The organism is Nitrobacter hamburgensis X14, assembly GCF_000013885.1.
Taxonomy (GTDB): Bacteria; Pseudomonadota; Alphaproteobacteria; order Rhizobiales; family Xanthobacteraceae; genus Nitrobacter; species Nitrobacter hamburgensis.
This window is the reverse complement of the sequence record NC_007964.1, coordinates 2,219,263-2,275,507: the sequence shown is the minus strand read 5'-3', so window position 1 is coordinate 2,275,507 and position 56,245 is coordinate 2,219,263. Positions and strand designations below refer to the sequence as shown.

59 protein-coding genes, 1 tRNA gene and 1 pseudogene (2 of these 61 running past the window's edge) are annotated in these 56,245 nt (G+C 60.8%); 40 read left to right on the top strand and 21 right to left on the bottom strand.

The annotated features are described in order from the left end of the window. The 3 genes from NHAM_RS10450 to NHAM_RS10440 all read right to left on the bottom strand — a co-directional run. A protein-coding gene (locus NHAM_RS10450) for a GGDEF domain-containing protein (protein ID WP_011510529.1) crosses the window boundary here: on the bottom strand, positions 1-490 show its start. 746 nt of this gene lie to the left of the window's left edge; 490 of the gene's 1,236 nt are visible here — the first part of the coding sequence; the start codon lies at positions 488-490; its stop codon lies beyond the left edge, outside the window. Between the two features lie 83 nt (positions 491-573). Then, positions 574-2,079: a class I adenylate-forming enzyme family protein gene (locus NHAM_RS10445; protein ID WP_011510528.1), complete on the bottom strand. Its 1,506-nt coding sequence runs from the start codon at positions 2,077-2,079 to the stop codon at positions 574-576. Positions 2,080-2,083: 4 nt separating this feature from the next. Further along, positions 2,084-3,799, bottom strand: coding sequence for an extracellular solute-binding protein (locus tag NHAM_RS10440; RefSeq protein WP_081434982.1), 1,716 nt, complete (start codon positions 3,797-3,799; stop codon positions 2,084-2,086). 375 nt (positions 3,800-4,174) lie between these two features. Between NHAM_RS10440 and NHAM_RS10435 the strand changes: the two genes are divergently transcribed. Then, a complete protein-coding gene (locus tag NHAM_RS10435; RefSeq protein ID WP_011510526.1) occupies positions 4,175-4,927 on the top strand; it encodes an invasion associated locus B family protein in 753 nt (250 codons plus the stop codon). Positions 4,928-5,012: 85 nt separating this feature from the next. Here NHAM_RS10435 and hspQ read toward each other — a convergent pair whose 3' ends face one another. After that, complete coding sequence (gene hspQ, locus NHAM_RS10430) at positions 5,013-5,345, bottom strand: heat shock protein HspQ (protein ID WP_011510525.1); 333 nt, start codon at positions 5,343-5,345, stop codon at positions 5,013-5,015. Positions 5,346-5,481: 136 nt separating this feature from the next. Continuing rightward, positions 5,482-6,708, bottom strand: a complete 1,227-nt coding sequence (locus NHAM_RS10425) for a UbiH/UbiF family hydroxylase (protein WP_041357963.1) — start codon at positions 6,706-6,708, stop codon at positions 5,482-5,484. 150 nt (positions 6,709-6,858) lie between these two features. Here NHAM_RS10425 and pcsA point away from each other — a divergent pair, with 150 nt between their 5' ends. From pcsA to NHAM_RS27560, 4 genes are all read left to right on the top strand, one after another. After that, positions 6,859-7,593 carry a phosphatidylcholine synthase gene (gene pcsA / locus NHAM_RS10420; RefSeq protein WP_011510523.1) on the top strand — a complete coding sequence of 245 codons (735 nt, stop codon included), beginning with the start codon at positions 6,859-6,861 and terminating at the stop codon, positions 7,591-7,593. Continuing rightward, a complete protein-coding gene (locus NHAM_RS10415) occupies positions 7,590-8,315 on the top strand; it encodes a TerC family protein (protein WP_011510522.1) in 726 nt (241 codons plus the stop codon). Before pcsA ends, NHAM_RS10415 begins: the two co-directional genes overlap by 4 nt. A gap of 89 nt (positions 8,316-8,404) precedes the next feature. Next, positions 8,405-9,379, top strand: coding sequence for a quinone oxidoreductase family protein (locus tag NHAM_RS10410; RefSeq protein WP_011510521.1), 975 nt, complete (start codon positions 8,405-8,407; stop codon positions 9,377-9,379). A 279-nt stretch (positions 9,380-9,658) separates the two neighbouring features. After that, positions 9,659-9,808, top strand: a complete 150-nt coding sequence (locus NHAM_RS27560; RefSeq protein WP_086008313.1) for a hypothetical protein — start codon at positions 9,659-9,661, stop codon at positions 9,806-9,808. A 10-nt stretch (positions 9,809-9,818) separates the two neighbouring features. Here NHAM_RS27560 and NHAM_RS10405 read toward each other — a convergent pair whose 3' ends face one another. The 3 genes from NHAM_RS10405 to pxpB are packed head-to-tail and all read right to left on the bottom strand — an operon-like array spanning position 9,819 to position 12,385. Next, entirely contained in the window at positions 9,819-10,586 is a 768-nt protein-coding gene (locus tag NHAM_RS10405) for a LamB/YcsF family protein (RefSeq protein WP_011510519.1), read from the bottom strand. A 33-nt stretch (positions 10,587-10,619) separates the two neighbouring features. Next, the gene (locus tag NHAM_RS10400) at positions 10,620-11,657 is read right to left on the bottom strand and encodes a biotin-dependent carboxyltransferase family protein (RefSeq protein ID WP_011510518.1); all 1,038 of its coding nucleotides are present in this window, start codon (positions 11,655-11,657) and stop codon (positions 10,620-10,622) included. Next, on the bottom strand, positions 11,654-12,385 hold the full coding sequence (gene pxpB, locus NHAM_RS10395) for a 5-oxoprolinase subunit PxpB (RefSeq protein WP_011510517.1): 732 nt from the start codon (positions 12,383-12,385) through the stop codon (positions 11,654-11,656). Before pxpB ends, NHAM_RS10400 begins: the two co-directional genes overlap by 4 nt. A 122-nt stretch (positions 12,386-12,507) precedes the next feature. On the opposite strand from pxpB, the gene NHAM_RS10390 reads away from it, so the two are divergent. After that, positions 12,508-12,918, top strand: a complete 411-nt coding sequence (locus NHAM_RS10390) for a (R)-mandelonitrile lyase (protein ID WP_011510516.1) — start codon at positions 12,508-12,510, stop codon at positions 12,916-12,918. Positions 12,919-13,037: 119 nt separating this feature from the next. On the opposite strand, the gene NHAM_RS10385 is transcribed toward NHAM_RS10390, so the two are convergent. The 3 genes from NHAM_RS10385 to NHAM_RS10380 form a co-directional block, all read right to left on the bottom strand. Beyond that, positions 13,038-13,505, bottom strand: a complete 468-nt coding sequence (locus tag NHAM_RS10385; protein ID WP_011510515.1) for a hypothetical protein — start codon at positions 13,503-13,505, stop codon at positions 13,038-13,040. Between the two features lie 384 nt (positions 13,506-13,889). Beyond that, the gene (locus tag NHAM_RS28875; RefSeq protein ID WP_283805340.1) at positions 13,890-14,021 is read right to left on the bottom strand and encodes a hypothetical protein; all 132 of its coding nucleotides are present in this window, start codon (positions 14,019-14,021) and stop codon (positions 13,890-13,892) included. A 310-nt stretch (positions 14,022-14,331) separates the two neighbouring features. Further along, positions 14,332-14,520 carry a hypothetical protein gene (locus NHAM_RS10380; protein WP_041357962.1) on the bottom strand — a complete coding sequence of 63 codons (189 nt, stop codon included), beginning with the start codon at positions 14,518-14,520 and terminating at the stop codon, positions 14,332-14,334. 536 nt (positions 14,521-15,056) lie between these two features. Between NHAM_RS10380 and NHAM_RS28870 the strand changes: the two genes are divergently transcribed. The 23 genes from NHAM_RS28870 (at position 15,057) to NHAM_RS10280 (ending at position 31,025) form a co-directional block, all read left to right on the top strand. After that, positions 15,057-15,182 carry a hypothetical protein gene (locus tag NHAM_RS28870; protein WP_283805339.1) on the top strand — a complete coding sequence of 42 codons (126 nt, stop codon included), beginning with the start codon at positions 15,057-15,059 and terminating at the stop codon, positions 15,180-15,182. Positions 15,183-15,279: 97 nt separating this feature from the next. Continuing rightward, positions 15,280-15,549 carry a hypothetical protein gene (locus NHAM_RS27555; RefSeq protein ID WP_198136918.1) on the top strand — a complete coding sequence of 90 codons (270 nt, stop codon included), beginning with the start codon at positions 15,280-15,282 and terminating at the stop codon, positions 15,547-15,549. 500 nt (positions 15,550-16,049) lie between these two features. Next, on the top strand, positions 16,050-16,304 hold the full coding sequence (locus NHAM_RS26660; protein ID WP_011510513.1) for a hypothetical protein: 255 nt from the start codon (positions 16,050-16,052) through the stop codon (positions 16,302-16,304). 103 nt (positions 16,305-16,407) lie between these two features. Beyond that, positions 16,408-16,626 (top strand): hypothetical protein, encoded by a 219-nt coding sequence (locus NHAM_RS10370; protein WP_041357958.1) that lies wholly within the window; start codon positions 16,408-16,410, stop codon positions 16,624-16,626. 121 nt (positions 16,627-16,747) lie between these two features. Further along, entirely contained in the window at positions 16,748-16,951 is a 204-nt protein-coding gene (locus NHAM_RS10365) for a cold-shock protein (protein ID WP_011510511.1), read from the top strand. Positions 16,952-17,473: 522 nt separating this feature from the next. Beyond that, positions 17,474-17,680 carry a helix-turn-helix transcriptional regulator gene (locus NHAM_RS10360; RefSeq protein WP_011510510.1) on the top strand — a complete coding sequence of 69 codons (207 nt, stop codon included), beginning with the start codon at positions 17,474-17,476 and terminating at the stop codon, positions 17,678-17,680. Further along, positions 17,677-18,951 (top strand): hypothetical protein, encoded by a 1,275-nt coding sequence (locus NHAM_RS10355; RefSeq protein WP_011510509.1) that lies wholly within the window; start codon positions 17,677-17,679, stop codon positions 18,949-18,951. Before NHAM_RS10360 ends, NHAM_RS10355 begins: the two co-directional genes overlap by 4 nt. A 63-nt stretch (positions 18,952-19,014) precedes the next feature. Continuing rightward, positions 19,015-19,239, top strand: coding sequence for a hypothetical protein (locus tag NHAM_RS28180; protein WP_041357580.1), 225 nt, complete (start codon positions 19,015-19,017; stop codon positions 19,237-19,239). Continuing rightward, a complete protein-coding gene (locus NHAM_RS10350; protein WP_245269870.1) occupies positions 19,220-20,992 on the top strand; it encodes an AAA family ATPase in 1,773 nt (590 codons plus the stop codon). The genes NHAM_RS28180 and NHAM_RS10350 overlap by 20 nt, the downstream gene beginning before the upstream one ends. Positions 20,993-21,252: 260 nt before the next feature. Continuing rightward, positions 21,253-22,035, top strand: coding sequence for a hypothetical protein (locus NHAM_RS10345; RefSeq protein ID WP_011510507.1), 783 nt, complete (start codon positions 21,253-21,255; stop codon positions 22,033-22,035). 148 nt (positions 22,036-22,183) lie between these two features. Further along, on the top strand, positions 22,184-23,122 hold the full coding sequence (locus NHAM_RS10340) for a hypothetical protein (RefSeq protein WP_041357956.1): 939 nt from the start codon (positions 22,184-22,186) through the stop codon (positions 23,120-23,122). A gap of 8 nt (positions 23,123-23,130) precedes the next feature. Beyond that, positions 23,131-23,367, top strand: a complete 237-nt coding sequence (locus NHAM_RS10335; protein WP_041357955.1) for a hypothetical protein — start codon at positions 23,131-23,133, stop codon at positions 23,365-23,367. Further along, positions 23,368-23,565, top strand: a complete 198-nt coding sequence (locus NHAM_RS10330) for a hypothetical protein (protein WP_041357953.1) — start codon at positions 23,368-23,370, stop codon at positions 23,563-23,565. Continuing rightward, on the top strand, positions 23,566-24,786 hold the full coding sequence (locus NHAM_RS10325) for a phage portal protein (protein ID WP_011510504.1): 1,221 nt from the start codon (positions 23,566-23,568) through the stop codon (positions 24,784-24,786). Further along, positions 24,783-25,316 carry an HK97 family phage prohead protease gene (locus tag NHAM_RS10320; protein WP_011510503.1) on the top strand — a complete coding sequence of 178 codons (534 nt, stop codon included), beginning with the start codon at positions 24,783-24,785 and terminating at the stop codon, positions 25,314-25,316. Before NHAM_RS10325 ends, NHAM_RS10320 begins: the two co-directional genes overlap by 4 nt. Positions 25,317-25,323: 7 nt before the next feature. Continuing rightward, positions 25,324-26,472 (top strand): phage major capsid protein, encoded by a 1,149-nt coding sequence (locus tag NHAM_RS10315; protein WP_011508937.1) that lies wholly within the window; start codon positions 25,324-25,326, stop codon positions 26,470-26,472. Positions 26,473-26,531: 59 nt separating this feature from the next. Beyond that, complete coding sequence (locus NHAM_RS10310) at positions 26,532-26,918, top strand: hypothetical protein (protein ID WP_011510502.1); 387 nt, start codon at positions 26,532-26,534, stop codon at positions 26,916-26,918. Between the two features lie 575 nt (positions 26,919-27,493). Further along, on the top strand, positions 27,494-27,712 hold the full coding sequence (locus NHAM_RS10305; RefSeq protein WP_041357951.1) for a hypothetical protein: 219 nt from the start codon (positions 27,494-27,496) through the stop codon (positions 27,710-27,712). Positions 27,713-27,882: 170 nt separating this feature from the next. Further along, complete coding sequence (locus NHAM_RS10300; protein ID WP_011510500.1) at positions 27,883-28,182, top strand: head-tail connector protein; 300 nt, start codon at positions 27,883-27,885, stop codon at positions 28,180-28,182. Beyond that, positions 28,182-28,595 carry a phage terminase small subunit P27 family gene (locus tag NHAM_RS10295; RefSeq protein WP_011510499.1) on the top strand — a complete coding sequence of 138 codons (414 nt, stop codon included), beginning with the start codon at positions 28,182-28,184 and terminating at the stop codon, positions 28,593-28,595. Before NHAM_RS10300 ends, NHAM_RS10295 begins: the two co-directional genes overlap by 1 nt. A gap of 2 nt (positions 28,596-28,597) precedes the next feature. After that, the gene (locus NHAM_RS10290) at positions 28,598-30,226 is read left to right on the top strand and encodes a terminase large subunit (protein ID WP_011510498.1); all 1,629 of its coding nucleotides are present in this window, start codon (positions 28,598-28,600) and stop codon (positions 30,224-30,226) included. Further along, a complete protein-coding gene (locus NHAM_RS10285) occupies positions 30,223-30,558 on the top strand; it encodes a phage head closure protein (protein ID WP_011510497.1) in 336 nt (111 codons plus the stop codon). Before NHAM_RS10290 ends, NHAM_RS10285 begins: the two co-directional genes overlap by 4 nt. Positions 30,559-30,641: 83 nt before the next feature. Further along, positions 30,642-31,025 carry a DUF2513 domain-containing protein gene (locus tag NHAM_RS10280; protein WP_041357949.1) on the top strand — a complete coding sequence of 128 codons (384 nt, stop codon included), beginning with the start codon at positions 30,642-30,644 and terminating at the stop codon, positions 31,023-31,025. A gap of 103 nt (positions 31,026-31,128) precedes the next feature. On the opposite strand, the gene NHAM_RS10275 is transcribed toward NHAM_RS10280, so the two are convergent. Next, the gene (locus NHAM_RS10275) at positions 31,129-31,635 is read right to left on the bottom strand and encodes a hypothetical protein (RefSeq protein ID WP_011510495.1); all 507 of its coding nucleotides are present in this window, start codon (positions 31,633-31,635) and stop codon (positions 31,129-31,131) included. A 184-nt stretch (positions 31,636-31,819) separates the two neighbouring features. Continuing rightward, entirely contained in the window at positions 31,820-32,314 is a 495-nt protein-coding gene (locus NHAM_RS10270; RefSeq protein WP_011510494.1) for a hypothetical protein, read from the bottom strand. A gap of 340 nt (positions 32,315-32,654) precedes the next feature. Between NHAM_RS10270 and NHAM_RS10265 the strand changes: the two genes are divergently transcribed. Further along, on the top strand, positions 32,655-33,068 hold the full coding sequence (locus tag NHAM_RS10265) for a hypothetical protein (protein WP_011510493.1): 414 nt from the start codon (positions 32,655-32,657) through the stop codon (positions 33,066-33,068). A 45-nt stretch (positions 33,069-33,113) separates the two neighbouring features. On the opposite strand, the gene NHAM_RS10260 is transcribed toward NHAM_RS10265, so the two are convergent. Together NHAM_RS10260 and NHAM_RS10255 are read right to left on the bottom strand one after the other, a co-directional pair. Further along, entirely contained in the window at positions 33,114-34,349 is a 1,236-nt protein-coding gene (locus NHAM_RS10260) for a tyrosine-type recombinase/integrase (protein WP_041358925.1), read from the bottom strand. Positions 34,350-34,509: 160 nt separating this feature from the next. Beyond that, positions 34,510-34,599 (bottom strand) — tRNA-Ser (locus NHAM_RS10255). 594 nt (positions 34,600-35,193) lie between these two features. Between NHAM_RS10255 and NHAM_RS28175 the strand changes: the two genes are divergently transcribed. The 8 genes from NHAM_RS28175 to NHAM_RS10215 all read left to right on the top strand — a co-directional run bounded on the left by NHAM_RS28175 (position 35,194) and on the right by NHAM_RS10215 (position 43,296). Further along, positions 35,194-35,742 (top strand): PilZ domain-containing protein, encoded by a 549-nt coding sequence (locus tag NHAM_RS28175; RefSeq protein ID WP_245269869.1) that lies wholly within the window; start codon positions 35,194-35,196, stop codon positions 35,740-35,742. Next, complete coding sequence (locus tag NHAM_RS10245; RefSeq protein ID WP_011510491.1) at positions 35,630-36,568, top strand: septal ring lytic transglycosylase RlpA family protein; 939 nt, start codon at positions 35,630-35,632, stop codon at positions 36,566-36,568. Before NHAM_RS28175 ends, NHAM_RS10245 begins: the two co-directional genes overlap by 113 nt. Positions 36,569-36,684: 116 nt before the next feature. Then, on the top strand, positions 36,685-37,929 hold the full coding sequence (locus NHAM_RS10240) for a D-alanyl-D-alanine carboxypeptidase family protein (protein ID WP_011510490.1): 1,245 nt from the start codon (positions 36,685-36,687) through the stop codon (positions 37,927-37,929). Next, a complete protein-coding gene (gene tmk, locus NHAM_RS10235; RefSeq protein ID WP_011510489.1) occupies positions 37,929-38,621 on the top strand; it encodes a dTMP kinase in 693 nt (230 codons plus the stop codon). Before NHAM_RS10240 ends, tmk begins: the two co-directional genes overlap by 1 nt. Beyond that, positions 38,618-39,658 carry a DNA polymerase III subunit delta' gene (locus NHAM_RS10230; RefSeq protein ID WP_011510488.1) on the top strand — a complete coding sequence of 347 codons (1,041 nt, stop codon included), beginning with the start codon at positions 38,618-38,620 and terminating at the stop codon, positions 39,656-39,658. Before tmk ends, NHAM_RS10230 begins: the two co-directional genes overlap by 4 nt. A gap of 55 nt (positions 39,659-39,713) precedes the next feature. Further along, complete coding sequence (metG, locus tag NHAM_RS10225) at positions 39,714-41,690, top strand: methionine--tRNA ligase (protein WP_157043593.1); 1,977 nt, start codon at positions 39,714-39,716, stop codon at positions 41,688-41,690. A 14-nt stretch (positions 41,691-41,704) separates the two neighbouring features. Continuing rightward, positions 41,705-42,496: a TatD family hydrolase gene (locus NHAM_RS10220; RefSeq protein WP_011510486.1), complete on the top strand. Its 792-nt coding sequence runs from the start codon at positions 41,705-41,707 to the stop codon at positions 42,494-42,496. Then, positions 42,493-43,296 (top strand): MBL fold metallo-hydrolase, encoded by an 804-nt coding sequence (locus NHAM_RS10215; RefSeq protein ID WP_011510485.1) that lies wholly within the window; start codon positions 42,493-42,495, stop codon positions 43,294-43,296. The genes NHAM_RS10220 and NHAM_RS10215 overlap by 4 nt, the downstream gene beginning before the upstream one ends. Before the next feature lie 4 nt (positions 43,297-43,300). Here the strand turns inward: NHAM_RS10215 and NHAM_RS10210 are convergent, their stop codons facing one another. After that, positions 43,301-44,944 (bottom strand): acyl-CoA synthetase, encoded by a 1,644-nt coding sequence (locus NHAM_RS10210; RefSeq protein ID WP_011510484.1) that lies wholly within the window; start codon positions 44,942-44,944, stop codon positions 43,301-43,303. 182 nt (positions 44,945-45,126) lie between these two features. Between NHAM_RS10210 and NHAM_RS10205 the strand changes: the two genes are divergently transcribed. After that, positions 45,127-45,453: a YnfA family protein gene (locus tag NHAM_RS10205; protein ID WP_041357945.1), complete on the top strand. Its 327-nt coding sequence runs from the start codon at positions 45,127-45,129 to the stop codon at positions 45,451-45,453. Between the two features lie 935 nt (positions 45,454-46,388). Here NHAM_RS10205 and NHAM_RS10200 read toward each other — a convergent pair. The 4 genes and pseudogenes from NHAM_RS10200 to NHAM_RS10185 form a co-directional block, all read right to left on the bottom strand. Further along, positions 46,389-46,646, bottom strand: a pseudogene (locus tag NHAM_RS10200) (transposase); the annotation flags it as partial. A 455-nt stretch (positions 46,647-47,101) separates the two neighbouring features. Next, the gene (locus NHAM_RS10195; protein ID WP_011510481.1) at positions 47,102-49,342 is read right to left on the bottom strand and encodes a DEAD/DEAH box helicase; all 2,241 of its coding nucleotides are present in this window, start codon (positions 49,340-49,342) and stop codon (positions 47,102-47,104) included. Beyond that, positions 49,311-50,642: an ATP-binding protein gene (locus NHAM_RS10190; RefSeq protein WP_011510480.1), complete on the bottom strand. Its 1,332-nt coding sequence runs from the start codon at positions 50,640-50,642 to the stop codon at positions 49,311-49,313. Before NHAM_RS10190 ends, NHAM_RS10195 begins: the two co-directional genes overlap by 32 nt. Then, a complete protein-coding gene (locus NHAM_RS10185; protein ID WP_245269868.1) occupies positions 50,639-52,999 on the bottom strand; it encodes a TerB N-terminal domain-containing protein in 2,361 nt (786 codons plus the stop codon). The genes NHAM_RS10190 and NHAM_RS10185 overlap by 4 nt, the downstream gene beginning before the upstream one ends. A 300-nt stretch (positions 53,000-53,299) precedes the next feature. On the opposite strand from NHAM_RS10185, the gene NHAM_RS10180 reads away from it, so the two are divergent. Further along, the gene (locus NHAM_RS10180; RefSeq protein ID WP_041357943.1) at positions 53,300-54,304 is read left to right on the top strand and encodes an IS110 family transposase; all 1,005 of its coding nucleotides are present in this window, start codon (positions 53,300-53,302) and stop codon (positions 54,302-54,304) included. A gap of 525 nt (positions 54,305-54,829) precedes the next feature. Here NHAM_RS10180 and NHAM_RS10175 read toward each other — a convergent pair. Beyond that, a protein-coding gene (locus NHAM_RS10175; RefSeq protein WP_011510476.1) for a UvrD-helicase domain-containing protein crosses the window boundary here: on the bottom strand, positions 54,830-56,245 show its final stretch. 1,917 nt of this gene lie beyond the right edge of the window; the window shows 1,416 of its 3,333 coding nt (coding positions 1,918-3,333); the start codon falls outside the window, past its right edge; its stop codon occupies positions 54,830-54,832.

The following is a 56,245-nucleotide window of genomic DNA, read 5'->3' as shown; positions in this document are numbered from 1 at the left end:
CGCCAAAAGCAACCGATAGCGTCGGATAGGCGGCGCCGCGCCCGATCAGAAGAACGGTTGCGTCATGGATCGGATCGTTGTTCGGTTCGCGTATCGGCACAGCCGGATTGCTCGCAAGCCGCCGCAGCACGGTCGTGTGCAGCGCCCGTACGCGCAGCGCCGCCTTGAGACGCGCGCCGAGCCGATCGGATCCGCCGGTCGAGGATGAATACGGAAGTGCGTTGCCCGGGCAGGGCCTTATGGGATCGGCGACGATCAGCGGAACGTAGGGCTGCATTGCAGCGACCTGGCTCGCAAGCCTACCGAATGCTGTGCCCGCGCCTTCTGTCGTGGCGACAAACACGGCGGCGGGATGAAGCCGCTCGACCGCCTTCGATACCTCCGACCAATCGATATCGACGACGGGAGATATGTTCAGGCAGGATAGGAACGTGACCGACGGTTGGCGCTCTCGGGCTGCGACAACGACGATCGGGCCTTGCTGGGACATTTTCGAGGAACTCGGATACGCAAAAACGCGCAATCCTAGTTGTCCGCCCTTAATGCCGCGTCAATGAATGTCGCCGGATTCGATCAGCCAGTTTCCGACCGATCACGAAAGGCTTCCACCATCAACGGGTTAAGCCCAAGTTCCGTAAGCGCCTCGCGGGCGCGCGCATTGTCGCTGGATCGGCCGGCGAGGCGATGGCCGCTGAGGCGGTTGGGAAGCGCCGTCAGCATCGCGTTCTGCCCGAGCCGCCGTGCCCATTCCTGAAGATCCTGTGCAAAAAACCGGTAGCCGCCGACGGCCATGACGCCGGCCGGCGGGGCCGTGATGGCGATGGCTCCCGTGGCGCGATTGATCCGCGCGGCATACCCGGTATCGACATAGTCCGGCTGCGACAGCATGGCGAAGGCATCGGGAGGCTGCTCCGATGGGGCGTAAGCCGCGACCGGAACCATCGGCCCTCGCAGCCCAAGCGTCCCCTTGGGAGTCAAAACGATCTCGCCCGCCGTCGATAATGCGGGAACCTCAGGCGGCGCCCGATAAGGACCAGGCATCACCGGAGCAGGCGACCCATCGTCGGCACGCCGGGCACCGAAAAGACCAGCTTCGCCGAACAGGTAGACATCCGTCATCCGGATCCCGTTTTCAGGCCAGAGCGTACTCGACGTAACCTGCTCCGGGGCCCTCCAGAGACCGACGACGTGATGCAGGCTCGGCACGGATGACAGAAGGTCGGCTTCGGCCATCCGCAACGCCAGTGGGGCCGGCGCAACCAGCGTGTCGCAACGCTCAGCCTCGATCTGCCGCATCATGATGGTCTCGTCGAAGGGATGATGCATCGCCAGCGTGCCGCCGCTGAGCAGCCACATCACGAACGACGAAGTCAGTCCGGCAAACGACGACGGCGCGATGGCCGAGAGAATTGTTCCTCCTTGTGGCAGTCCGCTCTCAAGGAAAATGGCAAGCCCGGCGGCGATCAGGTTGACATGGGTTCGCGGCACGGCGCGGAAGCCCGAGCCCGAAGCCTCGAACGTCACCAGCGCGGGGCGGCGCGAATCCTGGACCGCGAGCCGCGAGCCGGAGGCCATGGAGGTGCTCGCGGCAATATCCAGCGGAACCATACCTTCCGGCAAGCCGCTGCCGAAGCCGCAGACATGGCGGATGGAGAAGGCTTCGGCGGCCGCGTTCATCGCGAGATCGGCATGATCGACGCCGTCGATGCGGCCCATGGCGACGATCGCGCGCGCGCCGGTACGGTTGATCGCGACGGTCAACTCGGCCTGCCGCCAAAGCTGGGGCAGCAGCGCGACGATCAGGCCGGCGCGATAGGCGGCGAGCACTGTCAGCACCAGCTCGACGGTGTTAGGCAATTGAACCGCGATCACCGAATTGGCGGGCAAGCCCGCTTCGATAAAATGGGCCGCCAAAGCTGATATCGCCCGGTCGGCCTGCGCAAAGGTCAGGCGCCGCGGCGGCTGTCCGGTAACCCGCAACTTGTCGGGTGGATCGATCAGCGCCAATTGATCCGGCTGCCGGGCAAGGATGCGGCCGAATAGTTCATCCAGCGTAGGCGATGTGTTGTTCTGGAGCACGGCGTCACTGGCTCGACTTCGGCGGCCTTTGCCACCATGTTTCGGGGAGGTATCCGGTCAACGCGGTCGCTGCCGGTCGTTCTATCCGATTCCAGCGAGCAATCCATTGCTCTCGAACGTTGTAGACCGGAATTGCGTAGAAGCCGGACATCAGGACCCGGTCGAGCGCGCGAACCGCATCCACGAAAGCCGGACGCTCCCGGGCCTCGAGCAGGGCGGCGATCATGGCATCGATCGCCGGATTCTTCGCGCCCATGTAATTTCGAGTCCCGGTGGTGTCGGCGGCCTCGCTGCCCCAGTAAAATGACTGCTCGTTGCCCGGCGACAGCGATTGATCCCAGCGGTTCTGGATCATGTCGAAATCGAAGCTCAGCCGCCGCTGGTCGAACTGCACGGCATCGACCGAGCGCACGGACACCTCAATGCCGGCCCGCTTGAGATCGCGCGCATAGGTGAGCGCGATTCGTTCCTGATCGCGCGTCGTCACCAGGATTTCGAAGGCGAGGGGCGCCCTGGTTGAGCGGTGACGCAAGACCGTCCCGTCAAGCTCGTAACCGGCTTGCGACAGCAGGGCGAGGGCGGCGCGCAAGGCCTTGCGGTCGCGGCCTGAGCCGTCTGTCACCGGCAGACGGTAGTTGCCGTCGAGAACATCGGGCCGCACGGCCGACGCAAACGGCTTCAACAACGACCGTTCCCGTTCGTCGGCGGGGCGTGCGTAGGCAGACAGTTCCGATCCCGCGAAGAAGCCCCCGGCGCGGCTGTAGAGCCCGAAAAAATAGTTCCGGTTGATCCACTCGAAATCGAACAACAGCGTCAGCGCTTCGCGGACGCGGACGTCGGAGAACATCTGACGTCGGGTATTGAACACCAGAAATTCCGACGGCGCTGGCAGGCCCGTCTTGATGGTTTCGCGAACGAGCTGACCGTTGCGGGCGGCCGGAAAATTGTACCCATCGTGCCAGCGCAGCGGTTCGGTCTCGACGCGAAAATCGTACAGCCCGCGCTTGAAGGCTTCGAACTGACTGTTGGCTTCGCGATAGAAGTCGAACCTGATCTCGTCGAAATTCCACAGGCCACGATTGACCGGCAGGTCACGCCCCCAATAGTCCGCATTGCGCGTCAGCGTGACGCTGGCTCCGGGCTTTACCGCAGTGACGCGATACGGCCCGGAACCCAACGGCGCCGTCATCGAGGTCTGCTCGAAAGTCGCGACGTCGATCGCATGTTTCGGCAAAATCGGCATCAGCCCGAGGATCAGCGGCAGTTCGCGATCTCTGGTTCCGCCGAAATCGAAACGCACTGTGCGTTCATCGATCGCCTTTGCCGTTGCGACCTTCGAATAATACAGGCGATGGTTGGGGCGGCCCTTGTCTCGCAGGAGTTGCCAGGAGAACAGCACGTCTTCGGCACGGACGGGCTGCCCGTCGGAAAAACGCGCCAGCGGGTTGAGGTGGAAGGTGGCATGGGTTCGGGCGTCGTCGGTCTCAACGCTGTTCGCCAGGAGGCCATAGAGCGTGAAGGGTTCGTCGTTGCCTCGGGCCATCAGGCTCTCGACCACGAACCCCCGTATTTGCTGGAGGGCAACGCCTTTGACGATGAAGGGATTGAGGCTATCGAAGCTGCCCGGAACGCTCTGAACCAGCCGGCCACCCTTGGGCGCGTCCGGATTGACATAGGGCATCTGGCTGAAACCGGCCGGCAAGGCTGGTGTGCCGTGCATCGCGATAGCATAGTCAGGACTCGCCGAAATCCCTTCGGACCCCGCAGCGAGCAGCCCGACCGCGAGGCCCAGACACGCTCCTATCCGGCTGCGGTTGCGCGGTATCGATCGCAAACTCGGGGTCCGTTTTGATTCGCCCTTGGACACGTTGGAATTTTACCACAGCCGCCGCGATACGCTCGTGAATGGACGTCAAAAACATCTGTTGCCATTGATCTTTCTTCCCGCCGCTGTATTGAAAGCGGGCAATTGACCATGATAGTGCGGACCGTCACGTAACCGCCTCATTTCACTAAGAGACAGCCGCCAAATGGTGTGGTGCCGGTGCCTGCGTCACGGGGTTCGAATCCTAGTGTTCAGAAAGGGTTTTCCGCAATGAATGTTCGTCTCTTGGCCGCGTCGGCTCTTCCGCGCGGACGGGCCTTTGCCCTGTTTGCCGCGGTGACGCTCGTGGCTGCTCCATTTATGTCGGACGCTCTCGCCCAACACCCGCCCGCCGCGGCGTCCAAGGGCAAGAAAGCCGCGAGCCCGAATGCTGCACAGGCGCCCGCGGCCCCGGCGGCAGCGCCGGCCGACCAGCAGGTGCAACTGATCTATGCGCCCTGGACCAAGTTTTGCCTGAAGGGGCAGGATGCGAAGGCCAAGCAGGTCTGCTTCACCGGCAAGGACGGACGGATCGAATCCGGCCAGCCTGTGATCGCAGCGGTCATCATCGAGCCGGAAGGCGAGCCGAAGAAGATCCTCCGCGTGACACTGCCGCTCGGCATGCAGCTTGTCCACGGAACGCGCATCATCATCGACAACAATCCGCCGCAGCAGAGCCCTTACGTGATCTGCTTCGCCAACGGCTGCATGTCGGATTACGAACTGACGGCGGAGATGCTTGCGAACCTCAAGAAAGGTCAGAACCTGATCGTTCAGGCGATCAATTCCAACGGCGCGCCACTGACGCTGCCGCTTCCGCTGGCTGAATTCGCCAAGGCTTATGACGGCCCGCCGACCGATCCGAAGGTGTTCGAGGAGACTCAGAAGAAGCTGCAGGAAGAGCTGCAAAAGCGGGCCGCCGAAGCGCGCGCGAAGCTCGAAGCCACCCAGCAGAATGCGGGCACACCGGCCGCCAAGCAGTAGCTAGCTCTTTTCGGGAAGGAAAACGAAGAAGGCGCTCCTTGCGAAGCGCCTTTTTTGTTGACGATTAACGGTCGAAAAGCCCGCCTCAGTTCAGCGACGGATTGCGGGGGCGATAGCCGCCGGATTTGTCCTTGACGAAAATCTCCGTCACCTGCGAATGCCGGATCGGCTCGCTGGTGTCATCGGGCAGAAGGTTCTGCTCGGACACATAAGCCACGTATTCGGAATCCGCGCTCTCGGCGAGCAGATGGTAAAATGGCTGGTCTTTGTGCGGCCGGACATTCTCCGGGATCGAGAGCCACCATTCTTCCGTGTTGTTGAAGACCGGATCGATATCGAAAATCACGCCCCGAAACGGAAAAATCCGGTGGCGAACGATCTGGCCGATCTGAAATCTGGCGATACGCGCTTTTGCCATGGCTGGTCGAATAGACCAGGATTGCGGCCGAAGCTAGAGGCAAAACTGATGAATCGGGTCCCTGGGACCGGACGGCGGTGCCTCACCGGGCTCGTGAAACCCGAGAACCACCTTCGCGGACGATCGACGTGGCCGTTCAAGACCGGCTGGATCGGGTTTCGCTGTATGGACGTTGCCGCCACGACGGCGCGAGACCCTCGCGCATGGCAAGGCGCCGGAGCGGGCCGATCCTGCCGATCAGGTGCAGACCGAGCGCGCGTGCGGTCTGGGTCGGCAGGAAATCGCTCAGCAGCGACCGGTTGGCTATGTCGATTGCAAACGTCCGGCTCAGCACGTCGCTGCGCCGCGCCGCTTCGAATCGCGCGAGGGCCCGGGGTGAGCCGGGGTCCTCGCCGGACGACAGGGCGCCGCGGACAACGTCTGCGATGTCGGCAGCATCACGCAGACCCATATTCAGCCCCTGCGCGCCGATCGGCGGCAGAACATGGGCGGCTTCGCCGACCAGCACAATGCGGTTGTTTGCGAAGCGCGCGGGTCGTTCGATCCCGAGTGGAAACAGATTCCGTCCCGGCCCGACTTGAAGCCGTCCCAGGATCGAACGCGATTGCCGCTCGGCGGCTTCGGCCAGGTTATCGTCGCTGAGCGCCTTGAGCCGCGCCGCCTCCTTCGGCGAGGTAACCCACACGACACTGGAGCGGTCTCCCGGCAACGGCACGAAAACGCAGGGACCGTGTGGCGTGTGAAATTCGGTCGAGATATTCTTGTGCGGCCGGGCGTGAGCGACGTTGAACGTCAATGCAGCCTGATCCAGCGCGCGGCGGGTGACGCCGATGCCGGCGGCTTTGCGGCAAAGCGACTGCCGCCCATCGGCGCCGACGGCGAGGCGGGCGGTCAACGTCTCGCCCTGCCGCGTCGTGATGGTGACCGCGGCATCGTCGGGCATCACGTACTCCGCCTCGCCGTCGATCCGCGTGAGGCTCCCGGCTTCCGCGGCCCGCGCTTCCATGGCGACCATCAGCGCGCGGTTTTCGATGTTGTAGCCGAACGCATCGAGTCCGATCTCGTCGGACGAGAACCGCACCTCCGGCGCGCGGATAAGGCGTCCGGTATCGTCGACGAGCCGCATGACGCGGAGAGCCGCAGCATCGGCCTCGCAGCGGCCCCATACGTCAAGCTGCCGTAGCAGTTCGACGGAGCCGCCGAGCAACGCCGTCGTCCGGTTATCGCCGTAGGCGACGCGCCGGGCGATCAGCGCCGTGTGTGCGCCTGCATCGGACAGCGCGATCGCCGCCGCCAGTCCGGCAGGGCCGCCGCCGACCACCGCAACGTCGTAAATGGCATCCGGCTTCGCGCTCTCGTTCATATGCAGACAATCAACATTCGCGGCGGCATTTTCAAGCCCGCAGGCGAACATTGTTCGGGCGTCGGCCGTTCGTTCCCGGTCGTTCGCGCGGCGGAACGCCGCAAGGAGCGTTATGCAAACCGGCGCGATTCCTGATAGCAAGATGGGTAAATGAGCCAGTCAAGCCGGCAGGACCCGTTACCCGGACCCCGAACCTCGCGCGCCGCCGCGTTCTTCGTCCATGTTTTTACGGCGGCGGGGGCCGGCATTGCGCTGCTCGCACTGCTTGAAGCGGTGCGAGAGCATTGGGCGGCCATGTTCGTCTGGCTAGGTATCGCGCTCGTGATCGATGGTCTGGACGGGCCGATCGCACGGCGGCTGAACGTCGAAGCGGCGCAGCCGAACTGGTCGGGCGAGGTGCTGGACCTCGTGGTCGACTTCGTGACCTACGTCTTCGTTCCGGCCTATGCCATTACCGCGAGCGGCCTGTTGCTGCCGGTCGCCGCGCCGTTGCTGGGTGTGGGCATCGTGATCAGCGGTGCGCTCTATTTTGCCGACCGTCGAATGAAGACAGCGGACAATCACTTTCGCGGCTTTCCGGCGCTCTGGAACGCGGCTGCGTTCTACCTGTTCCTGCTGCGTCCGTCGCCGGCAGAATCGACCCTCGGTATCGCCGCGCTTATTGCGCTGACCTTCGTGCCCATCAACGTGCTGCATCCGGTACGGGTGAAGCGGTTGCGTCGTCTCAATCTGTCGCTCATCGCCGTGTGGGCTGTGCTGGCGATCGTGACCGTCGCGAAGGATTTCAATGTGGCGATGCCGGTCACCGCCGTGCTCTGCGCCATCGCGCTCTATGTCATCTGCGGCGATGCCGTAATCCGCGTCCTGAGGCGAGAGAACCGATGATCGAACTGCTGACCAGTCCGGAAGCCTGGGCTGCGCTGTTGACGCTGACGGTGCTCGAGATCGTTCTGGGAATCGACAACGTTATCTTTCTGTCCGTGATCGTGTCGCGGATTCCGCCGCCGCAGGCGAAGCGGGCACGTCAGATCGGCCTGGCGCTGGCGCTGATCTTCCGCATTCTTTTGCTGAGCATTCTGGTCTGGCTGATCGGCCTGACCGCGCCGGTTTTCACCGTGCAGGGTTTTGAATTCTCCTGGCGCGATATCATCCTGATCGGCGGCGGCCTGTTCCTGATCGCCAAGGCAACGCACGAGATTCACGGCGAGATGGAAGCGCGCGAGTCCGAGGAGAGCGACGTATCGAGATCGAGTACATTCTTCTGGATCATCGTCCAGATCATCATCATCGACATGGTATTCTCGCTGGACTCTATCGTTACCGCGATCGGCATGGCCAAGGATCTCGAGATCATGATCGCCGCCGTCGTCATCGCATGTTTCATCATGTATGTGTCGTCGGGGCCGGTGGCACGGTTCGTCGCCGAGCATCCAACCACGAAGATGCTGGCGCTGACGTTTCTGGTTCTGATCGGGGTCGCGCTCGTCGCCGACGGATTCCATTTCCACATTCCGCGCGCCTATATCTACTTTGCGATGGCGTTCTCGGCAGCAGTGGAACTGTTCAACGTGCTCGCCAGGCGCAACCGCAACAGGGCGGCCCGCTGAGTTTTGTGGAGACACTTCCGCGGTCGAGTTGACAACATAAGCTCAATGCCTTTCGCTCTCCGAAGCGCAGTTGGTAGGGAGAGGACACGATGACCAAGGCAGTGCGCGTTCACCAGGTGGGCGGTCCCGAGGCGCTCGTCTATGAGGCCGTGGACGTGCCCGCGCCGGGGCAGGGCGAGGTTCGCATCAAGCAACATGCCGTCGGCCTGAATTTCATCGACGTCTATTATCGCACCGGCCTCTACAAGGCGCCGACCATGCCGTTTGTCGTCGGCAACGAAGCCGCCGGCGAAGTCGCTGCCGTTGGGCCGGGGGTCACCGATTTCCATCCCGGCGACCGCGTCGCTTACTATGTCAATCTCGGCGCTTACGCGACCGAGCGCAACGCTCCGGCCGACAAGCTGGTCAAGTTGCCGGACCACATCACCTACGAGCAGGGCGCGGTGCTGATGCTGAAGGGGTTGACGGTCTGGTATCTCCTGCACAAGACTTTCAAGGTCGAGCAGGGGCATCGCGTGCTGATCCATGCCGCGGCCGGTGGAATCGGGCTTCTCGCCTGTCAGTGGGCGAAGGCGCTTGGCGCGAACGTCATCGGCACCGTCGGATCGAAGGCCAAGGCGGATCTCGCGCTGGCCAATGGCTGCGATCACGTCATCCTTTACAAGGACGAGGATTTCGTCGCGCGCGTCAAGCAGATCAGCCGCAACGAGTTGTGCGACGTGGTCTATGACGGCGTCGGCAAGACCACGTTTCCGGGCTCGTTGTCCTGCCTGCGGCCGCGCGGTCTGTTCGTCAGCTTCGGCAACGCTTCCGGTCCGGTGCCGCCGTTCGCGCTGACTGAACTTAACAATCACGGTTCTCTGTTCGCGACCCGGCCGAAGCTGAACGACTATGTGGCGACGCGCACGGAGTTGCTTGAAGGCGCCGATACGCTGTTTGCTGCCGTCATCAATGGAAAGCTGCACGTTCCGATCAACCATGCCTACGCCCTGAAGGATGCGGCGAAGGCGCAGACCGACCTGGAAGGCCGCCTGACGACGGGAGCCGCGATCCTCAAGCCGTAGAGCTTGGAGCATGATCCCGAAAAGTGAAAACCGGTTTCCGGATAAGATCATGCTCAATCAAAAGACAAAGGCTGAAGTCCGATGCAACGCAGTTGGATTAGACTCCAGCCGGAGCCGGCCGAAATGCCCGCGAACAGAATTTTTCACGGACATACTCGCGGAGAATTTCCGTCCGAATATCAGAGGTTTTGAAGAATCCTATCGTTTATTTCCCTTACCGATCTTGCTGCCGGCGGGAGGCATCGTTCATTATAGCGCGTGTTGAGCCGGAGGCCGAAGATGTACCAACGATCCGACGAAACCCGACTGAACGTTAGCACCCGCCTGACAGAGCGCACGGTGTTGCGTGTCCAGACGTTTGCGCTATATGGCTCGCTCGCCCTGATCGCCGCCGTTGTATTCGGTTCGCTGTCGATCCATCCGTTCTGATCGGAACGGATTATTTCGCCGTCTTGAACGGTGCAACCGCGATACCGTTGTCCTTGAGCGCCTTGCGCAACGCACGCGCGATTTCGACCGCACCGGGCGTGTCACCGTGGATGCAGACGGTATCCATCCGCATCTTGATCGTTTTGCCGGTGATCGAGACGACCTCTCCGGACTGAATCATTTTCACCACGCGCTGGGCAATGGCGTCCGCGTCGTGCAGGACGGCTCCCGGCTTGCGCCGCGATACCAGCGATCCGTCATCTTCGTAGGCACGGTCGGCAAACACTTCATGCACCATCGACAGGCCGAGGGCTTCACCCGCGGCAACGAGGCGCGAGTTCGCGAGCACCACGAAGACCAGATCGGGATCGACCGCCTTGATTGCCGAGGCGATCGCTCGCGCGGTCATGTCGTCGTCGCAGGCGATGTTGGAAAGCGCGCCGTGCGCCTTCACATGCGTGACCTTGTGCCCGGCCATGGTAGCAATCGCCTGCAATGCGCCGATCTGGTAGGCGACGAGGTTTTCAAGCTCCGACGATGAAAGGCCCACGACCGGACGCCGGCCGAAACCGTGCAGGTCGCGATAGCCGGGATGCGCGCCGATGCTGACGCCGCGCGCCTTGGCGAGATCGACCGTCTTCTTCATGGTATCGGCATCGCCGGCGTGGAAGCCGCAGGCGATGTTGACGGAGGTCGCGAGATCGATCATCGCGGCATCGTTGCCCATCGACCAGACGCCAAAGCTTTCGCCGAGATCGCAGTTGAGGTCGATCGTCATGTGGCTTTTTGCTCCAATGCGGAGAGCGAATTGCTATGGCTCCGGAGGTGTCCAAGTTTGCCACGTTCCGCTGTCGAATGCATTCACCGCAGAGCCGGCGATATTGGCGTTCTGCAGCGCGTCGCTGATGTCGACATTGCGCACCTCGCGGGCGCGATCGGGGAGGGTTTGCAACAGGTCCGCCATCGCGCGCGCCGCGGCCTGGGCATCAGTCATGGTGACCGCCTGGAAGCGGAAGGTGTGGCCGGCGGGGATTTGTGCGAAGCGACCGAGGTCGGCGGTGATCACGGTCGCGATTTTCGGATAGCCGCCGCTGGTGCCGCGATCCGGCATCAGCACGATCGGCTGTCCGTTGCCGGGAACCTGAATGCTGCCGTTCACGGTGCCGTCGGAGACGATGTTGTGGTCATGCAGATGCTTGATAACGGGTCCTTCAAGGCGATAGCCCATGCGGTCGCTTGTCGCCGATATCTTCCACTCGCTGCGGAGGAACAGATCCGTCGCCTCGCCGAATTCGTCGTCCTGCGGACCCATCACGACGCGGATCGGACCATCGGATACGGCGGGCAGGTCGATCCGCCGCTCGATCGTAGCCTTTGCAGCATCGACATCAAGGACGTCGCCGGCCTGCAATGGCCGCGGAAACGGACTGCCAAGGCCGGCACGCGCGTTGACGGCGAGGCTGCCGAACGTCGGCTCGCCTCTCACGCCACCCTCAATGGCGAGATAGCTGAAGGTCCCGTCGCGTGCGAAGCCGAGCGTCAGGCTTTCGCCGTCACCGAGCGTGCGGGATTCGTTGAACGACACCGGGTGCCCCGCGACTTCAGCGTTCCGCACGGCGCCCGCGAGCGCGACGCGCACCTTGCCCTCGCGGGCGACGAAAGCCGCGCCGAACGGCCCGACTTCGATCGCAGCGGCAAAGGGCGGATTGCCGACCAGGCAATTGGCGGCAGCCAGCGCGAGACGATCCACCGCGCCGCTCGGCGTCAGGCCATAGCGCTGCACGCCGTAGCGCCCGCCGTCCTGAACCGACGTCGCGGGCCCGGCAGCAGCGGCGACAAGCTTGCTCATGAGACTACTAGTTCCGCGACGAACTCGCCGCGCGCGGCGGCGCGATCCTGTTCGGTGAACTGCTTGCCGTCGACCGCATAAAAAGTGACGGCGTCTCCCGGTTCGAGCAGGAAAACGGGATCGCGGTGAAGCCGGTAGGTGCGCATGGCGGTTCGGCCGAGCAGGTGCCAGCCGCTGGGTCCGGCGAGACACTGGATACCGGCCTGGAGACCGCCGATCGAGATTGCGCCAGCGGGCGTAAGCAGGCGCGGGCTCGCGCGTCGCGGCATTTGAAGTGAATCGTCGAGGCCGCTGAGATAGGACCAGCCCGGCGTAAATCCGATCATGGCGACGCGATAGTCGCCGGCGACATGACGCGCGACGATATCGTCCGGCGTCGTGTTCAACGTCCTGGCGATAGTCTCGAGATCGATGCCATGCTCGCCGCCATAGGCGACGGGGATGCGCCAGCGCCGGGTCCTCGTTGTCGGCGGCGCCCGTAATCGGGCGAGTGTCGTCAAGCGTTCGCCGAGTTCATCGAAACCAATCCGAACCGGGTCGTAGTGAACGAGCAGCGATCGGTAGGTCGGCACAGTTTCGGTGATGCCGTCAATCGGCGCATCGGCAAGTGCGCGGTCGAGCGCAAGCACGCGACGATTGGCCTGCTCGTCAATGACGCGGCCGAATTCCACCGTGATGGCGGCATCACCGCTTGGCAGAAGGCGAGGCGAGGGCAAAGGTGCGGTCATGACCGATCAACAAGTTCGTCAGCGAGGAATTCCAGCCGTCAACATTGCCTTGGCGGCAGATGGGTTTGCAGCAATAATACGTGCAAATGAATTATTGATGGCGAGCGCCACAGGAGATCACCATGGATATCCATCAAGCAGGTTCGCGACCGACAAAAACCGCACCTCAGGATTATTTTACCGGCACGGTCTTGCTGGAGCCGATCATCGCCGCCGTGAACGCGCCGTCGCGCGTCCTCGCCGCGAGCGTCGCGTTCGAGCCTGGCGCACGGACCGCATGGCACACCCATCCGCTCGGCCAGACGCTATACGTCGTGTCCGGCGTTGGGCTGGTCCAAGCCGAGGGGGGGCCTATCCGCGAGATACGCCCCGGTGACACGGTATGGTTTCCCCCGGGAGAAAAGCACTGGCACGGCGCGGCGCCGACCACCGCCATGACCCACATCGCGGTGCACGAATCCCTCGACGGAAGCGCCGTCACCTGGATGGAACAGGTCACCGACGAGCAATATGGCGGTCAAGTCGGCGGTTGACCACATCAAACGTCGGGACGACGCGCCCAGGTTCATCCGTGACGGGTGCCCCTCTTGGCGGTGAGAGCAACTCTCTCGAAAGAGCGTTATCCTATCAGTTCGGTGTGGTCGGGTGCGGGCTACTCGTCCTCGCGCGGGCCGATTTCCCCACCGGCCATCTCGCTTCGCAGCGTTTCAAACCGCTGGCAGGCGTCACGCTCGCGGTCATCGACAAACTGGATCGCGGCTTCTTTTGTCATTGGACCGCTGACAAGCGGGAGCGAACTGTCTCCGATCGTTTCATCAACGAAATAATCGCCGTTGTCACCGCGCCGCGTGGTCCACTTGAACCGAACGGCGGCGAGCGGGCCGGGACCGTACTTCGTGTAGCTGTCGGTTTCGGCGCAATCGGAAGGAGAATCGGAAGCGGGATTGGGCGCGACCGGAGTCGTCGTCGGTATTTCCTCGGCCAGGCAAACTCCGGGCTGGTCTGTCGCCTCCGCCTCGGGGGCTTGGCCGGCGTCGTCCCGTTCCTCGGACGTTTCCGGCTTGTCGACAAGGCCCGCAATCGTCGCGAGGGCATCGTCGGTCGGATCGCCTTCACTCACCCGCTATCCCCCTGTTGAGAATGGGGGCGGCGCGGCCACACGACCGCAAGTTGTTGACGCGTCCGTCCCCATCTGCATCGGAACACATGTATCCAGGCGCAGATGGCGGTTTTTTGTCTTTCCGGGGGCGCTGTTCGGCAGGACCGTGACGTTCGTAGGCTGCGGGCTGATCAGTTCGCACACTGCCAGGCGTTGCCAGGCGACGGGAATGAATGTCCTCCGTCTACCGTTTCTGAAAACCCAGACTTATCCGTCTGTTAAAGCCGATTTCATTCGCATCGGCTTAACAGGAAGGGACGCTTTTCATCCTCAAAAAGCATCGCGTTTCGCGTAGTCAAAAAAACGCGAATGCTGCTCGGCCGCAACCGACGATTGCGCAGCCGTTCAATCGCCTTTCGCGATCTCTTTCGGTGCCTCTTCCTCTTTGCGCGTCGGCGGATGAGATCGCACGTAACGATAGCTTGCATAAAAGAGCAGGCCGCAGCCGACGATTGCGCCAAACATGACCAGGGGCATGGTGTTGTCGTGCCTCTAACAGCGGAACGGAACGATCGTGTCTACCGTAAAAGCTACCGTGCCGTCCCTAATGGTACAACTCTAGATCGCGACGGAAAGAGCAATATCGGGGCTCGCAGCCTCGGCCGGAAGATGGAGGAAGCAAATAAACTTGAGACCGGCGAGGTACGCCCGACGAGCGCCGCTGCGCGTAGCGGAGACGTGACACATACCGGCGGAAGGGGTGGAAGTGAGGGGCGGGCAGGAGAGCGGAAGGGCTGTCGCTTTGCGGTACGCCCCGAATGGGAGGAACCGCTGGGTGGAGTAATAGTTAGCGCGGCTCGGTGGTGAGTTTTGTGATAAGGGTGCCAAGGCGCTCATCTAACTTTTGCAAAGTCTCCTCAGCCAGCTTTTCGTCCTTATCTTTGAGAACGGCATCCATTGCGACGTGAAGCCCCTGCATAATGTTCTTTAATGCCTCGATAGTTGCTTCGTTCGCACGCAGTCCCTCAGTCATCATCTCGCCTTTCTGAGTTCTTAATCTCTACTAGAGCCTTTTCGCTTCTGATGGAATCAGAAGCTGGGCTCTATGATTTTGATTTGACACGTTTGCTTCACGCGAACCGGTATCCACTTCGCTCGAAAACGCTCTACCTGCCCTGATTGCCCTCAACGTCCCGACAACTCTAAGGCAGGGATCGGAAGGCGCAATCTATTTCTGTCTCGACATAAGACCGATCTCAACCAGCCTACGAATCGCCTCCGGCCACCTTGGCAGATTCTCCTGGCGGCGACGCCAGTCGTCCAGGGCCTTGGCCATGTCTGGCTGAACTCGGACGCCAACAAGCCTTCCTGTAGAGGAAGATGTTATCCTGTTATAAGTATGATTTTACTGCTTATATTTATAAGCGCCTCCTAACCGATGCGGATTAGGAAAACAGTAAGGAGAATGGCCCGTAACAAGCTGACCGACACCAAGGCAAAGCGCGCGAAGCCCGGTTGGCATGGTGACGGCGACGGGCTTTGGTTGCGCGTTAACCCATCCGGCATCCGGTCATGGTTTTCATTTCCGTCACGGTTGCCGGCGCGAAATGGGGCAGCTACGGCGCCGGCGCTCGCAACGTAACGCTGGCCGCGGCGCGGGACAATGCCGAGGCAGTTCGCGCCATCCTAACAGCCTGAAGCGGCGGCGCTCGCGCGAAAGCATCCCCAAAATGAAATTGACAACGATCCCTTGGCTTTCGGGCCGTTCGACAAGGCGGCGGAACTAGGAGCAAGCGTGCTCAAGGTCTCTTTTCATCGTGTCAGTCATCAATCTGGAGATTTGAGACCCGTCCACGATGGTCGAAAGCTGGGTCTTCGTACTGTAGATCATGACCTTGGGGCCAGAATGGCCGCCTGTGCTAGTCTCAGCGGCAACAGTTCCGCAAATGTAGTCACCGCGTGGGTGGAGATTGTCGAATTTGGCGGAATCGGGAAAAATGAGGTGGAGGCGAACGGACGCTTTCGCATCGTCAATGACGTCGGCGCTGGCTTTCGTTGGAGATGAAACGGCCAGGACAGCGAGCAGTGCTGCGACGATTCCGTGTTTAGCCTTCATACTTTCCCACCTTTCAAGCATTTGCCGCACACTGGCTACAGTTCTAACCCTCGGCCTTCAGGCCCTTCTCCACAAGAGCGGATAGCTTCTGGACGCACGAAAACGCCCGCGAGGGGATTGATTTGTTTACGCAATCGCTGAGCATGTCCGCGGGCCTAGAAACCCGGACCAGTGATTAGCCGCGCCACTCCTTGTCAGAATGCTCTCGATTGGGGTCGAGGGTAGCGGCTGAATGTCAGTAGTCCCGAAAGGATAGGATACCGCTGACGACGGACGAGCTTGGCGGCTCGACTCCGAACGGCCGAATTATGGTCGGGGGTGAGCGCGCTGTCCAGAGAGGAAACCCTTAAAACGCTCTGCCTATCCCACTGGCAGGTTTCTAGCCCCCGGCTACTCGCTCTGACACCGAGCATGGCCTTCGAAGGCCGGAAACCAGTGAGCAACTACCCATGAACGACAACCTGTTGAGGGTTGTCCATGCCTTCTCGGCATCGCCGTCTATTCGTCTGCGTTATCAGATCCCCGCTGCCGAAGGGCCTCGTTTTCAGAAACGAGATCAGGCCTTCCATCCAAGAAGGTCAGCAGGTATTCGATCTCGTCGGCCGCCTCTTTGGCTTGAAATGCCGCACGACGACTCGATGGACCGCGTCTCGGCAGTGGTCAGGATTGCTCGCGATGCTACGAATGCGATCGTTCTAATGTGACGGCACTACCGGGCAGGGGGCGTCATGAGTACCGAAACTCAACTCATTGCGCTGCGTCGGAACTCCTCATCCGAGTGTTCGGCTCCACCCGGCGGGCGCAACGGTGGCGGTACCGACGTTGGCCGACGCTAAGGCTCGCATTGATCATCACCGCCGCGAGCTTGAGAAGGTATTGCGGGATCGCTACGGAGTGGACGTGATGGCGCTGGCCACCTGCACTTGCCGGAGCCTGAAGCGATTGGGTTCGATCAGAGCAAAGGTCGTTCGTATTACAAGCCGGCCGATCCTCGTGTTCCAAGGCTATGGCGGCTGGATCGACTGACAGTCTGCGAATCGCCAGCAGTCAAAACGACGATGCCCGCCGGTTAGCGCCGGCAGGTTTTCCTTGCGGCAAGCTAAGCTGGCGCCCATGATAGTTTGATCGTTCCAAAAGGAGTGCGGCCGTGGCGACAGGTACAGTGAAGTGGTTCAATGCGACAAAGGGTTTCGGATTTATTCAACCCGACAGTGGCGGCAAGGACGTGTTTGTCCATATCTCGGCCGTGGAGAGGGCTGGCCTTAGCTCGCTCAATGAGGGCGCCAAGGTGAGCTACGAGGAAGTAGCGAACAAGGGAAAGACCTCAGCAGAAAACCTGCGGGTAGGTTGATCTTCTTGCCGCCTGGGCGGGTAACCGCTGGAAGGGCGCGCAGCGGACCGCGATCGTGCGGCGCAGGCTTTAGCTGCTTTTAAGGACCAAATCCCAGCCCGCCGGTGATGAGCCGGCGGGTTTTTCCGCCGGAATTGTCGCCAGATCACCTAAGGTCGCAAAAGGCGCGGCAGAAGCACCTTCGCAAAAAGGCCAGGACGGCCGCAGCGCCCGCGTCATTTGCGAGGTGCCTAATTAACTGGCGGAAGGGGTGTCTGTGCGCCTAATGCATCTAATAGACTGATTATAAAGGTAAATTATTGCGGAGTGCGCTGATAATACCCCGAAAGATACCCGACATGCATCCGTTGCTTGAAAGCAACAGTCCCAATCAATCCAAAATGTTCCATGGGAATGTACGGGAATCCGCTTGCGCGAATTCGGAAAAGGGGTATATTAGTTAGTCTGCGAGCGATATGGCCCTAGCTCGGCAGCCTCCAGAATACAGGGCCAGCAGGCAATGTCAAGAGAGAATCTTCAGACATGCTGCTTCTGAAACTGACCGACGTCACCAAGGCCACGGGCCTGGGGCGCTCCACCATCTATCGCAAAATCAGCGAAAACACCTTCCCCCCACCACTTCAACTTTCCCCCGGCTGTGTTCGCTGGGATGCCGACCACCTGCAAGCATGGCGTGATGCCTTGCCGATCGCTGCCAACAGCAACACCGATAAGACGGTGGCGGCATGAGCGGCCTCGGCGACCTGCTACGCGAAGAGAAGGCCATGACCGGCCTTGGCCTCGCAGAACTAACGGTGCTGTCTCCCCAGAATGACCCGTTCCGTCTCGATACTCCCTCGAACCACAAAAACGGCCTATGGTTTCGGGAGCGCATGGAAGAGTGCGGACTACTCTCGGGCGCTGGCACAATCCACAATCGCGGTATCCACTACGCCATTGTCTCGCTGGGCAATGCCGTCCGGCCAGACGGGAAGCCATATATCAATGACGCGGACTGTTGGGCCTTCCTTGAGAACGCCAGCAACGTTGCCCGATGGTTGAAGTACGTCCCATGGTGTCGCATCGTTGATGCCCGGAACGCCGACCCTATTATTCAGGTGCGCGGCGATGAAACAGACGAGTGGTCAGTTGCCCTGTCGGCGGAAACCTTCATGCCGGACGAGGATGACCTTATCCCCACCGTCAAAGGCGATTGGAAACCGGCTCGGCAATGTTTCAGGCTAGCCTTATACGGCGAGAAGACCAGCCTCGGGAACGTACTTCAGCCGATTGCGGAGCAATACGGCGCGGACCTGTATCTGCCGTCCGGCGAAATCAGCAACACGCTATTGGCGCAGATGGCAGCAACCGGTGCGGACGACGGACGCGAGATGGTCGTTGCCGTGTTCGCGGATTGCGACCCGGCCGGATATCAGATGGCCGTCAGCATCGGACACAAGCTTCGCGCGCTGAAGGAGTCGCTCTATCCCAACAGCCTTTCCTTCCGCGTCATCGCACCCGCCTTGACGGTCGAGCAGGTCAAAGAGCTTGGCCTTCCTCATACACCACTCAAGCCGACCGAGTTGCGCGCAGCCGGATGGGTGGAGCGTTACGGGATTGAGCAGACCGAGATTGATGCGCTGGCGACACTTCGACCAGACGTTCTGACCGCCATCGCCCGCGATGCGCTCGACCCGTTCTTCGACCATACCCTGGCCAGACGGCATAGGCATGCAGAGCGTGAGTGGCATCGGATGGCCCAAGCCCGGCTCGCCGAGCACTTCAACGGTGAACTCGATGACGCTTGGCAGGCCGCGGCTGAAGCCCGAGCCGAGTTGGAGGCAAGGGTTAGGGTTCTCCGAGACCTTGCCGATGGCTTTGACGACACCTTGCCAGAATTCATACCGCCATCATCCGAGGCATACGGAAGCGATAGCGCGGTACTCGTGAGCAGCGATATGCCGCTCGCCGAGCACGCCGGAATCCTGCGGCGTCGGAAAGACTACTCCACCGCAGCATAGAACGACCGCACGACTGGCCCTATCGCCGGGTGCACGGCACAGACCAACCAACCCGAGACCACCTTGAAAATCATATCATACCGACCGGCACCATCCGGTGGCGGCACAATCGGCTTTGCTGAAATCGAAGCCGCTCCTGGCATCCGCATGTTCGACGTCAAGATCGTTCGGACACATGACGGCAGCATCCGCGCCTATGCGCGAAACACCGCGTTCGATCGTACTGCGATCGCGGAAATTCAGAAGTCCCTTACCGGAGGCGCATGCCTTGAACGCATTGCAAGCTAAATCTTTCGATCCGGCCGACCTCACTCGATCCGACAAGGTCGACCAGATGGGGGCTATACTCGACGGCGACATCTATGTGCCGCTCGATCCCGATCTGGATATCGCCAGCCTCACGATGGAAACCATCGGCGAGACTCTGCGGCGGGAGAGTGAAGTCAGTGACATCTCGCACGGTGCAATCTTAACCGGCGATTGGCACTGTAAAGATCGGCGCGTCCGCAATCATCACAACTTTTTCGTTTCATGGCTCGCCGACGATGACACCACCGTCCGGCACAAGCAGCTTCAGGGCGACCCGGCCGACGCCGTGTTCATCCTAGAAGATCTGCAGCGTGCCGCCGGCGGCGGCGAGGTTCGGTATCGGCCTGAACCGAAGGCGGTCAATGAACCGGTTGCAGCCAATGACAACGAGCCTTCCGCACCATCAACACTCGCCAGCACCAAGCCGAAACTGACGGCAGACGAGGAACGCGAGTATCTCGAAAATTTCCAGCGCGAGCAGTTGATGCCCGGCGAGCGCGGCGAACTTGTCTACGATGATGCCGCGTGGCGCGCACTATCGTCTGGTCCGTTCTGGCATATCGCGGATGCCGTGATTGAGGGCCATCAAGGCGACGTCTTCATGGGCGTGCTGGATGGCGCACCGAAGTTTGCACCCGCGCAAGGCGGTGTCGGGCCGATCACACCGCTTGCGCCATTTCCTCTAGTCGACCCTTCAGAATGGCACGGTACTATCGCGCAGGTACGGCAATGGTTCCTGACCGGCCTTATCCCGCATAGGCAGGTCACGCTGCTGTCGGGTGATGGTGGTGTCGGTAAGTCACTCTTGGGTTTGCAGATCGGTGCGGCGTCGGCCTTGGCGATTGAAACCCTAGGGTTACAACCGCGGCCTGGCCGGGTGTTGTATCTCGGCGCAGAAGACGAGGCGGAGGAATTCCACCGGCGGCTGGATGATATTGCCGCGGCGCACAGCGCGGAAATAGCGGACCTGACAGACCTTCGTATCCTGCCGCTCGCGGATCAAGATGCCTTGCTTTCCGAGCCGGACCCGAAGGGTAACATGAAGGCGACTCCACTATGGGGCCGCGTTGATAGGTTCGTGAAGTCATGGGAGCCGGGCCTTGTGGTGCTCGATACTGCCGCAGACTTGTTCGGTGGCGACGAGGTTAAGCGCTCACAGGTTCGCCATTTCGTGGCGATGTTGCGAAAGATGGCGATCGAGCGTGACTGCGCGGTGTTGCTGTTGGCGCATCCGTCTATCGCCGGCATGGCATCGGGCTCGGGCTACAGCGGCTCGACAGCTTGGAACAACTCGGTGCGGTCCCGCCTGTACCTGACCAGCGGCGAAGGCGACGTTCGCATCTTGAAGACCGTCAAGAGTAACTACGGCAAGATCGGCGACGAGATGCAGCTTGAATGGTGCGAGGGCGCATTCGTTCTGCACGATCCGTCCAAGCCGGGAATCGCTGATGGTCTGATTAATGGCCGGGCCGACAAGCTGTTCATGGCCGTGCTGTCGAAACTCAATCGCACCGGCCAGCGACCCAGCCCGAACAAATCGCCGTCCTATGCGCCGCGGATGATTCAGAAGCATCCCGACGCAAAGGGGACGAAGGTGCGCGACCTAGAGATGGCGATGCAGCGCCTGCTCGATACGGGTGTCATCAAGATCGTTGAGGAAGGCCCAGCCTCTCGGCGGCGAAGCCGGTTGATCGTGTCTGCGGAGGACTTCGGCGGAACGGAGGATGGATGACGCCAAGCGGATTCCAACCATTACCAACCGCTTCCAACGGTTTTGTAAGTCGTTGAAATGATTGATGTTCGCATACCGCTTACCAACTATTCCAACGGTGTTCTAACTCCTTGATTTCATTCACTTCCAACCGCTTCCAACGGGTGTCCACACATACCCCCACACCCCCATAGCGCCCTTGGGCGCGCGCTCTTGAGGAGCGCGGCACTCGGGCAATTAGAAAGCCGCATAGACGGCCACTGAAATTTAAGAGGAACGACATGCAATACGCTAACGACAACACGCCGCGCACGCCCGAGCAACACCGGGCTTATGTCGCCAGCCTTCGCGATCAGCAGGATGACGATAAGGAGGTGCGCGCCCGCGCTCGCCATTGGCCGACGTTCGGGAGGTTGAAGCGTGCCAAGCGCTGGCTCGATATCCAGGCGCTGGAGCGGTTCGCGGAAGATGAGGGCCTTGACGTTTCGGGTGGTTTCCACGCTGCCAATGATAACAGCCCTGTGCGTGAGGATGATGGCATCGAGATCGGTCGCGTCGATACCCGGCTTGTGGACGCTCGCCTTGATGAGGAAAACCCGACCGCCGACGAGATCGCAGCCGCGGCATGGGCTGACCAGAAGGACCGAGACGAAGGCCGACCCGAATTAGCAACCCGGATTCAGTTCGGCGCGCATGGCAAAATTACTGCCGTCAAGGTGCGCGGGCGGTATCGCTTGCTGGAGGAAACCTTCTTTGAGCCCCACGGCCCGGATGATGAGAAGGCTAGCCTTGGTAAGGGATACGGCCTGCGCGATGAACTGCCGGACGCCCAAGACGATGCCGCGCGTCGGATGGATCACGAGGCCATGAAGCGCCGGCTTGGCGATGAGACTTGTCGGTTTATCGAACTGGCATGCGGTGACGCTACCTCCGAAGAGATCGGCGAAATGCATGGCGGTTCCGGTAAGACCGCCGAGCGGCTGGGCGTCAAGCTGGTGGACATCGCCATCGGAAAGTTGGTTGCGGCCTATGCGGCGCGGCAGGAAGCCGACATGGCGGCGTGATTCCGCAGCCAGTCCCTAATCTGCCACTCGCTCCGCTTTACCCAACAGGGGGAAATTATCGCCCCCGCCGCCGTCTCGTTACGGCCGGGCGCTATGCCGAAGGGGAACTTCGGGGCGCCCACCTTTTCATGTTCGCAGAGCGGTCCAATTGCCCGGTCCAGTCCCCAAGGCCGAAAAATGCTTTGAAGCGATGAAGGCTGCAATCGCTTCCGGCCTGACGGATCGTCAAGCCTACCTCACGGTGCCCGGTGCGCCGTCATCGGCGGCGTGGACTCGCTATCTCCAAAACCATCCAGAGCGCGCCGCTGAAATTGCTGCCGTTCGCCGTCCGCAGGGCCGTCCAAGCCTCGATCGTATCGCGGCGAACTTCGACGCTCTGATTAAGTTGATCGAGCAAGGCCATAGCCCTGTGTCGGCCGGCAAAGAGTTGGGCATCAACGGCGGTCGCCTGACGTCCTATTTGTTGGAGCATCCTAGCCAGCGGCCGGCATACGTCGCCGCCATGCAGAAGCGCGCCAAGGCGCTTGGTTTCCGAAGCACGACGATCAAAGGGATGCCGAGGCGCAAAGATTTCACTGAGGCCGAGTTTGACGCGGCCCTTGTACTAATCGCACGATCGACTGCCCCAGACCTTGCCACCGCACTTCGCCGCGCAGATTTGCCGAGAAATGGATCGCTTCAGCGGCGTGCGAGGAATGACCCTGCATTCCGTAGCCGGTTAGATCGCGCATATCGCGCGCACGGCGCGAGTACCCATTATCTCCGCTACATTAAAGACCCGACCGAGCCGCGTATGTTGCTCGCGTCGTTGCTGCGCGACAACGATTTTTCTGCTGCGTTCAGCCGGTTCAAGTCGCAGCGCTATGATCGTCACGATCTAGCGCAGGAATACTGCCTGGCTGTGCTTGAAGGCCGCTTGTCGAAGGCGGACCTGAAGAAGAATAAAGCCATGAACGATATCCGCAAGCGCGCCTTAGGCAACAGCCTTGCGTTTACATCGCTCGATGCGCCGTCGCACGGTGACGGCGACTCTCGATACAGCGTCGGTGACACGATCGCCAGCCCGTGCGGCATCCACACCTACTAGAGACTCCCATGACCATCAAAGTGAACTCGCCAGCGGCATACAACGGCCGTCTGGTCAAGGTCGCATCCATAAGTGGTGCTGAGGCGGAAGTGGTTTGGATCGGTCGCGATGGCGAGATCGAAGTTCGCGACGTTTGGGTTGGCGAGTTGGTCAGTTTCGAAGACGCGATGAATCCGCAGACGTCATGGAGTGCGGCGAGCGCTCTTGAGCATGAATCAAAAATCCGAGCCTGGAGGGCTGAATAGTTGGTCGCACGATCGTGGGAACAGTTTGATTACGACTTGGCGCATCCGAAATCCAAGCGCGACAAGCTTTACGACATTCTTTGCGCCCATGGCGTCAATGGTGAAGTGCCGCTGAAGCAAGCGCATATCAACGCCGGCTTGCCAATCCCGGCCGATAACGACAACGCGCCTGTGAAGCGCAAGCGGAAGGCGGCGTAAATGGGTTGGTTCTCCCGCAAATCCGCACCTGTTGCGGAAGTGAAATCGGAATTGACGGATCCCACTTCGGATAGCTGGGCCGCACTCTGCGATGCCTTCGCTGTGTCTGCGTCGGGTGTTTCTGTCAATGCTGATAGCGCCATGCGATGCGCGCCGGTCAATGCCGCAGTCTCAATCCTTAGCGAGTCCACCGCAACGTTGCCGTGTCGTCTGTTACGTGACGATGCCAATGATAGCGAGCGCGCAGCGAAGGGTCATCCAGCTTATTCTCTAGTCAACGGTTTCAGCAATGAGTGGTCATCCGCCGCGGATGTTCGTCGGCGCGTAACGCAAGATGCAATCTTGTTCGGGGACGGATTCGCATTGGTGACGCGCACAGCCGATCGGCCGGCTGAAATCCTTTACGCGCCTCGCAGTGTCGTCGTGTTGGAATACCAAACAGACGGTGAGCCGCGCTATCGCATCGACGGCAAGGTCTATGGCCCGCGCGATGTCATCCATTTGCAAGTGCCGAATCCTAACGATCCGTTGCAGCAGCGTGGCCTTGGACTGCTCCATACCGGCCGCGATGCGATCGGCCTAGCGATTTTGCTTGAGCGCAGTTCCTCGAATCTGTTCCGCAACAATAGCAAGCCCTCTGGGGTTTTGAGCGTAAAGGGTAGCCTTAACGCGACCGCAGCCGCTCGCATGGCGACGGCTTGGCGCTCGGCGCATTCCGGTGACAAGGCGGGCTCAGTCGCGATCATCGATAACGATGGCAGCTATACCCCGATCAACTTCACTTCCGTCGATAGCCAGACGGTTGAGCAACGCGCCTACGCCGTAAGTGAAATCAGCCGACTAACTCGCGTCCCGGCAACGTTGCTTTCCGACATGTCACGCGCGACGTGGAGCAACAGCGTCCAGCTTGACCTTCAGTTCATCAAGTACGGATTGCAACCATGGCTCCGCGCCTGGTGCGATGCTTATGCACGTTGTTTGCTGTCACCCGACGAGCGGACAGCGATGCACTTCGAATTCGACATGTCGCAGCTACTTCTCGCCGACACTGTGGCACGTGCGAATGCGTTTGCACAGTATCGATCAGCCGGCGTGATGACGGCCAACGATGTGAGGCGCGAGCTAAATCTCCCGCCGCTACCAGACGGCGACGTGCTGGCGTCACCGCACGTTCAATCCCCAGCGAATGATAACCAACCTCCAAAGGACCAGGCAGCTTGAAGAAACTTGAGACTGGCATTGTCCAGCTAGATGTAAAATCGGTTGGCGATGACGGCGTGTTTTCCGGCTACGCCTCATTATTCGGCGTCACCGACTTAGGCCGGGACATTGTGACTCGTGGCGCGTTCACCAAGAGCTTGAAGCAAAAATCCGCTTCTCGCGTGAAGATGCTGCGGGAGCATGACCAGACGGAACCAATCGGAGTCTGGACCGAGATCGTCGAGGATACCAAAGGTCTGCGCGTTTCAGGCCGGCTGGTACTCGATACCGTCAAAGGGCGTGAAACCCACGCTCTCTTGAAGGCGGGAGCGCTCGACGGATTGTCGATCGGCTACCGCACCAAGTCTGCCCGGTTCGATAAAGCCAAGGGCACTCGAATGCTCGACGAAGTCGAGTTGCACGAAATCAGCGTGGTCACTTTTCCAATGCTGCCTTCAGCGACGGTTGAGGCCGTCAAATCCAACGGCCCGACAACGTTCCGCGCGCTAGTCGACGCCATCAATTCTGCGCGTACCTCCATCAATAGTTAGGACTACAATGACCTTTCATTTTCTTGAGACCAAATCTGCGGCTGACGTCGACGAAGGCGATCCGTCCATCGTTGAAGTCAAGTCGGCGCTGACCGCTCTTACGGAAGACGTAAAGAAGGCCACCGCACCGGTTGCCGATCTGACCAAGCGCCTCGACGAAATCGAGACGAAGATCAATCGTCCGGCCATTCACACTGAGAAAAAGGACGAGATCAGCGACGAGCGCAAAGCGTTCACCGGCTATCTTCGCCGCGGCAAGGAAACGCTCCAGCCGGACGAGATCAAGTCGCTGCGCGTTGCCGATGATACCTCGGGCGGCTATCTGGCGCCTGCGGAGTTCAGCGCCGAAGTGGTCAAGGGCATCGTGGAAATGTCGCCGATCCGTCAGGCGGCTCGCGTTGGCTCTACGTCCAGCGGTGAAGTTCTGCTGCCGAAACGTACCGGCCGTCCGACCGGATCGTGGGTTGGCGAAACCGATGCGCGTCCGGGCACGGAATCGAGCTATGGTCAGATCGAAGTGCCGATCCATGAAATGGCTTGCTACGTTGACGTGTCACAGCGCCTGCTTGAGGACGCGGCAGTCAATGTCGAGTCGGAAGTTGCCTCTGACTTGTCCGAGGAATTCGGTCGGCTTGAAGGACTCGGCTTCTCGCAGGGCGATGGCGTAAAGAAGCCGATTGGCATCATGGAAGCGGCTGGCGTTGCCTATACCGCTACCGGCAATGCTTCGACGCTTGGCACCGCGCCGGCCGACACCCTGATCGACGTTTTCTATTCGCTCCCGGCGTACTATCGCAATCGCGGCGTCTGGCTGATGAATTCGAAGACGATCGCAGCGGTTCGCAAGCTGAAGGACGGTTCTACCGGTGCCTACCTGTGGCAGCCTGGCCTTGCGCAGGGCGACCCGGCGACGATCCTTGGCCGTCCGCTGATTGAGGATCCGACCATGGATGACATCGGCTCCGCTGCCGAGCCTATCCTGTTCGGTTCGGTTTCCGATGCCTATCGCATCTATGACCGCCTGAATCTCTCGATCATGCGCGACCCGTACTCGCAGGCAACGTCTGGCGTTGTCCGCTTCCATGCGCGTCGTCGCACGGGCGGTGCGTTGGTTCTCGCCGATGCGCTGCGCAAGATCAAGTGCGCGACCAGCTAATCCATCAACGAGCGGGCTTCGGCCCGCTCACTTTCTCTTTTCAATAAGGATAAATAGTAATGCGCGATATCGCGAATAACATCGGCGTCGACCAGACGCTTGCTCCCGTCGACTACGCTGCGACCACCAAAGGCACCGCCGTTGACCTTCAGGGCTTCAACAGTGCGGCGGTCATCGTCAATACCGGCGCGATCACCACCGCTGGCTTGTACGTTGTGAAGGTCCAGGAGTCTGACACCACGACTGACGGCGACTTCACGGATGTTGTGGCCGGCGATCTTGTCGGCACGCTGCCTGCCAGCCTTGCCGCAACCTCGACCTACAAGCAGGGCTACATCGGCAATAAGCGCTACATCCGCGCCGTCATCACCAAGACGAGCGGCACCAGCATCGTTGCCGGCGCCATCGTGGTGAAGGGCAATGCGGCCGATAAGCCGGTAGCGTAACTGGTATGGCTGCGCGCGACGTGACGTGCTGAACGCGCGCAACCAAGGGGGAATCCGCGACGGTGGATTCCCCCGCCGTTTCTAAGGGGTTCGCATGACCATCCGAAAGCCTATCGATATCATTAAGCTGCTGCTGGCGTCACGCGGTGCGGATGACAGTCTGGCAGAGCAATTGATTGACGCTCTGGAATCCTCGGGCTGGTACTTCTGTCACCGTGCTCGCTAATGCCATTTGCAGCGCCACGCCTATGCACCTGTGGCCGGGTCGTACCAGCCGGCAAGCGGTGCGAATGCTCCATCAAACGGAAGGCAGAGCGTGACAAGCTTAGACCTGCGGCACCGCAGCGAGGATACGATGCCGAGTGGCGTCGGTTGTCTAAGGCGTATCTCGCAGAGACTGGCAATGATGTATGCGCGGATTGTGGTCGGCCTGCCGTACTGGTCGCGCATCGGGTGAGTATCCGTAAAGCACCGCACTTACGCCTTGTGCGGAGCAACTGGAAGCCTTCCTGCATCGCCTGCAACAATAGACAGAACATCGCCTGCGAAGGCGGCTTTGGAAGACCAATCAAGCAATGATACCGATCGAACCATTCGAGGCAGAGTACGAGGCGCGCGACAGCACAGGCAATCGTGTCTGGATGCCATGCCGCGTCGTCGGTGTGGTCAACGGCAGCACGCGTTACGAGTTGCTCGCGCTGTTACCATTCGACGACGATATGATGTGCGTCATGGCATTCGATGATGTTCGCGTTAAGGGCACAGACAAGCCCGCTGATGCGCGTTCGGAATGATGGCACCACGTTGCGTCTCGCTTGAACCATCGCACCACGCGCCAAGGCTGTCGCAGCGCAATGCCGTCCCCGGGTGGGCGCAGACTTGCCGCGATCCCTTAGCTACCGGCGGCCACCAAGCGCGCAAGAGATTTCCATATTGGGTCACTCCCTAAATGTTAGGTTCCTAAATGCCTTATGCAACGCTTGACGATTTCAAGTCCCATGCTCGAATCGGATTCGATGACGATGACGACCTGATCGAGGCGCAGATTGCCGCCGCGACAGAGTACGTCCGCGGCTTTCTGGATCATGACCCGGAAGCGGACTCGCCACCTTCGGCTATCCCAGATGACGTGCGCCAGGCCACGCTTTTGATTGCCTCGGCTTGGTACGAGACGCGCGAGTCTGCGGTGCCCGATACGCTGCGCGAGATACCCTACGGCGCACGCGATATTCTCAACCAGCTTCGCGGCTGGAGCTTCGGCTAATGAAGCACACCGCAGGCCGTAAGGCCACGCCGCAGCCGATCGCAGATGCCATCCGCACGGTGCCGCAACCGCCGAAACATTTCCCGCCAGCGGCGAGGGCCGAATGGAAGCGGGTTATGCCGGTTCTGGTTGAGCGCCGCGTCTTGTCGGTTGCCGACCTTCATGCAGTCGAGCGTTTCTGCGAGGCCGCAGCCGATATCGTCGACGCTCGCGCCGCCATCGCGCAATACGGTGCCTATGTTGAAAACCGCTTGGGCGAGTTGAAGCGCAATCCGGCTTTCGCAACGTTACGCGAGGCCACCGCTGAGTCCCGACGCTGGGCTGCGGAGCTAGGCTTATCACCATCGTCGCGTAGCCGCGCCGGCGTGCATGAAGATCAAGATGCGGATGACGACAGTCCGCTATCGATGTAACCATGACGGCAAAGAGTACGTTCCCCGAGTGGATATATGACGGCTCGGAGATCCCCGATCCATTCGGCTACGGCGAGCGTGCCGTTACGTTTCTTCGGCGGCTGAAGCATCCGAAGTCGACGTTGCCGGGCAGGGCGTTCCAGCTTGATCCGTGGCAAGAGCGTATCGTGCGCCGCATTTACGGCCCGCGGCATGATGACGGGCGGCGCATCGTCAACACCGTCACCATGCTACTGCCAAGGGGAAACCGTAAGACGAGCCTTGGCGCGGCGCTGGCTTTGCTGCACACGATCGGCCCCGAGCGTATGCCCGGTAGCGAAGTCATTTTTTCGGCTTCGGATCGTAAGCAATCCGGCATCGCCTTCAAAGAGGCGCGCGGCATAGTGCAGGCCGATAAGCGGCTTGTGAAAGCGACGAAGGTTTACGACGCCTTCAACAGCGCAAAGAAAATTGCCTACCCGAAGGATAGTGTCGAGCTGGAGATTATCTCGGCCGACGCGCCATCGTCTGAAGGCCGCACGCCTGCTTTTGTGCTCGCTGACGAGACGCATATCTGGCGCGGCAAGGATTTATGGACTGTTCTGACCAACGGCCTTGATAAGATCGATAACAGCTTGCTTGTCGTCACGACCACCGCAGGCCGCGGCACCGACAATATCGGTTATGAGATTATCGACCGGGCACGAAAGATTGCGCGCGGCGAGATCGTCGACCCGACCGTGTTGCCGGTGTTGTTCGAGGCCGAACCGGACTGCGATTACACAAGCGAGGAAGTTTGGCGGCGCGTTAATCCGGGTAGTCCGCACGGCTATCCCTCGATTGAGGGATTTCGCCGTCACGTCAAACGCGCTCAAGACAATCCGACCGAGCGCAGCAGCTTGAAGCGATACAAACTCAACATCTGGGAAGATAGCAGTTCGTCGCCGTTCGTCGACATGCTCGTTTATGACGAGGGCGCTGGCGAGATTGATACCGCTATCCTTGACGGCGAGCCATGTTGGCTGGGCGTTGACCTTAGTTCTAGTATCGATCTTTCAGTCGTTATCGCGTGCTTCCGTGACGGCGACGACTACATCGTGCAGCCGCACTTCTTTTGTCCGCAGGACAACTTGCGACAACGCCAAGAGGCAACCGGTGCTCCCTATATCGAATGGGCGCGCAAAGGGTTGATAACGGCCACGCCCGGCAACGTGATCGACTTCCGGGTTGTCGAGGATCGCATCAGGGAGCTTTGCGAGACCTACAGCGTGCAGGAGATCGCGTGCGATCCTGCGATGGCGCGTAATCTGCTCAACAATCTCATAGAGGATGGTCTCCCTGCGATCGAACATCGCCAGGGCAGCTTGAGCATGATGCCGGCAATCGCCGAATTGCAGCGCGCGATTATCGGTCGGAAGTTCAAGCACGGTGGTCATCCGGTGCTGCGATTCTGCTTCGCCAATGTCGAAGCGGAGACGAATGCAGCCGGACATATCGTGAGATTCACGAAACAGAAGAAATGGCTATCGATCGATGGCGCGCAGGCCAGCGCCATGAGCGTCAACAGAGCATCCGCAGGCGGCAGCGCGGCGACAACATCGCTTTATGATGACCCGGAATGGGAAACAGCTTTGAAGGGATTCAATGCATGACGACGGCAGGTGATCTGCGCGAGAAGGTGGAATTGCAAGCACTCGTAACCGTGAGCGACGGTGCGGGCGGTAGTACGCAAAGCTGGGAAACTGTTGTCACGGCTCCGGCCGCGATCAAGGTGTTGAAGGCCGGCGAGGAAGTCATGCAGGGCAGGCTCGCCACTGAGCAGACGCTGGTTGTTACCTTGCGATGGCAATCTGCACTGGCTGATGCCTTGACGACTTGGAAACTGAAAAACAGCCGCACCGGAAATCTGTACGGCATCAAGAGCATTACGCCTGACGTGCGCCGTGCTTGGGTTGATATTCTGTGCCAGACGGATGTGCTGTGATGGGGTTAGAAGGAAAAATAGAGGAATTACGCCGCGATCCGAGTCATAGTGTCAGCATTCATCGCGGGATTCGGTGGGCTGACATGAAGTTGGAAGTTGATCTTGTGCGGCAACTCTTGCTGCACATCGAAGAGCACGCGACGCGTCCAATCTCTGATCTCGATAGTATCAAAATCGATGGCTGGACCAAGGATCAGATCGACTACCACGTTGTACTGCTCGCCGATGCTGTTTTTATCGAGGCGGGTTTACACCGTGTTCCCGACAATGAAGACCCCAGCCTTGTGCGCGTGATCTACAGCGTGCGTCGGCTCACATATAATGGGCACGAATTTCTGGAGACTGTTCGGGATCCGGCGATATGGCGAAAGGTGAAGGAGAAGGCAAAGGCGGTCGGAGCTATGACACTGCCAGCGATTGCCCAGATTGGGGCGGCATACGTCAAAGCACAACTCGGGCTTGGATAAGGAATCATATGCGGTGGTGGACCCGGCGGTAGGATTGCGACCCCTACTTGTTAGTGCCGCGGGTACAATGAGCATCATCACGCTTCTATGATTACGTTTGCGTCTATTCGAGATTATAGCTCGATAAAGGGCTATCAAAAGTTTTCCCAGGTGGTTTGTTGCACGGAAGCGCAGCGATTGCCTTATCAATTCCGATAAGGTCGAAATCAAAGAACAAACTCGATGACCCGGTTGGAAAAAGCTCAACACGGAATCGTTTCCGGCCCCAAAGATCATAAGGTGGGACGGTTATGATCGGAATGCGATGAGGGTCGGAGAAAACCTTTAAAAATGAAGATGGGATAACTCGGTTATTATCGGTACGAAGCCGGCCCGACAGGCGTCCGCGAGAGAGCCCCGAAGATAGCCAAATTGTGAACAACCGGTCACCCTGCAGGCAGCTTATCTCGATCGCGGCGGAGACACCGTGATCTAGAGACTTAGCGGCCAGCGTTGGCACCTTGATCAATTTATCCGTCATTTGATCTTTAAACTGGTCAACGCGCCACTCGGCGAACGCCGGTGTCGTAATCGACGCCGCGAGAGCCAGCACCAGTAGTCCTGCCTTCATTCGCTTAGCCTCCCAATTCCTAAAGGCCTATTTCCACGAGCAGCCAATGGCAGAGATTAGCCGAGGATAGATAGCGGCCCAGAATCAACCCAAGTCATCTATCGCTTCGCCCTCAACCCAAATACCACTAGCCTACGTATAGTTATGCTACAGGCCCTTAGGGTCATTATCGCGCGTGTTCGGTTTAGTGGATGCGGCTATGCTTCTTCTGTGGGGCCGAAGCGACAGGAATCTCCCGCGTCTCAGCCATTGTCTTGATCTGCTGCAATTCATTTTGAGTTTCATCAATGCCGGGACCGGCGTTGACCGGCGTAAGATGTTCGAAGGCTGACCCTGGATTAGTAACAAACATCGCTGAAGCTATGACGCGCGTTTCATCGCCAAGTGGCGCGAATGTAATGACATAGCGTACGTTGGGCGTGCTATCGTACTTCGATCCGAGCAACACTGCGGCCCCAAGGTTAGTGGTCGGCTTGTCGAACTGCAGCATGTATTCGGTGTCCTTAGTGATGCTCATGCCGTTGTTCATGGCGTGACTAATGATCAACGCTTTGATCTTGGACACTGGCGCTCGGATAGTTACTTCCGGCTTTCCGCTCGCCGTTGAGGGTGGTTGCGCCGTCTGACACGCGGCGAGCGACAGGGCCGCAAAAAGAGCGGCAACAAACCTGAGTTTCATGATGGTTCTCCCCAGCCGGCGTAGTCTACCGCAGGTTGAAAGGAGAGCGGAAGCTAACCCTTCGCCATGAGGCCGATTTCCACAAGCCTGCGAATCGCTTCTGGCCGTGACGGCTTTGGCTCAGGTCGTTTCTCAATCCACTTATCGACGTCCTGCATCTCTTCCGGCGGCATCCGCACCATCACAGGCACAGCATCCACGCGCGGTCTTCCCTGCGGACGTTTTCTGATATTAGAAACTATTGACTTAGCCATTCTTAACTGATATCAGAAAAGACAGGCCGGAGCAAGGTGGCGACCTCGCGTCCGGCCCTAACCAAACCCGCGAAAGGACCGCGAGCATGGCTAAGGCCAAATCTACCACACCAAAACCGATACGCCGCCAAGTCGTCGAGGCCCAAATCGACCTATTAATCGACATGCTGAATACTATGGATGGTGACAACGACCTTGAACCGTCGCTGGGCTTCTCTAACGGCGGCTTCCGTCCAGAGGATCAACCGCAGGAAGGTTTCGGATTCGCCATGAACGCCAATGCTGGCGACGATTGCGAGGACGAACACGACGGCGCTGAACCGACCGAGGACGGCGAGGCGAGCCTTGGCTGGACGTCGACCTTCAACCAAGCCTCTGCCAGTTGGCAGGCAAACCACTTGGGCACGATCGACCTTGAAGAGGGCGTCGGTGCAGTTCGCAAAAATCGACCAGTCTCGCGGACGGGTGGACGCGTGTTGGTTGGTGTGGAGGTGTTCTGACCGCTGACGGATTGATCGGCAGACCGGCATCCGATGGGTGCCGGTCTACTTCCTCGGTCCGACCAGCAAATCAGCAGCGGGCCGCGCATCCTTCAAGATCAAGTCCGCCCATTCCTGCGCCAACTTTCGGCGGCGTTCCAGATGCAGGGCGCGATTGTAAGCACCTTCGACCTTGTCCTTCGGGACGTGAGCCAGCATCAGGTCGATAATCGGTTTGTCAGCCGGAAACCGCTCATTCATCACGCTGGAAAATGTTGCCCGCCATCCGTGGGGGACATGGCGGTGGTGATACCCCGCACGGTTCAACAGATACCCGATGGCGTTCTCTGACATGGTCCTGTGCGCGTGGCGGGTGTTCGGGAAGGGGATCGGACCGCGGCCGGTCAGGGTGCGCAGCGCTTCGACAGCCTCCAAGGCTTGCCTTGATAGCGGCACCCAATGGTCCCGAGCATCATCATCCTTGTGTTGCAGCCGCAGTTTCATCCGCGCCGCCGGGATGCGCCAGACGCCATCTTCCATATCGGTCCACTCCGACCATGGCGTGGTGATGAGCGTTCCCGGACGAACGACAGTCAGGGCAATAATTCGTAGGGCTAGCTTTGTAGCTGGATGCGCTTTCTCGGCTTCGGCTTTCCCCAGCATCTCGCGGGCGGCATCCAGATCGGTAATGGCAGGCTGGCGTCCCTTGACCATCGGAGCCATGGCCTTCTGGACGGTCGCGGCCGGATCGGCGTCGGCGCGGCCCGAGCTGATTGCGTAGACGAACACCGCCGACATGCGCTGCCGGACTCGCCGCGCCGTTTCCTTCGCGCGAGCCTCGATACCGCGCAGCACAGCCAAGACTTCGGGCGCCTTGATATCGGCCACAGGGATATTGCCGAGCACAGGGAAGACTTCGCGCTCAAGGCTGGTGAGTACATCGTCGGCATGGCGCTCGACCCATTGGCCCTTATTCAGGTCGTACCATTCGCGGGCGATCGCTTCGAACGTGTTGGCGGTGCTGGTGACGTTGGCGAGCTTCCGCAGTTTCTTGATGACGCCGGGATCGCGGCCGTCGCGCAAGGATGCCTTGGCGGCGTCTCGGGCCGCACGGGCATCAACGAGGCTGATATCCGGGTAAGGACCGATAGTGAGGAGCTTTTCTTTGTCGGCGTACCGATAGCGGAATCGCCAAAGCTTGCCGCCCGCGGTCGAGACATAGAGGTGAAGGCCACCAGAGTCGGCCATCTTGAAGGGCTTGTCGCCCGGTTTTGCCTTCCTGATCGCAGTATCCGTTAGCATCGAAAAATACCCCATTCCCGTCCCAGATACCCCATTCGATACCCCGTTTTTTCTGGGATTGGCTGGGACGATAGAGGGACGGATCGGGACTAGTTTACGGCGTATCTAACGGCAAATGCTAGTCTTTTTTAATCTCATGGGACAGGTTGGGAATGGCCAGTGGCGGAAGGGGTGGGATTCGAACCCACGGTGGGCTTGCACCCACGCCGGTTTTCAAGACCGGTGCCTTAAACCACTCGGCCACCCTTCCGTCGTCTCAGGAATTTCGACCGCTTACCGCACGCCTCGTCGAAGCGCAATGCGAACGGGTTTTCTACAAAAAGCCAGATCGGTGGCGGAAGGATGATTCTATCCGCGATGCACACGAGGGGCGGCTCGAAAGCCAGTCGTCGAGCCTGCTTCACGCTACCGGAGCAAGACACGGTCATGCCGCCGCTGATTCCGTTTTCAGCAGAAGGTCAGCTTCCCCCATCAAAACAGACGGTTTTACAACGGCATGTCTGCTCATGCTGATCGTTTCCTTGAGCTGATGGTCATGCCCTCTGTTGCCTCTGTATCGCCTCTGGCCCAGGCTCGTTTTGGAGCATCGTGGCCAGGGTTCGATGCATCGCTGCGGGGACGGCGATGCGCTCTTCCCTATACCTTCGGATAGATCGAGATCGCTTTCTGACGGGCGGCGAAGATCGTCCTGTGTGCAAAAGCCGGCCTGAGGCTGCCGGAAACTTCATGCCCATTGGTGTTTCGTTAGGCCGACCGCGATAGAGTTCGTGCCGCTGAGGACGCGTGGTATGGCGCGAGCGTCGCGATCATCCCGCGTGCATACGTAAAGACAAAGTATTCACCAATGGACGATCGCCGCAAACATCCGCGCGTCGAAATCGACGAACCGGCTTACATTTCCGCTGGCGGATTGAGTATGCGCTGTCGACTGTTGAACGTGTCCTCCCACGGAGCTGCCGTCGAAGTCCCGGATCCGGCTTTTGTCCCGTCACATTTCCAACTCATGACTGAGAAGGATCGCGTGATTCGGCGCTGCCGGGTGATCTGGATCAAGCAGAACCGGATCGGAATTGCCTTCGAGCAGGCCAATGCGGAGGACGACTCCATCCCGCCGGGCAGCAACCTTCGATTTACCACCTGTCCCGCCGATCGCCCACTCTCCCCATTTCCGCCGTGTTCGCGCTGCGATATGTTCACGGCTTGGTATGGATGTGGGCCGTATCATGCTGACCGGCGCTGCGATACGTGGCATGCCGCCGGGGAATTGGTCTTGGGGGCGCATGGGGAAGCCAGACTCAGATCGAATCGGCCGTGCCGCGCGCGCTATTGCGGCTGCGGGCGTGTGCCTGATGTTGGCCAGTTGCGGGTCGTCGGGCAAATTCAGCCGGATTGATCCAAAATACGGGGTTTCGAGCAGCCCCCGGGTCGTCGGCTTCGGCGAGCCGGTGCCGAAGGGCGGCGGGACTTACCGGGTCGGCAAGCCTTACACCGTCGCCGGGCGCGTCTACGTTCCCGAGGAAAATACCCATTACCGTGCCGAAGGGCTCGCTTCATGGTATGGTGACGCCTTCCATGGCCGTTTGACCGCCAACGGCGAGGTTTTCGACATGGCCTCGCTGTCGGCCGCGCACCCGACGCTGCCGTTGCCGTGCTATGCACGGGTGACCAACCTCAGCAACGGCAGATCCCTGATCGTCCGCGTCAATGATCGCGGGCCGTATCACGGCAATAGGCTGATCGACGTCTCGAACAAGGCCGCCGAGTTGCTGGAGTTCAAGGGCAGGGGCGTCGCGCGGGTCCGGGTCGAATACGTTGGACGCGCGCCACTCGAAGGTTCGGATGACCGGCAATTGATGGCGACTCTGCGAACCGGTGAACCGGCGCCGTCGCCATCCACGGTCAGGATCGCGTCGGCGCGGCCGTTTGTGCCTGAACTCGCGCCGTCCGGACGCGCGATCCGCGGTGATGTACCGACGCCGGACGGGCGACCCTATGCGCTCGGACATACCTCGGTGGACGCCGACTCGATCAATGCGACGTCCGAAATGTCGGCGTCCAGCCGCGCTCGGCCGCATCCACAGATGCGGGATAATCCTCGGGCGGTTTCCTACGACGTCAGCGGCGACGACGTGACGAGCGATGTCCGCCCGGTCGCCGCTTATGCGCCCATCGACCCGCGCGGACCGAGCGAACCGCTCTCGGGGCGCGGACTCTACTAAGCGCCGCTCGTCCGCAACCGATCAACCGTATCGACATGCCCCGGCGCTATCCGGGCGCGGCCCATGTTGTTTGCGATGGTCCCAACTGTTAGAACTTCCTATTCGGGACGCGGTGCATGACAGCCAGATCTTTCACGCCTGACAGACGCCAGGGCCTCACCTGGCGCGGTCTGATGGCCGCCGCCATTGTCCTTGCGGTCGGCTTCGATGGCATCGCGCTGGCTGCCAACAACAGCGTGCAGGGTGCCAAGAAGGAAGAAATATACGAGACGGTTGCCCCGACCGCGATTCTGGTCGAAGCCAACAGCGGTAGCGTGCTGTTCGAAAAGAACGCCGACGAACTGCATGCACCGTCCAGCATGATGAAGTTGATGACGGTGGAGGTGGTGTTCGACGCCATCCGGAAAGGCCAGATCAAGCTCACCGACGAGTTCGTTATCAGCGAGAACACCTGGCGCAAGGGCGGGGCGCCTTCTGGCGGATCGACCATGTTCGCGGCGATCAACAGCCGCGTCTCCGTAGACGATCTCCTGCATGGTGCGATCATCCAGAGCGGCAACGATTCCTGTATGGCGCTGGCGGAGGGCATTGCCGGTAACGAGAGCGCCTTCGCGGAAAAGATGACAGCGCGGGCGCGGGACCTGGGCATGACCCGCTCGACCTTCGCCAATTCCAACGGCCTGCCGGATCCCGGCAACAAGATGACGGTCCGCGAGCTTGCTGTGCTGGCGCGCCACATCGTCCTGACGTACCCGGATTTCTACAAGCTGTTCGGCGAACGCGAATTCACCTGGAACAAGATCCGCCAGTTCAACCGCAACCCGCTGCTGACCGCGATGGAGGGGGCCGACGGGCTCAAGACCGGCTACACCAAGGAGGGCGGCTACGGCATGGTCGGCTCGGCCGTCCAGAACGGCACGCGGCTGATCGTCGTGGTGAACGGCCTCGCGAGCGCGGACGACCGCGCGGCCGCAGCCAAGAAGCTGCTGGAATGGGGTTTTCGGAATTTCGAAGTGCGAACCCTGTTCGCCGCGGAACAGACGATCGGCTACGCCAAGGTGTTTGGCGGCGACAGTGGCTCCGTCCGGGTCGCCGCGTCTGAACCGGTCCAGGTCATGGTCCAGAAGAACGGCAGCGACAGGCTGATCGCACGTATCGTCTATACGGGACCTGTTCACGCCCCGATAGCGCCGGAACAGCCCATCGGCGTTATCAAGGTGTGGCGCGGCAAGGAGGTTGCGGTCGAAACGCCGGTTCATGCCACGGACGCCGTCGGCGTCGGCTCGACCATGCGCCGCGCGATGGACGGGGCGATCGAGCTCGTCATCGGGATGGTGCGCTCGGGCGCCGCGAGGCTCTGATGACCGAGGCCGCGCCCAAAGTGGGCCTGCTGCGCGGGCGCTTCATTACCTTCGAGGGCGGCGAGGGGTCCGGCAAATCCACGCAGATCAACATCCTCGCCGAGCGTCTCAATGCGGCGAAGCTGCGGGCCATCGTCACCCGCGAACCCGGCGGATCGCCGGGCGCCGAAATCATTCGCCACCTCGTGCTGTCCGGCATGGGAAAGCTGCTAGGCGCTTACGCGGAAACCTTGCTGTTTGCGGCGGCGCGCGACGACCATGTGCATACTGTCATCAAGCCCGCGCTGGAGCAGGGCATCTGGGTGCTCTGCGACCGCTTTGCCGATTCGACCCGTGCCTATCAGGGCCGGCTGGGCGACGTACTGCCCGGCGTGCTGAACGCGCTGGAGCGGGTGACCATCGGCGATCTCAAGCCTGACCTGACCGTGATCCTCGACGTGCCGGTGGAGATCGGGATGCAGCGCGCCGCCGTTCGCCGCGGCAGCGGCGCGCCAGACCGCTTCGAAGCCGAAGACGTTGCGTTTCACCAGAAACTCCGCGACGCCTATCGGGACATCGCCGCGAGCGACCCGCAACGCTGCGTGGTGATCGACGCCAACGCCGACGTCAATACCGTCGCCGCGGGCGTGTGGGCGGCGCTGCGCGACCGCGTGCTGGTGGCGGACTCCAGCACGAAAGTCACACGCGCATGATCGCCCGCCCCACCGCCGCGGAGAAGTCCGTCCTGCATCCGCGCGAAACCACCGCTCTTTTCGGTCATGGCGAGGCGGAGCGAACCTTGCTCGACGCCTACCGTGGCGGCCGCATCCCGCACGCGTGGCTGATCGGCGGCGCACCGGGGATCGGCAAGGCGACGCTGGCCTACCGGATGGCGCGGTTTGTGCTTGCGCACGGCGACCCCGCCATGTCGCCGGTGCAATCGGCGGAAACGCTCGAACTGGACCCGATGCATCCGGTTGCCCGCCATGTCGCGGCCGACACGCATGGCGGACTCCTGACGCTGGAGCGGACGCCCAACGAAAAGGGCGTCATGCGCACGGTCATCAGCGTCGAGCAGACCCGGGAGACAATCGCCTTTTTCGGCTCGACCGCGGCCGTGGGCGGCTGGCGGGTGTGCATCGTCGATACCGTCGACGAACTCAACCCCAATGCCGCCAACGCGCTGCTCAAGGTTCTCGAGGAGCCGCCACATCTATCGCTGTTTCTTCTAGTCAGCCACGCGCCGGCCCGAATCTTGCCGACGATCCAGTCGCGCTGCCGCAAGCTCGCGCTGCGGCCGCTGGCCGCCGGCGATGTGATCCGGGCGGCCGCCGAGGCGGCGCGGATCGCGCCCGACGATGCGTCGCTGCGGGAAGCCGCCGACGCGGCCGAAGGCAGCGTGGCGCGAGCGCTGGCCCTGGTCGGGGGCGGCGCGCTGAAACTTCATCAGCGGACGGCGGCGTTGTTGGACAGCCTTCCGCAGGTCGATCCGCGCGAACTGCACGCACTGGGCGATGCGCTCGGCGGCAGCGACCGCGCCGCGCTTGGCGCCTTCGTCGACAGCGTTGACCGTTGGATCGCCGAGCGTCTCCGCACCGGCGATGCCAACGCCAATCTTCCTCGCCTTGCACGGCTGGCGGAGGTATGGGAAAAGATCAACAATGCCGCGCGCGAGACGGAAACCTACAATCTCGAGCGAAAACCGCTGGTTTTTTCGGTGTTCGGGCTTCTTGCAGAAGCAACGCGGTAAAACGCTCCGCCCATGATCGTTCTCGACATCCAGCCTGACCCATAAGGAATTCGTGGTGGCTCCCGCTAAGAAGAAACCGGCCAAAAAGTCCCGTGCAAGCAAGGCACGCAAATCGCGCCACGCCGCCACCGATCGCGCCTCTATTGTGAAGAAGCGCAGCAAGAAGGCGAGCGCCCGAAAGACCGGCAAACGCACAAAAAAGACGAGCACGAAGACGACGACAAAAGCGCGCGCCCCGAAGAAGACCAAAAAGACAACAAAAGCGCGCGTACCGAAGAAAGCCAAAAAGACAGTAAAGAAGGCGGCGAAGCGAGCGGCCAAAAAACAGCCAGCTACAAAAAAAATTCCGAAAAAAGCGGCGACGAACAAGGTCACTGCGAAAAAGGCTGCGCCGAAGCGATCCGCAGCAAAGCGTCCGGCGAAGTCCGCAACGTCACGTCGGCCCGGCACGACCGCGCCGCCGACGCCTTCGAGCGTCACGCCGGCCCGCACCAACACTTTCTACATCACGACGGCGATCGTTTATCCGAACGGCGCACCGCATATCGGGCACGCCTATGAGGCGATTGCCACGGACGTGCTGGCGCGCTTCCAGCGACTCGACGGCAAGGACGTGTTCTTTCTGACCGGCACCGACGAGCACGGCCAGAAGATGGTGCAGACCGCGCAGAAGGAAAATATATCCGCGCTTGAACTCGCTACGCGAAACGCCGAGCTACTGCGGAAGCTCGATGAGACGCTGAACATTTCGTTCAACCGGTTCATCCGCACCTCGGAACCCGCACATCACCATTCGGTCCAGGAAATTTGGAAACGCATGGCGGCGAATGGCGACATCTACCTGTCGAGTTACGCCGGCTGGTATTCGGTGCGCGACGAAGCCTATTACGCGGAGGACGAGACCGTCGTTGGCGAGGACAACGTGCGACGTGGCCCGCAGGGCACGCCGGTAGAGTGGGTCGAGGAGAAGAGCTATTTCTTCAAACTGTCGGCCTATCAGGACAGGCTGCTCGCGCTGTACGAAAGCCAGCCGGACTTCATAGGCCCGGATTCCCGCCGCAATGAAGTCATCAGTTTTGTGAAGGGCGGCCTCAAGGATCTGTCGATCTCGCGCACCACCTTCGACTGGGGCGTCAAGGTGCCCGACGATCCCGAGCACGTCATGTACGTCTGGGTCGATGCGCTGACCAACTACATCACCGGTGTCGGTTTTCCGGACGAAAACGACAAGGACTGGCGCTACTGGCCGGCCGACCTCCACATCATCGGCAAGGACATCATTCGCTTTCACGCCGTTTACTGGCCGGCCTTCCTGATGTCGGCGGGCATCCCGTTGCAGAAGCGGGTCTATGCTCACGGCTTCCTGTTCAACCGCGGCGAGAAGATGTCGAAGTCGGTCGGCAACGTCGTCGATCCCTTCAACCTCGCCGCGCAATACGGCGTCGATCAGGTGCGCTACTTCTTCCTGCGCGAGGTGCCGTTCGGGCAGGACGGCAGCTACAACCACGAGGCTATCGTGGCGCGCATCAATGCCGACCTCGCCAACGACTTCGGCAACCTTGCGCAGCGCTCGCTGTCGATGATCGCCAAGCAACACGACGGCGCACTACCGGAGCCCGGTGACTTCAGCGACAACGACAAAGCCATCCTCGCGCAGGCGGACGGTATGATCGCGGTCGCGCGCGAGGCGATGAATACGCAGCAGATTCATCAGGCGCTCAATGCGGTCTGGGCCGTCGTCGCCGAAGCCAACCGCTATTTTGCGGGCGAAGCGCCTTGGGTCCTGGCCAAGACCGATCCGGCGCGGCAGAAGACGGTGCTGTATGTCGCCGCTGAAGTGGTACGCCAGATCGCGATCCTGGCACAGCCCGCGATGCCTGCGTCATGCGCGACGATGCTCGACCTCCTCGGCATTCCCGCCTCTGAGCGAAATTTCGCGATGCTTGGCGGTCACGTCCGCATCAAGCCGGGCACGACGTTGCCGCCACCCGTCCCCGTGTTCCCGCGCTATGTCGAACCGTCCGTGGCCTGAACCGATAACCGCCGATGCTTGTCGACAGTCACTGCCACCTCGATTTTCCGGATTTCGCCGATGATCTCGACGGAATCGTTTCGCGCGCGGAAGCGGCGGGCGTCAGCCGCATGGTGACGATCTCGACCCGGGTGAGAGAGCAGGCGAAACTGCTCGCGATCGCGGAACGCTTCCAAAATGTCTACTGTTCGGTCGGTACCCATCCGCATCACGCCGATGAAGAGGATGGCGTTACTGCGAGTGAGCTGATCGCGCTGACGAAAAATCCAAAGGTCGTCGCGCTGGGCGAGGCGGGACTGGATTATTTCTACGAGCACGGCTCTCGCGACGCGCAGGCGCGGGGATTCCACACCCACATCGCCGCCGCTCGCGCCACCGGTTTGCCGCTAGTGATCCACACCCGCGAGGCGGATGAGGATTGCGGCCATATCCTCGAGGAGGAAATGGCGAAGGGTGCGTTCCGCGCGGTGCTGCATTGCTACACCGGCGGCCGTGAGCTCGCGATGAAGGTGGTCGCGCTTGGACTGTATATCGGCTTCACCGGAATTCTGACCTTCAAGAAATCCGATGCGTTGCGCGCGCTCGCCGCCGAATTGCCCAAGGACCGCATTCTCGTCGAGACCGACGCGCCATATCTTGCGCCCGGCAAATTTCGCGGCAAGCGCAACGAGCCGTCTTACGTCGTCGAGACCGCGAAGGTGCTGGCCGATACGCGCGGCGTCTCCGTTGAGGAGATTTCACGGCAGACCACGGAGAATTTCTTCCGGCTGTTCTCCAAGGTGCCGCCTGTGGAAACGTCCGCATGACGGTGACGCTGACCGTCTTGGGTTGCGGATCGTCCGCCGGCGTGCCACGTCCGGCGCTGGGCTGGGGCGCCTGCGATCCGAAAAATCCGAAGAACCGCCGCCGCCGCTGTTCGCTGATGGTCGAGCGCACGTCGGAGCAGGGGACCACGCGTGTTGTGATCGACACCTCGCCCGACCTGCGCGAGCAGTTGATCGACGCCAATGTCGATCACATCGATGCGGTGTTTCTCACCCACGAACACGCCGACCAGACCCACGGGATCGACGATCTGCGTTCGGTCGTCTTGTATCAACACCGGCGGATCCCGGTGTATCTCAATCGATCCACTGCTGCGGATGTCATGCAGCGATTCTCGTATTGCTTCGAATCGCCCGAAGGCAGCTTCTATCCTCCGATCCTGGAGCAACGCGCGATCGAAGCTGGCGAAAGCCAAATCATCGACGGCAAGGGCGGCGCGCTCACACTGTCGGCCTTCCTCGTACAGCACGGCAGCATTCCGGCGCTGGGCTATCGGATCGGCAACGCTGCCTATACGCCCGATTTGCATGATATTCCGCATGAAAGCTGGCCGGCGCTTGAAAACCTCGATCTGTGGATCGTCGACGGTCTGCGCTACAAGCAACACCCCAGCCATTTCAGCGTTGCAGATGCGTTGTCGTGGATCGACCGCTTCAAGCCGAAGCGCGCCGTCATTACCAACATGCACTCCGACCTGGACTACGAGACGCTGCGTCACGAGCTGCCGGCAAATGTCGTACCCGCCTACGACGGGATGCGGCTGGAGATCGATCCAGCTTGACGGATCACGCCGAGATCGCCTTCGCCGAATTGACCTGATTGCGCAGCAGGAACTTCTGGATCTTGCCGGTCGAGGTCTTCGGAATCGTCCCGAACACCACGGCCTTCGGCGTCTTGAATCCCGGCATTCGCTCGCGGCAATGGGCGATGATCTCCGCCTCGGTGGCGCGTGCACCGTCCTTCAGTTCGACGAAGGCGCAAGGCACCTCGCCCCACTTGGCGTCGGGCTTGGCGACGACGGCGGCGAGCAGCACGGCCGGGTGCTTGTAAAGGATGTCCTCGACCTCGACCGAGGAGATGTTTTCGCCGCCGGAAATGATGATGTCCTTGGAGCGATCCTTGATGATGACGTAGCCCTGCTCATCGAGCACTCCGAGATCGCCGGTATGAAACCAGCCGCCGGCAAAGGCCTCGTTGGTCGCCGTCTCGTTCTTGAGATAGCCCTTCATCACGATGTTGCCGCGGAACATGACCTCGCCGATGGTCTCGCCGTCGCGCGGCACCTCGCGCATCGTTTCGGGATCGAGGACCGTGATCGCTTCCTGCAACGGATAGCACACGCCCTGGCGCCGCTTAAGTTGCGCGCGCTGGTCGGCGGGAAGGGCGCCCCAGCCCGGCTGTTCGGCGCAGACCGAGGCGGGGCCGTAGGTCTCCGTCAGCCCGTAGACATGGGTCAGCTTGATGCCGATGCTTTCCGCGCCCTCAAGCACGGCGACGGGCGGCGCGGCGCCGGCGATCAGCCCGACGATCGGGCGGGCAGCATTGCCCTTGGGCGCGCCGGGCGCGTTGATCAGGGTGTTGTAGACGATCGGAGCGCCGCACATGTGGGTGACGCCGTGTTTCTGAATCAGCTCGAAAATCCTGACGGGGTCGACCTTGCGCAGGCAGACGTTCACGCCCGCCGTCGCGGCAATCGCCCACGGGAAGCACCAGCCATTGCAGTGAAACATGGGCAGGGTCCAGAGATAGGAGGGATGCTGTCCCAATCCGCCGGCCAGAACGTTGCTGATGGCATTGAGGTAGGCGCCGCGGTGATGGGTGACGACTCCCTTCGGATTGCCCGTGGTGCCGGAGGTGTAGCTCAGCGCGATCGCGTCCCATTCGTCCTGCGGGAAAACGGCAACGAAACCCGGATCGCCCGCGGCGACAGCCGCCTCGTATTCGATCGCGCCGATGCGCTCGCCGCCTGAAAAGGCCGCGTCGTCCACGTCGATCACAAAGGGTTTCGGGCAGGTCATCAGCGCCAGCGCCTCAGCGATAACGCCGGAGAATTCAGGGTCGACCAGAATGACCTTGGCGCCGCCGTGATCCAGCATGAAGGCGAGGGAGGCCGCCTCGAGGCGGATATTGAGCGCGTTGAGAACGGCGCCCGTCATCGGCACGGCGAAATGCACCTCGTTCATTGCCGGGATGTTTGGCAGCATCGCCGCGACGGTATCGCCGCGCTTAACTCCGCGACTGCTCAGGAACGACGCGAAGCGCCGGCAGCGCTCATAGGTCTCAGCCCAGGTAAAGACGCGCCCTTCGTAAACCGCGCTCGGCAGGCCGGGATACACCACAGCGCTTCGTTCAAGGAAGCTCAGCGGCGACAGCGGTATGAAGTTGGCGGAGTTTTTGTCCAAACCGTCATGGTATTGATTTTCTACCATATCCGTTACCCTTCAAAATCTTGCGAAGGACTTTTGGTATTTTACTCTATCCACGTAAGAAAATGGAGGTCGAGGACTAACCAACTCCTTGTTATTTCAGACCCCAATTGAAATCCGTGGAAACGCCGCGACAAGGGTCAACCCGATCACATGTAACCCTTGGCCTGACAAGAAAGATCAGAGTGATAACATCTGCTGCGTACGTTGGTGCCGCCGTTGCGGAAATCGCCGGTTGCTTCGCATTCTGGGCCTGGTTGCGTCTTGGAAAGTCGGTCTGGTGGCTCGCGCCGGGAATGGTTTCCTTGGCGCTGTTCGCGTATCTGCTGACATTGGTCGATAGCGAAGCTGCTGGCCGCGCATACGCGGCTTACGGCGGTGTTTACATAATCGCATCGCTTGGCTGGCTCTGGTCTGTGGAGGGCCTGCGACCAGACAGGTGGGATCTCACCGGCGCGGCAATCTGCCTGCTAGGAGCCGCCATTATACTGTTTGGACCGCGCCAAATCTGAGTGAGCAATTCTATTCCGGCGCATAAGCATCTGATTTTATTACTTTATATGTCAAACGAACCACTGTCGGATTATATTCCATAATATACCTTATGCGAATTCTATCACAGTCAGTCCGCGACACGGCACGAGGTCTGTCGTTCGCGTTTGATTTTGTCACTGAGGCTGGGGTTGATTTTGTCACCGGCTCTATTGATCCGATTGACCTTTCGGTGCGCCGGCAGCTCTTGCGCCTTTGCGCCGTAGAGATCCACTGCTGTTCCGAGACTTCAATTCGTCACTGGCGCTGCATGAGGTCCAGACTGAAATTTGTCACTGGCGTATAGGCGGCAGCCTGTTTCGCAGCCGGGCGAGGCCGTTCAGATGCCTCGCCCTCGCGATCGCGCGGCTTCTCGCGGTAAGTGGACCTTGCGATCCAAATGCGGGACCGCGCAAAACTCCGCGACGCTAGAGTGATCATCACCGCTGGCGACGACCTCAGTCTAGATGATCCGCCAGGCAAAGGCGCCAAGGAAAGTTTCAACCCCATGCCTCCTTGGCCGACGGACGCTCAAGGTGGCCTCGTTTCTATTTTCCGTGGTTCGGGAGCGATAGGAAGCTAAGCCGTCATCGCTGCTTGATCAGCCTGTCCGGGCACTCCGAGGGACATGGTCGTCTCGGTCGGGCCGCACGGCCGGAGACGATCAACCGCGTCTCCGGGTACGCATCCAAAAGCTGCTCAGAAGCCCCCTTTTTGCCGACGAGAGGCCTGTCCTGCGCTACCCTCGCCCCCCTTGGCGCCACGCTCGCCGGCTCTCCGCGTGAGCCAATCCTTCGCGGCCTCTTCTGAGATCTCAGACGCGGTAATCGTCCTCGAGAGCGGCGCGAGCGGCGCGCTTTCCCCCGCCGCCGAGGCGAAGGTTGAGGAAGCCATTGACCTCGCGGAAGCGCGTTCCGCCTGCATCTGCGAAAGAAGCGCGCACGCCGGCGCCCTTATGGCTGCCGAGATTGTCCATGATAACGATGTCGCCGGGCCGCAGTTCGGGAACCAGGACCTGCTCGATGTAGGCATGGAACCAGACGCCGTTGATCGGCCCGTCGAGGACCATCGGCGCGACCATTCCGCTCTGTCGCAGCGCGCCGATGAAGGTCGTCGTTTTCCATTGGCCGTGAGGAACGCCGGCGCGAAGCCGCTCGCCTTTCGGGGCGCTACCGTACACGATCACGCAAATCCTGGCTGTAGGCTCGCGCCATGCTTCGCCCCCCTCGCTATCGCGACATAGGACTCGCATTATTCGCGTGATTTGTGAATCCCGTCCTGAATCGGAAATCAGCGAACCCGCTTTAGCGAGGTCGTCCGCCATGATCGATCGGTGATGGCCATTAGCTACCGGCCAGCGTGACACCAAGACCGTCATGGCGTTCCGACAGTGGTCGATGACGGATATCGGGCTCTCTCGGAATGCTGCGTCGAGCGCGCGCTCGATCGCTTGGTGGACTGGTTCCCTGAACTCCTCCGGGACTTTGGCCGGATCCATGGCTGGCAGGATGCCGAAGGTCGAAAGCGATTTCAGAGTGACCATCACGCAGCCGGTCCGCCAAGCAGAGGCTGCCCCTCTGGCGTCCAAGGCAAGTTTCAACCCCATGCCTTGATGGGGCTCGGGTGTCTTCACGCTAGAAGGCCTGCACATGGCGCGACCGCCAAAATCGCCTTCCGGTTCTGCTGCGCCCACAATCCTCGCGCGAGGTCATCTGGTACGGCCTCGCGGAATTTTCCGACCTTGATGTTGGCAACGAAATCCGCGACGTCAGCGGGGTCCAATTCGTGCATCTGCGCGAGCGTCGCCAAGATAGGCCGCAACTCCAACTCCTTTATCTTGGAGACCGACACGCCCAGATCGTGAACTCCGGACGCGAGACCCGCCATCGCAAGGGCCGCGCTGAAAACGGCAGTCACTTGCGATCCTTTCCAAAGGAATACGTGCATGTCGCGGTCCTCGGAGACGAGCGAGCGGTGGTCGAGGCGCAATAGCCGGAAGGTCGTCCTTCCTTCGGCCAGCAACTCCTGGGCTTTCTCGTCCAGGTAAGGCGGGATATCATCTGTCAGGTAGACCGCCCGCATCTCGGCGATCAGGCGATCATGGGCGGGTTCGCCGGCAGACGGTTCGAACCGCGGCACGACGCCGCCCGGATGGGGCGCAACCACCAATGTCTTCGTTTGCTCATCCAGATCATGGATGATCCATCTCTGCCCGGCGAACACGACGAGGCCGTCCTTATGGACCGGGTACGTGATCGGCAGCGTCCCCAAACTTCGGCCCCCGACCGTCAGGCGCCACTCTTCACTCGACTCGAAAACGGCAAAAAAGCTGCGCGACTGGACTGTCTTCTCACCCTCTTGCGCCAGCATCAGAGTGCCGTCCGGAGCCTGCTCAATGAACCTGACCTCCTTGGTCGCCAGATGCCGCAGCAGGTTCGCGAAGTCAGAAGGTCCGACCGAAGAAAATGGGCCGGGACCGCACAGCAGATCGAAGAGCGGCTTCGGCCGGATGCCACCGCGCTCCGTGATCACCGACAAGACCTGATGGATCAGTGTGGACGCGATTTCCGGAGCTGCACCCGCCTCCTCGACGAATTCTTTGAGCAGTAGCTGGACCACTGCGACCGACCTGATCGTGTTCGGTCGGAGCCGGTCCATGATGCCGGACTTCTGCGTTATTTCCGGCTCTCTCAGATAGATCCGCAGAACCGACGGCGTCCCTCGGCGCCTACCGGTGCGCCCCAACCTCTGCCTCAGCGAAGCCAGGGACCGCGGCGCGCCTATCTGCGCCACCGACTTCACCGAGCCGATATCGACCCCGAGTTCGAGCGTGGACGTGCAGACCGCCGTCGTCGGGAGCTTCCCGTCTTTCAGGCGTTCCTCGAGTTCTTCGCGCAGGACCTTCGAAAGGCTCCCATGATGCGGATAGAATTCATTGGGGACGTTCGACTTCTCGGACCTGAGCCGGAGCCGATCGGCGGCGGATTCCACAGTCCGGCGCGATCCACCGAAGACGAGATTGTTCTCGCCACGCAGCTTCTCGAACAGGTGGTCTGCGATATAGTCGAGCGCTATCCGATGAGGCATGTCGCCTGCGCCTTCCGCACCGCCTTCGGCGTGGTCCGGGTCATCAAGATCCGGAGGCTCGATATATCCCCTGACCTGGAGGCGAAGCTCCGGTGCGTCCGATTTGGCTTTAAGTCGCTCGACGTGCTGCGGATCGGTCGGTCGAAGCCATGCGGCCGCCTGATCGAGGTCGCCGATCGTCGCGGACAGTCCGATCCGCCGGGCCGGCCGTTCCGACATCGCATCGATGCGGCGGAGCAGACTGGCAACGTGGAGCCCACGCGGCCCCTGCAGGAACGCATGAACTTCGTCGATCACGATGAACTCGGCCGAAGACAGCAGGCGCCTCGCGTCCGCCGGCCGGCGGACCAGCATCGCCTCGATCGATTCCGGTGTGATCAGAGCGATGCCGTCCGGCTTCGCCATGGCCTTCTTCTTTTCGGACTGGGGCGCATCGCCATGCCATTTGACGACCGGGATCTCCATACTCTCGGAGAGCTCTTCGAGACGCCGGAATTGGTCGTTGATGAGGGCCTTCAGCGGACTGATGTAGAGGACGGCAAATCCCGAGGCCTTGCGGTCGGCGATCGACGTCAATATCGGAAGGAAAGCGGCTTCGGTCTTTCCCGCGGCGGTGGACGCCGCGATCAGGACATCGCGATCGCTTTCGAGCACGGCGACGATCGTCCGCGCCTGGATTTCGCGGAGCTCGTCCCATCCCTGATCACGAATCCAACGACGGATCTTCGGATGAAGCCGGTGATACGCGGCTTCAAGCCCCGATGCGGAGGCTGGTGAGCTCATCGCCGTCTCCGGTCTGCTGATCGCCCTCGGGGGCGGCCTCCTCGTCGGCGTGCGGGTCCGCCGAAACCTGCACCTGCCCCAGAAGGTCCTGCCACTTCGCGTCTGGATTTTGTTCGAGGACGGACAGCATTTGCACGAAGGCCTTCACGGTCGTCCGCGGTGTCCGGAAATACGCCTCGCCGATCTTCTGGTCGCATTGCTCCATGAACGCCGGCAGCGCCTCGTCAGGTACGAGGTTCTTCGACGGGTCCCCGGCGGCGAAGACCATCAGGATATTCGACAGGAGAACCAGAAGATCTTCCGGCGTGAGGCTTTGCAGCTTCATGACGGGGCCCGAATGATCGACTAAGCCTCCCACCGCGAAACGGTTCTCCGCCAGACGCGATTGCAGTGCCTCGTAGCTATAGAGACCGCGCCTGGTGTCCATGAGGAACTCGGGCGTTCCGCACATCATGAACCCGATGTTCGACGTGTTGCCCTGCAGGGAGTCGTTCACGATGCGAAGTATCTGCTCGAAATTCTGGTTTCGCGCTTGGGAGTTCTGAAGTTTGTAAATATTGACCATCTCGTCGAACATGACGAGCAACCCGGCGTACCCGGCCATCTTGGTCAGACAAGCGAGCGACTTCAATGAGTCGTATACGCTGTCGTCGTCGATGATTGTCCGGACGCCGAGAAGCTGCCGTGCTTCGGTCTTCGTCGAAAATTCGCCGCGAAGCCAACGAAGCGCGGCGATCTTGAGCTCTTCGTTCGACGTCTCGCTTCCCCGCCAGTAGGCCTTCAGGACCGTCGCGAAGTCGTAGCCGCCGACGAATTCCTGGATCGGCGCCAGCTTCTCGTCGATGACATTTTCGACCGAGACCTGGCGCTCGCCCGCCTCCTTAACCGCATCGGTGACGAGGCGCTCGACGATCGCCGCAAGGGCTCCGCCCTCCGGCTTGGTCCGCGTGGCCATATTCCGGACGGCCTCCGAATAGAGCGCCCTCGCCTGGCCACCACTGGCGTGGATGCGCCTGTCGGGCGCGAGATCCGCATGCACGGTGACGCATTTGCGCTCCAGCGCGATCAGCCGGATGAGGTTCGCGAAGAACGTCTTGCCGGCGCCGTACTCGCCGATCACGAACCTGACGGCGGCCCCGCCGTCGGCGATCCGGTCGACGTCGCGCAGCAACGCCCCGATTTCGGCGGCTCGTCCGACCTGGATGTGCGCCAGTCCGAGGCGCGGCACGACCCCGGCGCTCAGCGCCTGGATGATCGTATCCCGTTCCTTTGGCTTTATGGTCTTGGGCGCCTTGCTCATGCCGTCTCTCTCAATTCGGACAGCCTTTCCCGCAAGTGCGGTGCCATCACGATTTCATCACCGTCTTCGAGCAGAGCCTCGTCGAAGCGCTCGAAGGCCCAGTCGTTTATGCGCTCGAGGGCGCCTTCCGCCAGCAGCTTCATCGCGCGGGCCCGCTCCTCGAATTCCAGCTTCGGGACCGCGCCTTTGAGCTCGATGAGTTCGACCAGTTCGGTGTGCGACTGGTCAAGTCCTTCGAAAGCTGATGCATTGGCAACGGCAGCGACGGTCTCGACGGGAGGCGGGGTCTCCTCCTCGAATATGTTAGCCAGGAGCTCGGAGACTTCTGCCGTTTCCCGCTGGGCACGCGCGAGGCGTTCGGCGTCGATCCTGATGCGTACGACGGCGTCCGGCGTGGGGACCGGCGCTTCCTTGGGAATGGGAATCCCCGCCTGACGCTGCTCGATCGAGATCGCGACCGGCTCGTCCGACCTCGGCACTGCCTTGTGCAGTTCGGAGTAGAGCTGTTCCTTCGGAAGACCCAGCGCCTTGTGGAGCTTCTCAAGAAACCTGACCTCGTCAGGCTGGACCGTCCCATCGCCGACGACGATGGCTACGGCGGCTTTCGCAATTGTTGCGCGCTCTGCAGGGCTTCTGTCGGCCAACCGCTTCAGGACCCTCGCTTGTTTCGGCGGGCTGTTGAAAATTGTGATGGCGAACGAGATCAGCCTGGCCCTCTCGACTCCGCCAAGGTCCACACCTTCCTTGATGCCGGCGATGACGCGCTGAATCTCCTCGCCGGAAGCTTCCCCGTCCGCCGCAGCCGCCAGCACTGCAACTTCGACCTGCGCCTTCATCGATCGGTAAGCGGGCCGCTCCGAATCCACGGGGCCTCCCCCGGGGGCGTTGAACAGAAACACCTGGTCTTGCGGCTGCGGGACCCCTCCCCCGTAACGCCGGTCCGGTTCGATTGCGATGTCGAGGCGATCGAGCACTTGGCCCAGTTGGTCGGCGACCGCGGGCGACAACTTGCCGCTGTCTGGCAACTCGAAATTGGCCAACCGAAGCACCGTATCCATCTTCGTGCTGGCGAGTTGCTTGCCGCCCATGATCTCCGAGAGCCGCTGTCCGAACTCGCGCACAGCCTCGAAAACGGTTTCGGCCAACAGATCCTCCGGAAGCAATAGCGCGGCTTGGACGGAGTTTCGAGCTTCGGGACGTCGGCCTAGCAATCGGCTGAATCCATCGAGTTCGTCCGTACATTCCTGCACAAGCTGTCTCAACGGTTCGAGAGAAGTCTTCACTTTCGTCACGTCCGGATAATCGCGATGGGGCCCATCAACCGGCACTTCGAATGCACCGCTTGCAGCCCGGTAGCTCAAGTCGATGTTGCCTGACGTCGCGACCCTCAGTCCTTCCGGAAACCTGCTCCGGAAACGGAGATGCCACAGGGGCACGAATTTATCGAAGCACCGGACCGCCGCGGTCCGGAGATAGACGTCGGGCAAGGCTAGAACCCAGATCAGCGCGTCTTCGGACAGAATCGCGGCCGATTGTGCCAGGCGCCGCCCAAGGTGGAGGCGGACCGCCGTACCCATTTCGGCGGCATAAGCTGTGTCGGCAGATGGCTCGGGAACGGGAAGCGGCAAGCCGGCCGCGCAGCGCGCGAGATCGAGGAAGTGCGTTGCGTAACCATGAAAAGAGCCGTTATCGCCGTAGACCCTAAGGAGCTGGTCCACCTCCGCAATCAAAGCGGGCACGTTTCCTACGTCCCGGTCCGCAAATACTCGGTGCTCCAGACCGTAGAAATACAGAAAGACGTGCCCGATTCCATATGGCTTGGCCCGCCTGCCCGTCGACATCCACTCAAGGAACGCCCGCCTGGCCGCCGGTGCCACCTCCGCATAGGACGGCCAGTAGGGCATTGAAGTGCCCTCGACGTCCGGTCTGGATGACTTGGCCGAAAGCTCGGGATTGACGACGTATTCGTCGATTTCCCGTCCCTCGAAAGAAAGGGCGGTGCCGAGATAGAACATCCCTCCGGCAACGGATACGCCTTGGACGATGATCGTTTCGGTCGGGGCTACCCACCTGGTCTGGCCGGACGTCCCTGCGGACCTGGCCCGGGACCCGAACTGCACTAGAGGCTCGACGTATCCGCGCTGGCTGAGAAGCTGGATTTGCGGTTGTTGAGTAGCTAATGGCCGCTCTGCGACGGACGACTTTTGGCCTTCCAGCTTCGAGAATAGATACCACAGAATCAGCAGCAATCCCACGACGGTGCCGAACCCTGTGATCGCCGCCAGATTTTCGACAATGAATCGATAGACCGCGCTCAAGGCCGCAAAGATCAGACCCAGAACGATGAGCAGACCCATCCCTGCTGCAGAACCGCCTTTGCGCCGCCCCATAAACCTTCAGTCCATCTCTGCCGCCGGATTGTCATCGACCCGGTCGACTCTCCCCGACACCGCGATCAAGGAAAGTCCGTGTGCCAGTAGAGCTGTCGACGGAACGTCTCACGGGGTGTGAGGACGGGCAAGCACAATCATCGCGGGGATCTGAGCGTAATAGCATGTGCTGGTGTGGACGGCCTCTCATCCCCACGGTTTTATGGCGCTCTCGGCGTCAGAGATAGATGAGAGGAAAGTCTAGTGAATATTCCCATTCGTATCGGCATGGATACTTCGAAGTCGGTGTTCCAGCTTCACGGTGTTGATGAGAATGAGGTAGTGGTCGTCCGGCGCCAGTTTCGGCGAGCCGAGATGATCCGCTACTTCGAGCGGCTTCCGCCAGTTCTCGTCGCCATAGAGTCTTGCGGCAGCTCGCACCATTGGGGCCGCCTGCTGCAGTCGTTTGGACACGAGGTAAAGCTAATCCCGCCTCAATATGTGAAAGCCTACGTGAAGCGTGGCAAGAACGACGCGGCCGACGCCGAGGCGCTGTGCGAGGCGGTCACCCGACCTAGCATGCGGTTCGTACCGGTAAAATCGAAGGAACGGCAAGCGGCCTGCATGTTGATGACCGTGCGGGAACGCCTGGTCAGCGTGAAGTCGCAGCTCTCCAATGCTTTCAGGAGCTATGCCGCTGAGTTTGGTATCGTCGGCCCCGCCGGCCGGCAGAACGTCGCGGCACTCATCAAACGTGTGCTCGAAGACGATAGCCTTCCGGAAATGGCGCGGGATCTCTTCCGCCTTCAGGCGGACGAGTATGCCGCGGTCCAAGCTCGCCTAGCGAAGATCGAAGCCAAGCTAATGAAGTGGCATCGCGAGGATGACATCAGCAGGCGTATTGCGACAATTCCCGGCATCGGTCCGATTGGGTCGTCGATGCTCAGCATGAAGGCTCCGCCGCCTGAGACGTTCAGATCGGGTCGCGACTTTGCGGCATGGCTCGGACTGACGCCCAAGGATCATTCAACGGGCGGTCGGCAAAGACTCGGCGGCATCACAAAGGCCGGAGATTCTGCACTGCGATCGACGTTGATCGTCGGTGCGACCGCGCTGCTGAGGCATGTCCGAAAGGGTCGCCATAAGCCCACACCGTGGCTCGCTTCGCTGCTGGAGCGAAAGCCGCCGAAGTTGGTCGCGGTGGCCTTGGCCAACAAGTTTGCCCGCATCGCTTGGCGCTTGATGATATCGGGCGGCGTGTACAACCGGCCGGTAGTCGCCATACCGACTTGATCTGAAATCGGCCCGCGAGCAAGGTTGCTCGGCGGATTGCCCACGAACTTGCAGGACGCAGTAGATGGAAGGACCGATCGGTCGATACGCGCGAGCTTCCGAAGATTACACTGGCACCACGAGTGTCGCCCATGTGCTTGGAGCGTGCGTAGCGAACACCATCTCGGCCAGCGGACTTTGTCCGCGCAAACAGGCCGGACATCTGATAGCAAGCGATCTGGCCAGAAGTCTGCTACAATACTGACAAGTGGGGGGCCGTCCACATCTGCAATCTCTATTCGATGACCACGAACCAGCCCGCTGTCCGCCAGCTTTTTGCCGTCTCCAAGGACGGTACCGGCAACCTGCCCTCGATGCCGGGCATCTTTCGGGACTACCTGGCACCGGTCATCCGCGATAGAGCCGACGGCCGCGGCTCGCGATGCTGCGCTGGGGCATGCCGTCGTCCCGAAGGCCCGAATGGAAACCGCCAAGAAGCGCACCGGCGCGTGACGACATTGCGCGCTGTTAACTGAAGATGTCTGGTCAGGCCGCGACTTCGATCACCTTGCCCGACGTCATGAGAACCACGAGAGCCCTCTTGGCGTTCATCTGCTTGCGATAGTCACCGATCTGCTGGCGATAGTGATCGAGGGCTGCGACATCGGGCGCAACATCGCTCTTCCAATCGATTACCACGTCGATGGCACCGCTCTCGTCTAGAGCGACAGCGTCGGCCAACCCCGAGATGAGCGTTTCACCATCCACCGTGATCGAGCATCCAAAGACCGGCAATTCTGCGACCAACCGATGCCGCAGTTCTTTGATCTCCGACAGCGCGAGCGTCCTCATCACCGTGGCGGAGAGTTCGGCGGGCGAGATGCCGGCCTGCGTATTTTGTGCAGCTCCGCTTCCTATCTGAGTCAGCAATTCTCCGGCCCGAATTTCTAAGCGTTCGAGCGTGTCTTGCGTCTCTCCGGACAATATTTCCTCGATCAGCTTATGCAATATGACGCCTCGGGTTGAGCTCCCTACAACAACGGACGGGGGAATTTCGACCGCTTCGCTCGCCACCGCAGCTTCCACGTTACCAGATTGGTGCGGATCAAGCTCCGCCCGACTTGGACGGCGCCATGTCACGGCCTTCCTGTCGGCGAGAATTCTTGATGCCTCAGCGGCAAATATTTCGCGGGTCTGCAGGTTCTCCCCAGACTTCGCCGGCGCTTGACCAGGTGCTCCGAGAGCGGCCCCGTCCAAAGCCGGCAAATGCTCCAATCCTAACTCAACGATGCGGGTCCAGCTGTCCTCCGCCAGCTTCGCTGAATGCCGCGGGAGGATCAGGAGATCGCGAGCACGCGTCGTCGCGACGTACCAGAGCCGCACCCTCTCCCTGGCCGACTCGACGACGTTCTTCGACTTTATGCCGTCGTAGTCGGGAGGATCGTTGCCCAGCACGGGTATGGAGAACCGATTGCTTGACCTGTCGTATGCCAAGCCGCTCTCCGATTGGGGTTTGCCCGTCATATTCAAAGGGATCACGACCGACCATTCCAGACCCTTGGCAGAATGCACCGTGATCAGCGAAATGGACTGCTCCTCAGCATCAGGGCGGCCTTCGACTTGTCGAACGGTTTCCTCCCAGTTCGCCCTCATGTCTCTCGCGAAAGCGCGCAGCCCGCGGACATCGTATGCCCGAGCCAATTCGAGAAAAAGGTCCACGTTCGCCACTGCCCGCTCCGTACCTTCCTTGAAGCGCTGACGCAATTGAGGTCGAACGTGCAAAGCGGCAACAGCGTCGGAAAGGAGCGAATACGGCGTCGTCTTGCCACCCCGGTTACGGAGAAACGCAAGGATGCGTATGGCATTGCTGGCTGTCGCGTTGGCTATCTGATCCGGATCCGTCCGAAGCGACAGCATAGGCAGCTGGTTGGGCTGGTCCGGATCGCTCGGCAACTGTTCAGC

Bases quoted from the DNA above. Each gene is read 5' to 3' on its own strand.
- NHAM_RS10345 (WP_011510507.1), top strand. From the start codon at position 21,253: ATGCAATACGCTAACGACAACACGCCGCGCACGCCCGAGCAACACCGG.
- NHAM_RS10245 (WP_011510491.1), top strand. From the start codon at position 35,630: ATGGGGAAGCCAGACTCAGATCGAATCGGCCGTGCCGCGCGCGCTATT.
- NHAM_RS10440 (WP_081434982.1), bottom strand. From the start codon at position 3,799: ATGCACGGCACACCAGCCTTGCCGGCCGGTTTCAGCCAGATGCCCTAT.
- NHAM_RS26660 (WP_011510513.1), top strand. From the start codon at position 16,050: ATGAACGACAACCTGTTGAGGGTTGTCCATGCCTTCTCGGCATCGCCG.
- NHAM_RS10400 (WP_011510518.1), bottom strand. From the start codon at position 11,657: ATGAGCAAGCTTGTCGCCGCTGCTGCCGGGCCCGCGACGTCGGTTCAG.
- NHAM_RS10360 (WP_011510510.1), top strand. From the start codon at position 17,474: ATGCTGCTTCTGAAACTGACCGACGTCACCAAGGCCACGGGCCTGGGG.
- NHAM_RS10185 (WP_245269868.1), bottom strand. From the start codon at position 52,999: ATGGGTCTGCTCATCGTTCTGGGTCTGATCTTTGCGGCCTTGAGCGCG.
- NHAM_RS10405 (WP_011510519.1), bottom strand. From the start codon at position 10,586: ATGACGATCGACCTCAACTGCGATCTCGGCGAAAGCTTTGGCGTCTGG.
- hspQ (WP_011510525.1), bottom strand. From the start codon at position 5,345: ATGGCAAAAGCGCGTATCGCCAGATTTCAGATCGGCCAGATCGTTCGC.
- NHAM_RS10230 (WP_011510488.1), top strand. From the start codon at position 38,618: ATGATCGCCCGCCCCACCGCCGCGGAGAAGTCCGTCCTGCATCCGCGC.
- NHAM_RS10425 (WP_041357963.1), bottom strand. From the start codon at position 6,708: ATGAACGAGAGCGCGAAGCCGGATGCCATTTACGACGTTGCGGTGGTC.
- NHAM_RS10240 (WP_011510490.1), top strand. From the start codon at position 36,685: ATGACAGCCAGATCTTTCACGCCTGACAGACGCCAGGGCCTCACCTGG.
- NHAM_RS28875 (WP_283805340.1), bottom strand. From the start codon at position 14,021: ATGCCCCTGGTCATGTTTGGCGCAATCGTCGGCTGCGGCCTGCTCTTT.
- NHAM_RS10260 (WP_041358925.1), bottom strand. From the start codon at position 34,349: ATGCTAACGGATACTGCGATCAGGAAGGCAAAACCGGGCGACAAGCCC.
- NHAM_RS10305 (WP_041357951.1), top strand. From the start codon at position 27,494: ATGATACCGATCGAACCATTCGAGGCAGAGTACGAGGCGCGCGACAGC.
- NHAM_RS10280 (WP_041357949.1), top strand. From the start codon at position 30,642: ATGAAGTTGGAAGTTGATCTTGTGCGGCAACTCTTGCTGCACATCGAA.
- NHAM_RS10335 (WP_041357955.1), top strand. From the start codon at position 23,131: ATGACCATCAAAGTGAACTCGCCAGCGGCATACAACGGCCGTCTGGTC.
- NHAM_RS10290 (WP_011510498.1), top strand. From the start codon at position 28,598: ATGACGGCAAAGAGTACGTTCCCCGAGTGGATATATGACGGCTCGGAG.
- NHAM_RS10300 (WP_011510500.1), top strand. From the start codon at position 27,883: ATGCCTTATGCAACGCTTGACGATTTCAAGTCCCATGCTCGAATCGGA.
- NHAM_RS10295 (WP_011510499.1), top strand. From the start codon at position 28,182: ATGAAGCACACCGCAGGCCGTAAGGCCACGCCGCAGCCGATCGCAGAT.
- NHAM_RS10265 (WP_011510493.1), top strand. From the start codon at position 32,655: ATGGCTAAGGCCAAATCTACCACACCAAAACCGATACGCCGCCAAGTC.
- NHAM_RS10270 (WP_011510494.1), bottom strand. From the start codon at position 32,314: ATGAAACTCAGGTTTGTTGCCGCTCTTTTTGCGGCCCTGTCGCTCGCC.
- NHAM_RS10380 (WP_041357962.1), bottom strand. From the start codon at position 14,520: ATGATGACTGAGGGACTGCGTGCGAACGAAGCAACTATCGAGGCATTA.
- NHAM_RS10210 (WP_011510484.1), bottom strand. From the start codon at position 44,944: ATGGTAGAAAATCAATACCATGACGGTTTGGACAAAAACTCCGCCAAC.
- NHAM_RS10275 (WP_011510495.1), bottom strand. From the start codon at position 31,635: ATGAAGGCAGGACTACTGGTGCTGGCTCTCGCGGCGTCGATTACGACA.
- NHAM_RS28175 (WP_245269869.1), top strand. From the start codon at position 35,194: ATGGACGATCGCCGCAAACATCCGCGCGTCGAAATCGACGAACCGGCT.
- NHAM_RS10325 (WP_011510504.1), top strand. From the start codon at position 23,566: ATGGGTTGGTTCTCCCGCAAATCCGCACCTGTTGCGGAAGTGAAATCG.
- NHAM_RS10285 (WP_011510497.1), top strand. From the start codon at position 30,223: ATGACGACGGCAGGTGATCTGCGCGAGAAGGTGGAATTGCAAGCACTC.
- NHAM_RS10195 (WP_011510481.1), bottom strand. From the start codon at position 49,342: ATGAGCTCACCAGCCTCCGCATCGGGGCTTGAAGCCGCGTATCACCGG.
- pxpB (WP_011510517.1), bottom strand. From the start codon at position 12,385: ATGACCGCACCTTTGCCCTCGCCTCGCCTTCTGCCAAGCGGTGATGCC.
- NHAM_RS10315 (WP_011508937.1), top strand. From the start codon at position 25,324: ATGACCTTTCATTTTCTTGAGACCAAATCTGCGGCTGACGTCGACGAA.
- NHAM_RS10410 (WP_011510521.1), top strand. From the start codon at position 8,405: ATGACCAAGGCAGTGCGCGTTCACCAGGTGGGCGGTCCCGAGGCGCTC.
- NHAM_RS10415 (WP_011510522.1), top strand. From the start codon at position 7,590: ATGATCGAACTGCTGACCAGTCCGGAAGCCTGGGCTGCGCTGTTGACG.
- NHAM_RS10215 (WP_011510485.1), top strand. From the start codon at position 42,493: ATGACGGTGACGCTGACCGTCTTGGGTTGCGGATCGTCCGCCGGCGTG.
- NHAM_RS10355 (WP_011510509.1), top strand. From the start codon at position 17,677: ATGAGCGGCCTCGGCGACCTGCTACGCGAAGAGAAGGCCATGACCGGC.
- pcsA (WP_011510523.1), top strand. From the start codon at position 6,859: ATGAGCCAGTCAAGCCGGCAGGACCCGTTACCCGGACCCCGAACCTCG.
- NHAM_RS10180 (WP_041357943.1), top strand. From the start codon at position 53,300: ATGGATACTTCGAAGTCGGTGTTCCAGCTTCACGGTGTTGATGAGAAT.
- NHAM_RS10310 (WP_011510502.1), top strand. From the start codon at position 26,532: ATGCGCGATATCGCGAATAACATCGGCGTCGACCAGACGCTTGCTCCC.
- NHAM_RS10220 (WP_011510486.1), top strand. From the start codon at position 41,705: ATGCTTGTCGACAGTCACTGCCACCTCGATTTTCCGGATTTCGCCGAT.
- NHAM_RS27560 (WP_086008313.1), top strand. From the start codon at position 9,659: ATGTACCAACGATCCGACGAAACCCGACTGAACGTTAGCACCCGCCTG.
- NHAM_RS10435 (WP_011510526.1), top strand. From the start codon at position 4,175: ATGAATGTTCGTCTCTTGGCCGCGTCGGCTCTTCCGCGCGGACGGGCC.
- NHAM_RS28870 (WP_283805339.1), top strand. From the start codon at position 15,057: ATGGTTTTCATTTCCGTCACGGTTGCCGGCGCGAAATGGGGCAGCTAC.
- NHAM_RS10390 (WP_011510516.1), top strand. From the start codon at position 12,508: ATGGATATCCATCAAGCAGGTTCGCGACCGACAAAAACCGCACCTCAG.
- NHAM_RS10190 (WP_011510480.1), bottom strand. From the start codon at position 50,642: ATGAGCAAGGCGCCCAAGACCATAAAGCCAAAGGAACGGGATACGATC.
- tmk (WP_011510489.1), top strand. From the start codon at position 37,929: ATGACCGAGGCCGCGCCCAAAGTGGGCCTGCTGCGCGGGCGCTTCATT.